Origin of the sequence: Modestobacter versicolor, assembly GCF_014195485.1 — a bacterium.
GTDB lineage: Bacteria > Actinomycetota > Actinomycetes > Mycobacteriales > Geodermatophilaceae > Modestobacter > Modestobacter versicolor.
In genome coordinates, this window is the sequence record NZ_JACIBU010000001.1 from 1,467,949 (window position 1) to 1,524,238 (window position 56,290).

At 73.9% G+C, this 56,290-nt stretch carries 54 protein-coding genes and 1 riboswitch (2 of these 55 running past the window's edge); of the genes, 36 read left to right on the top strand and 18 right to left on the bottom strand.

All coding sequences use genetic code 11. The features are described from left to right. Positions 1-1,507, top strand: partial view of an AMP-dependent synthetase/ligase gene (locus FHX36_RS07110; RefSeq protein WP_181428883.1) — the 3' portion only. 344 nt of this gene lie to the left of the window's left edge; the window shows 1,507 of its 1,851 coding nt (coding positions 345-1,851); the start codon falls outside the window, past its left edge; its stop codon occupies positions 1,505-1,507. On the opposite strand, the gene FHX36_RS07115 is transcribed toward FHX36_RS07110, so the two are convergent. From FHX36_RS07115 to FHX36_RS07130, 4 genes are all read right to left on the bottom strand, one after another. Next, the gene (locus tag FHX36_RS07115; RefSeq protein ID WP_183513641.1) at positions 1,504-2,625 is read right to left on the bottom strand and encodes a glycosyltransferase family 4 protein; all 1,122 of its coding nucleotides are present in this window, start codon (positions 2,623-2,625) and stop codon (positions 1,504-1,506) included. The two genes, FHX36_RS07110 and FHX36_RS07115, sit on opposite strands and share 4 nt — an antisense overlap. Further along, complete coding sequence (locus FHX36_RS07120; protein WP_110553856.1) at positions 2,622-3,920, bottom strand: M48 family metallopeptidase; 1,299 nt, start codon at positions 3,918-3,920, stop codon at positions 2,622-2,624. The genes FHX36_RS07115 and FHX36_RS07120 overlap by 4 nt, the downstream gene beginning before the upstream one ends. A 96-nt stretch (positions 3,921-4,016) precedes the next feature. Next, positions 4,017-5,108: a C40 family peptidase gene (locus FHX36_RS07125; RefSeq protein ID WP_110553855.1), complete on the bottom strand. Its 1,092-nt coding sequence runs from the start codon at positions 5,106-5,108 to the stop codon at positions 4,017-4,019. A 19-nt stretch (positions 5,109-5,127) separates the two neighbouring features. Beyond that, positions 5,128-5,316, bottom strand: a riboswitch (cyclic di-AMP (ydaO/yuaA leader). Between the two features lie 130 nt (positions 5,317-5,446). Then, on the bottom strand, positions 5,447-5,845 hold the full coding sequence (locus FHX36_RS07130; RefSeq protein WP_110553854.1) for a hypothetical protein: 399 nt from the start codon (positions 5,843-5,845) through the stop codon (positions 5,447-5,449). Between the two features lie 188 nt (positions 5,846-6,033). On the opposite strand from FHX36_RS07130, the gene FHX36_RS07135 reads away from it, so the two are divergent. After that, positions 6,034-7,986, top strand: a complete 1,953-nt coding sequence (locus FHX36_RS07135; protein WP_183513642.1) for a DEDD exonuclease domain-containing protein — start codon at positions 6,034-6,036, stop codon at positions 7,984-7,986. Beyond that, positions 7,983-8,264: an Lrp/AsnC family transcriptional regulator gene (locus FHX36_RS07140; protein ID WP_110551191.1), complete on the top strand. Its 282-nt coding sequence runs from the start codon at positions 7,983-7,985 to the stop codon at positions 8,262-8,264. The genes FHX36_RS07135 and FHX36_RS07140 overlap by 4 nt, the downstream gene beginning before the upstream one ends. Before the next feature lie 62 nt (positions 8,265-8,326). On the opposite strand, the gene trpD is transcribed toward FHX36_RS07140, so the two are convergent. Both trpD and FHX36_RS07150 read right to left on the bottom strand, forming a co-directional pair. Beyond that, positions 8,327-9,385, bottom strand: a complete 1,059-nt coding sequence (trpD, locus tag FHX36_RS07145) for an anthranilate phosphoribosyltransferase (RefSeq protein ID WP_110551190.1) — start codon at positions 9,383-9,385, stop codon at positions 8,327-8,329. Between the two features lie 5 nt (positions 9,386-9,390). Continuing rightward, positions 9,391-9,813, bottom strand: coding sequence for an ANTAR domain-containing protein (locus FHX36_RS07150; protein WP_110551189.1), 423 nt, complete (start codon positions 9,811-9,813; stop codon positions 9,391-9,393). A 134-nt stretch (positions 9,814-9,947) separates the two neighbouring features. On the opposite strand from FHX36_RS07150, the gene ctaE reads away from it, so the two are divergent. The 4 genes from ctaE to qcrB are packed head-to-tail and all read left to right on the top strand — an operon-like array spanning position 9,948 to position 14,273. Further along, positions 9,948-10,562, top strand: a complete 615-nt coding sequence (ctaE, locus tag FHX36_RS07155) for an aa3-type cytochrome oxidase subunit III (protein WP_110551188.1) — start codon at positions 9,948-9,950, stop codon at positions 10,560-10,562. A gap of 8 nt (positions 10,563-10,570) precedes the next feature. Then, positions 10,571-11,452: a cytochrome bc1 complex diheme cytochrome c subunit gene (gene qcrC / locus FHX36_RS07160; protein WP_181428665.1), complete on the top strand. Its 882-nt coding sequence runs from the start codon at positions 10,571-10,573 to the stop codon at positions 11,450-11,452. After that, a complete protein-coding gene (gene qcrA / locus FHX36_RS07165; RefSeq protein ID WP_110551187.1) occupies positions 11,449-12,567 on the top strand; it encodes a cytochrome bc1 complex Rieske iron-sulfur subunit in 1,119 nt (372 codons plus the stop codon). Before qcrC ends, qcrA begins: the two co-directional genes overlap by 4 nt. Continuing rightward, positions 12,567-14,273 carry a cytochrome bc1 complex cytochrome b subunit gene (qcrB, locus tag FHX36_RS07170; protein ID WP_110551186.1) on the top strand — a complete coding sequence of 569 codons (1,707 nt, stop codon included), beginning with the start codon at positions 12,567-12,569 and terminating at the stop codon, positions 14,271-14,273. The genes qcrA and qcrB overlap by 1 nt, the downstream gene beginning before the upstream one ends. Positions 14,274-14,826: 553 nt before the next feature. Here qcrB and FHX36_RS07175 read toward each other — a convergent pair. After that, positions 14,827-15,228: a cytochrome c oxidase subunit 4 gene (locus FHX36_RS07175; protein WP_110551185.1), complete on the bottom strand. Its 402-nt coding sequence runs from the start codon at positions 15,226-15,228 to the stop codon at positions 14,827-14,829. A gap of 33 nt (positions 15,229-15,261) precedes the next feature. Further along, positions 15,262-16,167, bottom strand: a complete 906-nt coding sequence (gene ctaC, locus FHX36_RS07180) for an aa3-type cytochrome oxidase subunit II (protein WP_110551184.1) — start codon at positions 16,165-16,167, stop codon at positions 15,262-15,264. Between the two features lie 233 nt (positions 16,168-16,400). Here ctaC and FHX36_RS07185 point away from each other — a divergent pair, with 233 nt between their 5' ends. From FHX36_RS07185 to FHX36_RS07200, 4 genes are read left to right on the top strand one after another with little or no spacing between them, the layout of a single operon-like run. Next, positions 16,401-16,766 carry a metalloprotease gene (locus FHX36_RS07185; RefSeq protein ID WP_110551183.1) on the top strand — a complete coding sequence of 122 codons (366 nt, stop codon included), beginning with the start codon at positions 16,401-16,403 and terminating at the stop codon, positions 16,764-16,766. After that, a complete protein-coding gene (locus FHX36_RS07190) occupies positions 16,756-17,094 on the top strand; it encodes a DUF3817 domain-containing protein (protein WP_110551182.1) in 339 nt (112 codons plus the stop codon). Before FHX36_RS07185 ends, FHX36_RS07190 begins: the two co-directional genes overlap by 11 nt. Before the next feature lie 36 nt (positions 17,095-17,130). Then, complete coding sequence (gene asnB, locus FHX36_RS07195; protein WP_110551181.1) at positions 17,131-19,065, top strand: asparagine synthase (glutamine-hydrolyzing); 1,935 nt, start codon at positions 17,131-17,133, stop codon at positions 19,063-19,065. Next, entirely contained in the window at positions 19,062-19,310 is a 249-nt protein-coding gene (locus FHX36_RS07200) for a hypothetical protein (RefSeq protein WP_181428664.1), read from the top strand. The genes asnB and FHX36_RS07200 overlap by 4 nt, the downstream gene beginning before the upstream one ends. Before the next feature lie 91 nt (positions 19,311-19,401). Here the strand turns inward: FHX36_RS07200 and FHX36_RS07205 are convergent, their stop codons facing one another. Next, positions 19,402-19,749: a HesB/IscA family protein gene (locus tag FHX36_RS07205; protein WP_110551193.1), complete on the bottom strand. Its 348-nt coding sequence runs from the start codon at positions 19,747-19,749 to the stop codon at positions 19,402-19,404. A gap of 218 nt (positions 19,750-19,967) precedes the next feature. Here FHX36_RS07205 and FHX36_RS07210 point away from each other — a divergent pair, with 218 nt between their 5' ends. Then, a complete protein-coding gene (locus FHX36_RS07210) occupies positions 19,968-20,576 on the top strand; it encodes a DUF3043 domain-containing protein (protein ID WP_110551180.1) in 609 nt (202 codons plus the stop codon). Positions 20,577-20,657: 81 nt separating this feature from the next. Next, complete coding sequence (locus tag FHX36_RS07215; protein WP_110551179.1) at positions 20,658-21,641, top strand: aldo/keto reductase family protein; 984 nt, start codon at positions 20,658-20,660, stop codon at positions 21,639-21,641. Here the strand turns inward: FHX36_RS07215 and FHX36_RS07220 are convergent. Then, a complete protein-coding gene (locus FHX36_RS07220) occupies positions 21,638-21,850 on the bottom strand; it encodes a hypothetical protein (RefSeq protein WP_110551178.1) in 213 nt (70 codons plus the stop codon). The genes FHX36_RS07215 and FHX36_RS07220 overlap by 4 nt on opposite strands. A 183-nt stretch (positions 21,851-22,033) precedes the next feature. Here FHX36_RS07220 and FHX36_RS07225 point away from each other — a divergent pair, with 183 nt between their 5' ends. Genes FHX36_RS07225 through FHX36_RS07235 form a run of 3 tightly spaced genes read left to right on the top strand, consistent with a single transcriptional unit; the run spans position 22,034 to position 23,786 of the window. Next, a complete protein-coding gene (locus FHX36_RS07225; RefSeq protein ID WP_258372617.1) occupies positions 22,034-22,312 on the top strand; it encodes a DUF3618 domain-containing protein in 279 nt (92 codons plus the stop codon). After that, positions 22,309-22,581: a DUF4235 domain-containing protein gene (locus FHX36_RS07230; protein ID WP_110551176.1), complete on the top strand. Its 273-nt coding sequence runs from the start codon at positions 22,309-22,311 to the stop codon at positions 22,579-22,581. The genes FHX36_RS07225 and FHX36_RS07230 overlap by 4 nt, the downstream gene beginning before the upstream one ends. Before the next feature lie 29 nt (positions 22,582-22,610). Then, positions 22,611-23,786: a YihY/virulence factor BrkB family protein gene (locus FHX36_RS07235; protein WP_110551175.1), complete on the top strand. Its 1,176-nt coding sequence runs from the start codon at positions 22,611-22,613 to the stop codon at positions 23,784-23,786. Here the strand turns inward: FHX36_RS07235 and gcvT are convergent. Then, positions 23,783-24,901, bottom strand: a complete 1,119-nt coding sequence (gcvT, locus tag FHX36_RS07240) for a glycine cleavage system aminomethyltransferase GcvT (RefSeq protein ID WP_110551174.1) — start codon at positions 24,899-24,901, stop codon at positions 23,783-23,785. The two genes, FHX36_RS07235 and gcvT, sit on opposite strands and share 4 nt — an antisense overlap. 86 nt (positions 24,902-24,987) lie before the next feature. Between gcvT and FHX36_RS07245 the strand changes: the two genes are divergently transcribed. Further along, a complete protein-coding gene (locus tag FHX36_RS07245) occupies positions 24,988-26,505 on the top strand; it encodes a leucyl aminopeptidase (protein ID WP_110551173.1) in 1,518 nt (505 codons plus the stop codon). 65 nt (positions 26,506-26,570) lie between these two features. Here FHX36_RS07245 and FHX36_RS07250 read toward each other — a convergent pair whose 3' ends face one another. Beyond that, complete coding sequence (locus tag FHX36_RS07250; protein WP_181428663.1) at positions 26,571-26,921, bottom strand: oxidoreductase; 351 nt, start codon at positions 26,919-26,921, stop codon at positions 26,571-26,573. Between the two features lie 157 nt (positions 26,922-27,078). Between FHX36_RS07250 and lpdA the strand changes: the two genes are divergently transcribed. The 3 genes from lpdA (at position 27,079) to FHX36_RS07265 (ending at position 31,405) form a co-directional block, all read left to right on the top strand. Further along, positions 27,079-28,458, top strand: coding sequence for a dihydrolipoyl dehydrogenase (gene lpdA, locus FHX36_RS07255; protein ID WP_110551172.1), 1,380 nt, complete (start codon positions 27,079-27,081; stop codon positions 28,456-28,458). Positions 28,459-28,521: 63 nt separating this feature from the next. Then, positions 28,522-30,405, top strand: a complete 1,884-nt coding sequence (sucB, locus tag FHX36_RS07260) for a 2-oxoglutarate dehydrogenase, E2 component, dihydrolipoamide succinyltransferase (RefSeq protein ID WP_110551171.1) — start codon at positions 28,522-28,524, stop codon at positions 30,403-30,405. Between the two features lie 94 nt (positions 30,406-30,499). Then, positions 30,500-31,405 carry a TIGR01777 family oxidoreductase gene (locus tag FHX36_RS07265; protein ID WP_110551170.1) on the top strand — a complete coding sequence of 302 codons (906 nt, stop codon included), beginning with the start codon at positions 30,500-30,502 and terminating at the stop codon, positions 31,403-31,405. On the opposite strand, the gene FHX36_RS07270 is transcribed toward FHX36_RS07265, so the two are convergent. Then, on the bottom strand, positions 31,406-33,130 hold the full coding sequence (locus tag FHX36_RS07270; RefSeq protein WP_183513643.1) for a serine/threonine-protein kinase: 1,725 nt from the start codon (positions 33,128-33,130) through the stop codon (positions 31,406-31,408). 119 nt (positions 33,131-33,249) lie between these two features. Between FHX36_RS07270 and FHX36_RS07275 the strand changes: the two genes are divergently transcribed. From FHX36_RS07275 to lipB, 3 genes are read left to right on the top strand one after another with little or no spacing between them, the layout of a single operon-like run. After that, a complete protein-coding gene (locus FHX36_RS07275; protein WP_110552798.1) occupies positions 33,250-34,509 on the top strand; it encodes a protoporphyrinogen/coproporphyrinogen oxidase in 1,260 nt (419 codons plus the stop codon). Further along, on the top strand, positions 34,509-35,243 hold the full coding sequence (locus tag FHX36_RS07280) for a Type 1 glutamine amidotransferase-like domain-containing protein (protein ID WP_110552797.1): 735 nt from the start codon (positions 34,509-34,511) through the stop codon (positions 35,241-35,243). The genes FHX36_RS07275 and FHX36_RS07280 overlap by 1 nt, the downstream gene beginning before the upstream one ends. Positions 35,244-35,283: 40 nt before the next feature. Beyond that, a complete protein-coding gene (gene lipB / locus FHX36_RS07285) occupies positions 35,284-35,928 on the top strand; it encodes a lipoyl(octanoyl) transferase LipB (protein ID WP_110552796.1) in 645 nt (214 codons plus the stop codon). Between the two features lie 49 nt (positions 35,929-35,977). On the opposite strand, the gene leuS is transcribed toward lipB, so the two are convergent. Further along, the gene (gene leuS / locus FHX36_RS07290) at positions 35,978-38,863 is read right to left on the bottom strand and encodes a leucine--tRNA ligase (protein ID WP_110552795.1); all 2,886 of its coding nucleotides are present in this window, start codon (positions 38,861-38,863) and stop codon (positions 35,978-35,980) included. A 449-nt stretch (positions 38,864-39,312) separates the two neighbouring features. Between leuS and FHX36_RS07295 the strand changes: the two genes are divergently transcribed. After that, positions 39,313-40,437: a CDP-glycerol glycerophosphotransferase family protein gene (locus FHX36_RS07295; RefSeq protein ID WP_258372817.1), complete on the top strand. Its 1,125-nt coding sequence runs from the start codon at positions 39,313-39,315 to the stop codon at positions 40,435-40,437. Continuing rightward, positions 40,424-41,224: a phosphocholine cytidylyltransferase family protein gene (locus FHX36_RS07300; RefSeq protein ID WP_181428821.1), complete on the top strand. Its 801-nt coding sequence runs from the start codon at positions 40,424-40,426 to the stop codon at positions 41,222-41,224. The genes FHX36_RS07295 and FHX36_RS07300 overlap by 14 nt, the downstream gene beginning before the upstream one ends. A 69-nt stretch (positions 41,225-41,293) precedes the next feature. On the opposite strand, the gene FHX36_RS07305 is transcribed toward FHX36_RS07300, so the two are convergent. Further along, positions 41,294-42,223 (bottom strand): LLM class F420-dependent oxidoreductase, encoded by a 930-nt coding sequence (locus FHX36_RS07305; RefSeq protein WP_110552794.1) that lies wholly within the window; start codon positions 42,221-42,223, stop codon positions 41,294-41,296. 113 nt (positions 42,224-42,336) lie between these two features. On the opposite strand from FHX36_RS07305, the gene FHX36_RS07310 reads away from it, so the two are divergent. From FHX36_RS07310 to FHX36_RS07330, 5 genes are all read left to right on the top strand, one after another. Next, positions 42,337-43,794 carry a hypothetical protein gene (locus FHX36_RS07310; protein ID WP_183513645.1) on the top strand — a complete coding sequence of 486 codons (1,458 nt, stop codon included), beginning with the start codon at positions 42,337-42,339 and terminating at the stop codon, positions 43,792-43,794. 103 nt (positions 43,795-43,897) lie between these two features. After that, positions 43,898-44,887: a lipoyl synthase gene (gene lipA, locus FHX36_RS07315; RefSeq protein ID WP_220036108.1), complete on the top strand. Its 990-nt coding sequence runs from the start codon at positions 43,898-43,900 to the stop codon at positions 44,885-44,887. A gap of 80 nt (positions 44,888-44,967) precedes the next feature. Then, positions 44,968-45,828 carry a DUF4191 domain-containing protein gene (locus FHX36_RS07320; protein ID WP_110554254.1) on the top strand — a complete coding sequence of 287 codons (861 nt, stop codon included), beginning with the start codon at positions 44,968-44,970 and terminating at the stop codon, positions 45,826-45,828. Positions 45,829-46,005: 177 nt separating this feature from the next. Continuing rightward, a complete protein-coding gene (locus FHX36_RS07325; protein WP_183513646.1) occupies positions 46,006-46,398 on the top strand; it encodes a hypothetical protein in 393 nt (130 codons plus the stop codon). 58 nt (positions 46,399-46,456) lie between these two features. Beyond that, the gene (locus FHX36_RS07330) at positions 46,457-47,242 is read left to right on the top strand and encodes a helix-turn-helix domain-containing protein (protein WP_110552474.1); all 786 of its coding nucleotides are present in this window, start codon (positions 46,457-46,459) and stop codon (positions 47,240-47,242) included. Positions 47,243-47,249: 7 nt separating this feature from the next. Here FHX36_RS07330 and FHX36_RS07335 read toward each other — a convergent pair whose 3' ends face one another. Beyond that, positions 47,250-47,570 (bottom strand): RDD family protein, encoded by a 321-nt coding sequence (locus FHX36_RS07335; protein WP_425487826.1) that lies wholly within the window; start codon positions 47,568-47,570, stop codon positions 47,250-47,252. Between the two features lie 290 nt (positions 47,571-47,860). On the opposite strand from FHX36_RS07335, the gene glnA reads away from it, so the two are divergent. Together glnA and FHX36_RS07345 are read left to right on the top strand one after the other, a co-directional pair. Next, positions 47,861-49,294, top strand: a complete 1,434-nt coding sequence (gene glnA / locus FHX36_RS07340) for a type I glutamate--ammonia ligase (RefSeq protein WP_110552473.1) — start codon at positions 47,861-47,863, stop codon at positions 49,292-49,294. Between the two features lie 139 nt (positions 49,295-49,433). Further along, positions 49,434-50,336, top strand: coding sequence for a DUF4349 domain-containing protein (locus tag FHX36_RS07345; RefSeq protein ID WP_110552472.1), 903 nt, complete (start codon positions 49,434-49,436; stop codon positions 50,334-50,336). On the opposite strand, the gene FHX36_RS07350 is transcribed toward FHX36_RS07345, so the two are convergent. Continuing rightward, on the bottom strand, positions 50,320-50,517 hold the full coding sequence (locus FHX36_RS07350) for a YbdD/YjiX family protein (protein ID WP_110552471.1): 198 nt from the start codon (positions 50,515-50,517) through the stop codon (positions 50,320-50,322). The two genes, FHX36_RS07345 and FHX36_RS07350, sit on opposite strands and share 17 nt — an antisense overlap. Continuing rightward, complete coding sequence (locus FHX36_RS07355; protein ID WP_110552470.1) at positions 50,514-52,727, bottom strand: carbon starvation CstA family protein; 2,214 nt, start codon at positions 52,725-52,727, stop codon at positions 50,514-50,516. The genes FHX36_RS07350 and FHX36_RS07355 overlap by 4 nt, the downstream gene beginning before the upstream one ends. 299 nt (positions 52,728-53,026) lie before the next feature. On the opposite strand from FHX36_RS07355, the gene FHX36_RS07360 reads away from it, so the two are divergent. The 4 genes in view from FHX36_RS07360 to FHX36_RS07375 are tightly spaced (each overlapping or abutting the next) and all read left to right on the top strand, a layout consistent with a single transcriptional unit that may run on beyond the window. Continuing rightward, complete coding sequence (locus FHX36_RS07360; protein WP_110552475.1) at positions 53,027-53,815, top strand: ABC transporter ATP-binding protein; 789 nt, start codon at positions 53,027-53,029, stop codon at positions 53,813-53,815. Next, positions 53,803-54,684, top strand: a complete 882-nt coding sequence (locus tag FHX36_RS07365; RefSeq protein WP_258372761.1) for an ABC transporter ATP-binding protein — start codon at positions 53,803-53,805, stop codon at positions 54,682-54,684. Before FHX36_RS07360 ends, FHX36_RS07365 begins: the two co-directional genes overlap by 13 nt. After that, positions 54,681-55,571 carry a branched-chain amino acid ABC transporter permease gene (locus FHX36_RS07370; protein WP_110552468.1) on the top strand — a complete coding sequence of 297 codons (891 nt, stop codon included), beginning with the start codon at positions 54,681-54,683 and terminating at the stop codon, positions 55,569-55,571. The genes FHX36_RS07365 and FHX36_RS07370 overlap by 4 nt, the downstream gene beginning before the upstream one ends. Continuing rightward, positions 55,564-56,290: the 5' portion of a branched-chain amino acid ABC transporter permease gene (locus tag FHX36_RS07375; RefSeq protein ID WP_110552467.1), read on the top strand. It continues 503 nt past the right edge of the window; 727 of the gene's 1,230 nt are visible here — the first part of the coding sequence; it begins with the start codon at positions 55,564-55,566; the stop codon falls past the right edge of the window. The genes FHX36_RS07370 and FHX36_RS07375 overlap by 8 nt, the downstream gene beginning before the upstream one ends.

The window sequence follows — 56,290 nt, forward strand, 5'->3', positions numbered from 1 at the left end:
CTCCGGCGCCCGGGCGCTGGTCGTGGAGAACGCCGAGCACGCCGCAGCGGTCGACTCCGTGCGCGACGGGGCGCCCGAGCTCGGGCCGGTCTGGGTGATCGACGACGGCGGGCTGGACACCCTCACCGCCGCCGGCGCCGACGTGCCCGACAGCGAGCTGGCCGCCCGCCGGGCCACGCTGACCTCCGCCAGCCTCGCGACGCTGATCTACACCAGCGGGACGACGGGGCGGCCCAAGGGCTGCGAGCTCACCCACGCCAACTTCCTGTTCGAGATCCGCAACGGCATGAGCCTGCTCGGCGACTACCTCGACGAGAAGGGCTCGCTGCTGCTGTTCATCCCGCTGGCGCACGTGCTGGCCCGGGTGCTGCAGGTCGGGGCGATCAACACCCGCACCGTCATCGGGCACACCCCCGACGTCAAGGACCTGGTCGGCGACCTCGGCCGCTTCCAGCCGTCGTTCGTGCTGGCCGTGCCGCGGGTGTTCGAGAAGGTCTACAACAGCGCCAAGGCCACCGCCGACGAGGGCGGGAAGGGCAGGATCTTCGACCGCGCCGCCCAGGTCGCCGTCGACTGGTCGAAGGCCCAGGACACCGGTGGCCCCGGGCTGCTGCTGCGGGCCCAGCACGCGCTGTTCGACAAGCTCGTCTACAGCAAGCTGCGCGCCGCCCTCGGTGGCCGCTGCCGCGCCGCGATCTCCGGCGGTGCGCCGCTCGGCGAGCGGCTCGGCCACTTCTTCCGCGGCATGGGCGTCACCGTCTTCGAGGGCTACGGCCTCACCGAGACCACCGCGGCCGCCGCCGTCAACCACGACGCCGCGCTCCGGATCGGCACGGTCGGCCGTCCGCTGCCCGGCGTCGACGCGGCCATCGCCGACGACGGCGAGGTGCTGCTGCGCGGCGGGATCGTGATGCGCGGCTACTGGAGGAACGAGCAGGCCACCCGGGAGGCCATCGACGCCGACGGCTGGTTCCACACCGGCGACATCGGCGAGCTCGACACCCAGGGCTTCCTGAAGATCACCGGCCGCAAGAAGGAGATCCTGGTGACCGCCGGGGGCAAGAACGTCGCCCCCGCGGTGCTCGAGGACCGGCTGCGGGCGCACAAGCTGATCAGCCAGTGCATCGTCGTCGGCGACCAGCGGCCCTACATCGCCGCGCTGATCACCCTGGACGCCGAGGCCCTGCCGGCCTGGCTGAAGAGCAGGGGCAAGCCGGAGTCGACGACCGCGGCGGAGCTGCGCGAGGACGCCGAGCTGCTCGCCGAGCTCGACGCCGCCGTGGCCGAGGCCAACAAGGCGGTCTCGCACGCCGAGGCGATCAAAAAGTTCCGGGTGCTGGCCGACGACTTCACCGAGGACAACGGCACGCTCACGCCGAGCCTGAAGCTCAAGCGGGCCGTGGTCATGAAGGAGTTCGGCGACGAGGTGGAGGCCCTGTACCAGAAGGACCCTGCTGCCCCCCGCCCCTCGCAGGCTCGCGGCGGGACCCTGCAGCAGGGCCGTTAGGGGCTCAACACCTGGGCGAAGGTCCCGGCGATCGTCGTCCAGGACCAGCGCTGCTCGACCCAGGCCCGGCCCGCGGCCCCCATCGCGCGGGCCCGGGCCGGGTCGTCGAGGAGGTCGGCCAGCACCGCGGCGACGGCGGCCGGTGACCGCGGGTCGACCACGTGCCCGGTGACGCCCTCCTGGACCGTCTCGGGCGCGCCGCCCGAGGTGCCGGCGACCACCGGCAGCCCGCACGCGGCCGCCTCCAGGAACACCATCCCCAGGCCCTCGACGTCCAGCCCGCCGCGGCGGGTGCGGCAGGGCATCGCGAAGACGTCGCCGGCGGCGTAGTGCGCGGGCAGGTCCTCGGACGGCACGCCACCGGTCAGGACGACGGAGTGGCCGAGCCCCTGCGACTCCACCGTCCGGCGCAGCGAGCCCTCCAGCGGTCCCCCGCCGACCAGCAGCAGCCGGGCGCGCGGGTGGCGGGCCAGCACCTGCGACCAGCCACGCACCAGCGTGTCCTGCCCCTTGCGCGGCACCAGCCGGGAGACGCAGACGACGACCGGGGCGTCGTCCAGCCCGTACCGCTCCCGGACCGCGGTGCCGTCGGCGTCCGGGGTGAACCGGTCGACGTCCACGCCCGGCGAGAGCTGGACGAGCTCCGTGCGGCCGCCGAGCGCCGGCGCCAGCCGGCCGTGGGTGTACCGGCTGATGTAGGTCAGCACGTCCAGCCCGCCGGCGATCCGCTGCAGCAGCTGGCGCGCGGCGGGCAGCGCCACCCAGCCGGTCTCGTGCCCGTGCGTGGCCCCGACCAGCCGCTCCACCCCGGCCCGGCGCAGGCCCGGGGCGAGCAGCCCCAGCGGTGCGGCGGCCCCGAAGAACACCGTGCGGCACTCGTGCTCGCGGGCCAGCCGGGCAGCGGTGCGGGCGGCGCCCGGCGTGGGCAGCAGCATGCCGGTGGGCGCCCGCACGACCTCATAGGGCAGCGCGGCGTCGTGCTCGGCGCTGCCGGGGTGGTCGGAGGCGAGCACGACCAGCGACCCCGGCGGGCGGGTGGCGAGCAGCGCGGCCACGAAGGTCTGGATGCCGCCCTGCCGGGGCGGGAAGTCGTTGGTGACGACGAGCGTGCGGCTCATCCGCCGTCGACCCGGACCCAGTCCGCGGCGAAGGCCACCCGCTGCGGCACCGTGGGGTGCGAGCCGAACACCCACTGCCAGAGGGCCGGCGGGTCGGGGTCGGAGAGGTTCGCGGTCCCCAGCTGCTCCTGCACGGCGACGAACGACCCCGGGTCGCGGGTGAGCTCCAGGGCGTGCAGGTCGGCGCGCGCCTCGATGTGCCGGGAGACCAGGTTCTGCACCGGGGTGGACAGCAGGGTGCCCAGCGCGAGCAGGAAGAGCAGCAACCCGATCACCTGCCCGTCGCCGGGGCCGCTGGCACCGCTCCGCCGCAGCAGCGGGGTCGAGCCCAGCAGCCAACCCAGCAGCGCGGTGCCCGCACCGGCGCCCAGGGCACCGATCAGCGTGCCGGTGAGGACGTCGTCGGCGGAGACGTGCCCGAGCTCGTGGGCGACGATCGACTCGACCTCGGCGTCGGAGAGCTGGTCGAGGACCGTGTCGTAGACGACGATCCGCCGGGTCGAGCCGAACCCGGAGACGTAGGCGTTCAGGGCCGTCGTGCGCCGCGAGGCGTCGGCCACCAGGACGTCCTGCACGGGGGTGCCGCTGCGCTCGGCCAGCGCGAACAGCTCGGTGCGCAGCTCGCCGGCGGGCATCGACTCGAAGCGGTTGAAGGCCGGCTCGATCACCAGCGGGTAGAGGAACGACCCGATGACCACCAGCGCGGCGGCCGCGCCGCCCGCCCAGGCCCACCAGGTGCGCGGGGCACGCCGGGCCAGCGCCACCAGCCCGAGCATGCCCAGCGCGGTGAGCCCGGCGTTGATGCCGGTGGAGGTGGCGACGTCGCGGGCCCACAGTCCCCAGCCGCGGGTGGACAGCCCGAACCGGTGCCGCACCACCTCGGCGTAGGCGGCCAGCGGCAGGGTGACCAGCCGGCCGACGACCAGGACGGCGATCCCGCCCAGCAGCACCTGCCAGCCCCACCCACCGCCCAGCGGCCGGGCGACCGCACGCGCGGTGGCGGCCCCGGCGCGGGTGAGCCCGAAGACCGCGGAGACCACCAGCCCGAGCACCAGCGAGGTCAGCGACGCCGGGCGCAGCTGGGAGACGAAGTCCTCGGCCCGGGCGATCTGCTCCGGGGTGAAGGCCTGCGCCGGGTCGACCGGGGTGCGGCCGCCGGGCGGGGTGGGCAGCAGGTCCCACGGGGTGACGACGGCGATGACGACGGCCAGCGCCAGCCCGAGCAGCACGGCCACCAGCAGGGCGGGGCGGCGAGCGGTGGGCCGGGCGGGCGCCGACGGGTGCGCCGTGCTCACCCGTGCCGGCTCAGCTGGGTCGGGGTGCGCACGCTGGGGAGCTTAGGGAGCCTCCCTGTGCCCCGCCGCACCACCGCTGGGGTGGCGGGACGCGGGTCAGCCGACCAGCCGGCGGGCGCTGACGTAGCCGGACATGTCGACGCTGGTGACCAGCACCGGGCTGCCGAACGTGGAGGCGTGCACCATCTGGCCGTTGCCGATGTAGATGCCCACGTGGCTGACCGGGCTGTAGAAGAAGACCAGGTCGCCGGGCTGCAGGTCGGCTCGGGCGACCGCTGTGCCCATCCGGGACTGCGCCAGGCTGGAGTGCGGCAGCGAGATGCCGGCGGCGGCGTAGGCGTACTGGGTCAGCCCGGAGCAGTCGAACGCGTCCGGTCCGCCGGCACCCCACACGTAGGGGTCACCGCGCTGGGCCATCGCGGTGTCGATGACCACCTGCGCGGCATCGCTCGAGGCGCTGACCGCCACCGCCGGGGCCTCCAGCACCGGGCCGGCGTGCTCCTCGACGACCTCCTCCTGCTGGACGACGCTGAGGGCCTGGAACTGCTGCTGGTAGTCGGCGATGTCGGCGGTCAGGGCGTCCTGCCGGGCGGTGACGTCGGCCAGCGTCTGCTGCGCGGCAGCGGCCGCGGCGTCGGCGTCGGCCTTGGCCTGCTCGGCGGCCTGGGCGGCGGCGGTGACCTCGGCCAGCACGTCGTTGGTGTGCCCGGCGATCGCGTCGAGCGTGGTGACCTGGGCGAGGAACTCGTCGGCCGAGCCGCTGGACATCAGGGCGTTGAACCGGGAGAGGTTCTCCCCGGTGAAGGCGCTGCGGGCGATCTGCCGCATCTGGGCGTCCAGCGCGGCGAGCTGGGCCTGCGCGCCGGCCACCGCCTGGCCGGCCGCGTCGGCGGCGGCCTGCTGCTGGGCCAGCGTCTCGCGGGCGTCGTTGAGCTGCTCGGTGACGACCTCGAGGTCGTGGGTGGCGGTGGCCACCAGTCGCGTCGCCTCGTCGGCCGTGCCCGCCTGTGTCGCGTCACCCGGCGCGGCGGAGGCGCTGCCGGGGAGGACGGTGAAGGCCAGGCTGGCGGCCGTGCCGAGGAGCAGGCCGGTGCCGAGTCGACCGAGGGCCCGGCGGGGGCCGGCCGGACGGGCGTCGGACTCGGACGCGCGCAGGGCACGCCGGGGGCAGGGCTGAGGACTCGCCACGGTTCGGCGGGGCTCCGTTTCTTCCAGTCGAACCGCCTACCGGGTTAGCTGACGGGTTCGGGCGTGGAAGCAAGCGCCCTATCTCTGCGCGCCGTCGTCGGCGCGTGCGCCCCGGTCTCCCGGAGCGCGCGAGAACTCACCCCAGTGCTGCGGTGGGTCCCCGGTCCACCCGGCCGGAGGAGGCCTGGCGGTTCGGCGGTGTCCGATCGAGGTCACCCTCAGTGGTGACGACCTCTCGTTCGGACACGACGAACTTAAGTCCGTGACCGGATCGAGATGAAGCCCTGTCAAACCCCCGAGTACGGGTCAGACCTGACAAATCACACCTGTGGAATTTGTCAGCTCACGTGGCGATCTCCCGGCGTGGACGCATCCTGATGACGCAACGGCGGGACCAGGCCGAAGTCTGCCAAAGCCTGCACCGCGCGACGCTCGACCTCGTCGAGCTCGACGACCGACCAGGCGTCCGCGGCGCTGGTGTCAACGCGACGGACGTCACGGGCACCGGCGGCACGGCCGGGCGCGCCACCGGCTGCCTGCGCAGCGTGGTGGTCATGGCCGGTGGCCGGGTCCCCGGCGCGGCGCTCAGGAGCGCGCCCCACGGCCGGGCGACGGGTGAGCGGCACGACGGTCGGGTCGCTCCCGCGCCAGCCCGGCGGGGCGCCCAGCAGCACGGTCACGACGCAGTCGTCGCAGCCCTGACCGCGGACGGTGCAGGTGTCGCAGTCGATGAGCACGGCGGCTCTCCTTCTCTCGTTCGTCCGACACCGAGGACGCTAGGAGCAGCCACCGACAGTTCCGCTCGACCGCCCGGCGGGGACACCGCCGGTCCCCCGGCCGGCCGGTGCGGCGTGGTGACCGGGCACCGCCGGCACCCGGCGTGGCCTCCCCGGGACTGTCGGACCCCCGACCTAGCGTCCGCTGCGTGCCGTCCCACCCCTCGCTCCCGCCGTTCCCGCCGGCCGCTCCCGCAGCCGGTTCACCCGCGGACTGGCGGCACGTGGCGCTGCCGCGACCGGCCGAGGTGGAGCGACCGCGGTTCCACCAGGCGACCATCGACGACCTGGGCACCCCGCTGGCCGACGTCACGTTCGTCGTGGTCGACCTGGAGACCACCGGTGGCTCGCCCAAGGACAGCGCGATCACCGAGATCGGTGCGGTGAAGGTGCGCGGCGGCCAGGTGGTCGGCGAGTTCCAGACGCTGGTCGACCCGGGCACCGAGATCCCGCCCTACATCAGCGTGCTGACCGGGATCACCTCGATGATGGTCGCCACGGCGCCCCGGATCGACGCGGTGCTGCCGGCCTTCCTGGAGTTCGCCCGCGGCACCGTGCTCGTCGCGCACAACGCCCCGTTCGACCTGGGCTTCCTGAAGGCCGCCTGCGAGGCGAGCGGGGTCCTGTGGCCGGCCTTCGCCTCCGTGGACACCGCCGTCCTGGCCCGGCGGCTGCTCACCCGCGACGAGGTGCCCAACTGCAAGCTGGGCACGCTGGCCCCGTTCTTCTCCACCACCACCCAGCCGTGCCACCGCGCGCTGGCCGACGCCCGGGCCACCGTCGACGTGCTGCACGGCCTCTTCGAGCGCCTCGGCCCGCTGGGCGTCACCTCGCTGGAGGAGCTGACCGGCCTCACCCGCCAGGTCGACCCGCAGCGCCGGCGCAAGCGGCACCTGGCCGAGCACGTGCCCACCGGCCCCGGGGTCTACGTGTTCCGCGGCCCGCGCGACGAGCCGTTGTACGTCGGCACCTCCACCGACCTGCGCAGCCGGGTCCGCAGCTACTTCACCGCCGGCGAGCAGCGCAGCCGGATGACCGAGATGGTCGCCCTGGCCGAGCGGATCGAGGCGCTGCCCTGCGCGCACGACCTGGAGGCCGCCGTCCGCGAGCTGCGGCTGATCGCCGAGCACAAGCCGCGGTACAACCGCCGGTCCCGCTTCCCCGAGCGCGCGCTGTGGGTCCGGCTCACCGAGGAGGTCTTCCCGCGGCTGTCGGTGGTCCGCCGGGTCCGCCCCGGCGCCGGGGTCTTCCTCGGGCCGTTCCCCGACCGGCGGGCCGCCGACGCCGCGGTCGCCGCCGTGCACGAGGCGCTGCCGCTGCGGCAGTGCACCTCGCGGCTCTCGCTCACCGTGCTCGGCACCGCGTGCGCCCTGGCCGGGATGGGCCGGTGCGGTGCGCCGTGCACCGGCGCGCAGAGCCGCGAGGAGTACGCGTCGGTCGCCGCGGTCTTCGCCGCCGCCGTCGCCGCCGACCCCCGGGACCTGGTGTCCCCACTGCTCGCCCGCGTGGAACGGCTGGGCGCGGAGGGCCGGTACGAGGACGCCGCGGTGCTGCGCGACCGGGTCGCGGTGCTGGTCCGCGCGGTGCGGCGCCGGCAGCGGCTCGAGTCGCTGGCCCGCGTGCCCGAGCTGGTGCTCGCCCGGCCCGACGGCGCGGGCGGGTGGCAGCTGTCGGTGGTCCGCCGCGGCCGGCTGGTGGCCGCCGGGGTGGCCGAGCGCGGCCGCTCGGTGCGGGCGTACCTGGCCGACCTGCGGGCCACCGCCGAGACCCCCGACGGCCCGCCGGACGAGCTCGCCGCGTCGGTCGACGAGACCGAGCTGGTGCTGCGCTGGATGGAGAAGCCCGGCACCCGGCTGGTCGACGTCACCGGCACGCTGGCCAGCCGCACCCCGGGCACCGGGCGCTACAGCGAGTTCCTGGCCCGGGTCGACGCCGGCCGGGCCGACCGCGACCCGTTCGGCGACTCCCGGTCGCTGAGCACCCGCGCGCAGCCCGACCGGGTGGTGCCCGGCCAGCCCGAGCCGCGGCCGGGCCGCCGCGGCGCGGCCCGGGTGGCGGGGCGGCGCGGCCGGGTGGCCACCGGGCTAGCATCCCCGGCGTGATCACCGCCATCGTGATGATCGATGCCGCCACCGACTCGATCGGTGAGGTGGCCGAGGCCGTCGCCGCCCTGCCCGGGGTCAGCGAGGTCTACTCGGTCGCCGGGGACGTCGACCTGGTGGCGCTGGTCCGGGTGCACGAGTTCGAGGAGATCGCCCAGGTGATCGCCGGCCGGATCAACAAGGTCCCCGGGGTGCTCGACACCGCGACCCACATCGCCTTCCAGGCCTACTCCCGGCACGACCTCGAGGCCGCCTTCTCGATCGGCTTCGAGCAGTAGGAGTTCCCCGCTCCCCCACGCTGCGCGAGCCCAGCGCAGGGCCCTGGACGGGGCGATGGCCGTCAGGCGCCGAGTTCCGCCTTGGCGGCGCGGCTGACCCGCACCCACTCGTCGAGCTTGGCGGCGGCCCGGCCGTCGTCGACGGCGGCCGCGGCCCGCTCCAGCCCGGCACCGAGCGCATCGTGCAACCGGGCGCCGCGCTCGTCGAACGCCGCCAGCGCCGCAGCCGCGTTGAGCAGCACCGCGTCCCGCACCGGACCGCGGTCGCCGGCCACCAGCCGGCGCACCACCTCGGCGTTGACCTCCGGTCCCCCACCGCGGAGCGCCCCTGGCTCCGCGACGGGCAGCCCCAGCGCCGTCGGGTCCAGGCGCTCGGCGACCACCTCGCCGTCGCGGACGACCCAGACCGCCGACGTCGTGGTGGTCGTCAGCTCGTCGAGGCCGTCGTCGCCGCGGAAGACCAGCGCGCGGGTGCCGCGTGCCGCGAGCACCTCGGCGAGCACCGGCGCCATCCGGGTGTCGGCGCAGCCGATCGCGGCCGCCACCGGCCGGGCCGGGTTGGTGAGCGGGCCCAGGAAGTTGAAGACCGTGCCGATGCCCAGCTCGCGGCGCGGCACGGCGGCGTAGCGGAACCCCGGGTGGAAGACCGGGGCGAAGAAGAAGCCGATCCCGGCGTCCCGGACGCACCGGGCCACCGCGGGCGCCGGCAGGTCGATGACCACGCCGAGCGCCTCCAGCACGTCGGCGGTGCCGGACTTCGAGGACGCGGCGCGGTTGCCGTGCTTGGCCACCGGCGCCCCCGCTGCCGCGGTGACGATCGCGGCCATCGTCGAGATGTTGACCGTCTGCGCGCCGTCGCCGCCGGTGCCGACGATGTCCACGCAATCGACCGGCAGCGTCACCGGCGTGGCCAGCTCGACCATCGTCTCGGCCAGGCCGGCCACCTCGGCCGGCGACTCGCCCTTGGCCCGCAGCGCGACCAGGAACCCGGCCACCTGGGTCGGGCTGGCCTCGCCGGTCATCACCTGGCGCATCGCCCAGCGGGTGTCCTCGGCGGCGAGGTCCTCACCGCGGAGCAGCCGGTTGAGCAGGCCCGGCCACGTGGGGCTGGTGGCCGCCACGCCGGTCAGCGGCGGACGACGGGGCGCTGCGCGATGCGTTCGCGCAGCAGGCCCGCCACCACGTCGGCCGCCGTGAGCGGGTCGACGGGGTAGGCCAGGGTGGCGTCGGCCAGCGACCAGTGGGCCAGCCAGCGGTCGGCCTGGCGCGCGATCAGCACCACCAGCGCGGGGCAGTCGGCGATCTCGTACTTGAGCTGGCGGCTGATGCCCATGCCACCGGTCGGCTGGGCCTCGCCGTCCAGCACGCACAGGTCGATCCCGCCGGCGTCGACGGCGGCGACGACCTCGTCGCCGGCGGCGCACTCCACGTACGTGAGAGGACCCACATCCGGGGCCGGCGACCGGCCCAGCGCGGTGCGGACGGCGGCGCGGACCTCGGCCCGCTGGCTGAAGACCAGCACGGTGGCCGGTGCGGCGTCGACGCTCACCCGGGCGAGCCTAGTGGCTCGGGGTACCCCGCACGACGCCGCGTCACACGACGTCGTCCGGCGGCTCCGCGCGGGCGCGCCACGCCCACCCACCCCACGTCGTGGGACGGCTGTCCCGATGCCATGATGAGCCCGTGACAACGGCCCCCGTGGCGAGCAGCACCTTCGACACCTCGCGGGTGCACTCCCTGACCCGACCGAACATGGTCAGCGTCGGCACGATCGTCTGGCTCGCCAGTGAGCTGATGTTCTTCGCCGGCCTGTTCGCCATGTACTTCACCGCGCGCGCGCGTGCCACCGACGGCTGGCCGCCCGAGCCCACCGAGCTGAACGTGCCGTACGCGCTGTTCTTCACGCTGATCCTGGTGCTCTCGTCGGTCACCTGCCAGTACGGCGTGTTCGCGGCGGAGATCGGCAACGTCTACGGGCTGCGCCGCTGGTTCACCATCACCTTCGTGATGGGCCTCGCCTTCGTGCTGGGTCAGGCCTTCGAGTACCGCACCCTGGTCACCGAGCACGGGACGACGATCGCGTCGTCCTCCTACGGGTCGGTCTTCTACCTGACGACCGGCTTCCACGCGCTGCACGTCATCGGCGGTCTCATCGCCTTCGTGTTCGTGCTCATGCGGTCCACCATGGGCCGATTCACGCCTGCCCAGGCCACCTCGGCCATCGTCGTGTCGTACTACTGGCACTTCGTCGACGTCGTCTGGGTCGGTCTCTTCATCACGATCTACCTGATCAAGTAGGGAACCGGGTGTCCACTCCGATCGCCGACTCCGAAGCCGCTCCCGAGGGCGGCCGTCGCGGGCTGCTGCGCCGCCGTCCGGCTGCCGGCACCCCGGCCGCCGCGGCCCGGGTGCGCCGCCGCTCCAAGCAGCGCCGCCGCCTGGCCAACGTCGCCGGCCTGATGGCCGCGCTCGTGCTCACCGGCGTCGGTTACTCCGCGCTGGCGCCCGGCGCCAGCGCCGCCGACGACCCCACCGGCAACCCGTCCAACGCCGTCGAGGCCGGCCGGGAGCTCTACACCCGCAGCTGCATCACCTGCCACGGCGCCAACCTCGAGGGCGTGACCGACCGCGGTCCCTCGCTCATCGGTGTCGGCGAGGCCGCCGTCTACTTCCAGGTGCACACCGGCCGCATGCCGCTGGTCCGCCAGGAGGCGCAGGCCGCCGAGCGCCCGCCGATCTTCTCCGCGGAGCAGATCGAGCAGCTGATGGCCTACATCCAGGAGAACGGTGGCGGCCCCACCCTCCCCTCGGGTGACCTGCGCGCCGGGGACGTCGCCGAGGGCGGCGAGCTGTTCCGCCTCAACTGCGCCCAGTGCCACAACTTCGCTGGCGAGGGCGGTGCGCTCTCCTCCGGGAAGCGGGCGCCGTCGCTGGGCGAGGCCAACGACATGACGATCTACACCGCCATGCTGTCCGGCCCGGAGAACATGCCGGTCTTCGGTGACAACCAGCTGTCGCCGGAGGAGAAGCGCTCGATCATCAACTACGTGCAGACCCTCAAGGCGCAGGCCGACCCCGGCGGCGCCGGCATCGGCCGGGTCGGCCCGGTCGCCGAGGGCCTGGTCATCTGGGTCGTCGGCATCGGCGCCCTGCTGTTCGGGATCTTCTGGATGGGGACCAAGGCGTGACCACGAACGACCACAGCCGCCCCGGCTCCGGCGGCGGTGACGACGAGCCGGGCCAGCTGCACGGCGGCCCGGACGACGACTACACCCCCGAGCAGCTCGCGGCGATGGACCGCACCGAGCTCGACCGGCTCGGTGCCCGCTACGACGGCGTCGAGGTCCTGCACGTCGAGCCGGCCGCCCCGGCCGGCTCGCCGCTGGAGAAGAAGAACACCCGGCTGGTCACCAACTGGTTCCTGCTGGCCGCGCTCTTCGCCCTCGCCTTCGTGGTCATCTACGCCGGCTCGGGCTGGTTCCTCCCCGACTGGGAGTGGACCGTCGAGTCCGAGACCTGGAGCAGCATCTACACCCCGCTGCTCGGCCTGACCTTCGGCGCCTCGATGATCTCGGTCGGCATCGGCCTGGTCCTCTACGTCAAGAAGCTGCTGCCGCACGAGACGGCGGTGCAGGACAAGCACGACGGCTCGCACTTCGACCGGGTCACCACCGGTGCGACGCTGATGAGTGGCCTGCACAACTCCGGCCTGCCGCGGCGCAAGGCGCTCAAGGGCGCCCTGGGCCTCCTGGGCGCAGCGTTCGGCGCGATGCTGCTGGCCCCGCTGGGCGGCTTCATCAAGGACCCGAACAAGGGCAACCCGCTGGGCACCACCCCGTGGGCCGAGGGCCTGCGCCTCCTCCGCGACGACGGCACGCCCGTCCGCCCCGGCGACCAGACCCCGGGTTCGCTGGCCACCGTGTTCCCCGAGGTCGAGGGCGGCAACAAGGCCTACGACGCCGCGGTCATGCTCATCCGGCTCCGCCCCGAGCAGCTGGAGACGCTGGTCACCCCGGAGGGCCAGGAGGACTTCGGCTACGGCGACTACGTCGCGTACTCGAAGATCTGCACGCACGCCGGCTGCCCGGTGTCGCTCTACGAGCAGGAGACCAGCCGGATCCTGTGCCCGTGCCACCAGTCGCAGTTCGACGTGACGAAGGGCGCCATGCCCATCTTCGGGCCGGCCACCCGCTCGCTCCCCCAACTCCCGATAACCGTGGATGATGAGGGTTACTTCGTGGCGGTCAGCGACTTCCGCGAGCCCGTCGGACCGTCGTACTGGAACATGGGGAGGCTCGGCTGATGGCCACCAACACGGTGCCCGGCCCGAGGGTCGGCCAGCCGACCTCGCTCGCGGGGAAGGCGGCCTTCGAGGTCGATGACCGGCTCATCGTCGCCGGTCCGGTCCGCCGCACCCTGAACAAGGTCTTCCCCGACCACTGGTCCTTCCTGCTCGGGGAGATCGCGCTCTACTCGTTCATCGTCCTGCTGCTGTCGGGCACGTACCTGACGTTCTTCTACGACGCCTCGATGCGGGAGATCGTCTACGACGGCTCCTACGCACCGCTGCGCGGCATCGAGATGTCGGCGGCCTACGAGTCGACCCTGGACATCTCCTTCGACGTCCGCGGCGGCCTGCTGATCCGCCAGATGCACCACTGGGCCGCGCTGCTGTTCGTGGCCTCGATCGTGGTGCACCTGCTGCGCATCTTCTTCACCGGTGCGTTCCGCCGCCCCCGTGAGACCAACTGGTTCATCGGCATCGGTCTGCTGGTGCTGGCCCTGCTCGAGGGCTTCGCCGGCTACACCCTCCCCGACGACCTGCTCTCCGGCGGTGGGCTCCGCATCTTCTCCGCGGTCTTCCTCTCCATCCCGGTGATCGGGACGTGGGTGTACTTCACCGTCTTCGGCGGCGACTTCCCCGGCGAGCTGATCATCGGCCGGCTCTACATCCTGCACGTGCTGATCATCCCGGCGATCCTGCTGGCGCTGATCGCGCTGCACCTGCTGATCCTGGTCAAGCAGAAGCACACGCAGTTCCCCGGCGCCGGGCGGACCGAGCACAACGTGGTCGGCAACCGGCTGTTCCCGACCTTCGCCGGCAAGGCGACCGCGCTGCTGTTCATCGTCTTCGGCCTCTGCGCCGCGCTCGGTGGCCTCGTGCAGATCAACCCGATCTGGCTGCTCGGTCCCTACAACCCGGCCCAGGTGACCGCCGGGTCGCAGCCCGACTGGTACATCGGCTTCGTCGACGGCGGCGCCCGGATCTTCCCGCCGTGGGAGATCGACCTGTGGGGCTACCACATCCCGCCGGTCCTCTGGGGCGCCCTGGGCATCCCGGGCCTGATGTTCGGTGCGCTCGCGCTCTACCCGATCCTCGAGCGCAAGCTGACCGGTGACACCGCGAGCCACCACCTGCTGCAGCGTCCGCGCGACGTGCCGGTGCGCACCTCGATCGGCGCGATGGCCATCACCGCCTACGTGGTCCTCTGGATCTCCGGTGGCAACGACCTGATCGCCGACAAGTTCGACATCAGCCTCAACGCGATGACCTGGTTCGGCCGCATCGGCTTCCTGGTGCTGCCGCCCATCGCCTACTGGGCGACCTACCGGATCTGCCTGGGGCTGGAGCGGCACGACCGCGAGGTGCTCGAGCACGGCATCGAGACCGGCGTCATCCGCCGGCTGCCGAGCGGCGAGTTCATCGAGGTCCACCAGCCGCTGGGCCCGGTCGACGAGCACGGCCACGGTCAGCTGGCCTACGGCGGTGCCTCGGTGCCCAAGAAGATGAACCAGGTCGGCGGCGCCCGTCGCGCGGTCAAGGGCTTCTTCAAGCCGATCGAGGTCCCGGCCGAGGTCCAGCGGCAGGCCGAGATCGAGGCCCGCGGCCTCGAGGCCGAGCGCGCCGACCGCGAGCTCACCGGCTCGGGCCGTCCGTCCGAGGGTGGTCGCCCCTCCGAGGGCGGGCGACCGTCCGAGGGTGGTCGACCGCAGGCACCGAGCGACTGACGCAGCACTCAGCACCACCCAGCAGGGGCCTCGGCGGCATCGTCCGCCGGGGCCCCTGCTGCGTTCTGGGGTGAGCCACCTCCCGCCGGCGGTCGCCACCGTCGCACCCCTGAGGCCCTCGGTGAGCCCCCCGACGCCCCCGGGTCGCCGAGGTGCGCCTGCGCGCGGTGCCCCCGTGTCGCCGCTGCCCCACGACCCGCACCTCGGCAGCCTCGGCCGCGGTCACCCAGGCACCCAGGCACATCTCCACCGAGCCCCGGGCCGGATGCCGAGCTGCGGCTGGACGTGGTGTCTCGCGCCTCGGATGCCGCATCGGCCCGCATCTCGGCGCCCGTGCGGCCGCGTCAGTGGCTACCGCCGCCCGGCCCTCCCCCCGCCAGCCACGACGTGCCTGATCGCGGTGTCCCGCTCCTGGGCTGCCGCGGCGGCACCCCAGCACGACCTGCATCGCCGTCCTCGGCGGCGCCGACCGGCGGTCTCAGCCGGGCCCAGACGCACGACGGGGCCCCTCCCGGGTGGGAGGGGCCCCGTCGTGGACGAGTGGTGCTCGGGCTCAGCTGTGCGCGTTCTGCCCGACGTAGTACTCGAAGAGCAGGCCACCGATGGTGAGCAGCAGCGCGGCACCGGCGATGACGATCAGCCACGGGTAGTAGAACGCCAGCGCCAGGCCCATCACCGCGGCGGAGAGCGCCAGGCCGAAGGGCCAGTAGCTGGCCGGGCTGAAGAAGCCCAGCTCGCCCGCGCCGTCGGCGATCTCGGCGTCCTTGCTGTCCTCGGGCCGGGCGTCGATGCGCCGGCTGACGAACCAGAAGAAGCCACCGATGAGCGCGGTCAGCCCGGCGGAGAGCGCCAGCGCCGTCGTGCCGATCGGCTCCTTGGACCAGACGCCGTAGACGACGGCGGCCGCGATGCAGAACACCGCGATCAAGTTGAAGATGAGCGCTTCGACCTTCACGGCCGGTCCTCCTGCTGCTGCGGGGTGGTCTGGTCAGTCATCCGAGGCCGCGGCCTGCTCGCGCTCGCCCTCGAACGGCGTGGTGGAGGTCGAGGCACCCGGCTGGCCGATGCTCTCGAGCGCGTCGTAGGTCGACAGACCCTCTTCACGGGCGGCCAGGTAGTCCTCGAAGTCGTCGGCGCTGACCGAGCGGACCTCGAAGTTCATGAACGCGTGGTAGGTGCCGCAGAGCTCGGCGCAGCGGCCGACGTAGGCACCCTCCTCGCGGACGGTCACCTCGAAGACGTTGTCGCGGCCGTTCTCGTTGCCCGGGATGACGTCGAGCTTGAAGAGGAACTCCGGCACCCAGAAGGAGTGGATGACGTCGGCCGAGGCCAGCTCGAAGCGGATCGTCTGGTCGGTGGGCAGCACCAGGATCGGGACCTCGTCGCTGGAGCCCACGGTCGAGACCGGCTCACCGCCGTTGTCGTCGGTGGTCTCCGGGTAGACGAACTGCCAGTTCCACTTGAAGGCGTTGACGGCGACGGTGACGTCGGGCTCGTCGCTGCGCTCCTGCACCTCGTTCTGCGTGCTCACGGTGAAGAAGAACAGCACCGCGATGATCACGAACGGGATGATCGTGTAGACGACCTCGAGGGGCAGGTTGTAGGCGGTCTGCCGGGGCAGCTCCGCGTCGTCGCTGTTCTTCCGCTTCCGATACCGGATCGCGGCGTAGGCGATGAGGATCCACACCGCGATGCCGACGACCAGGGCGGCGATGGTCGAGCCGATCCACAGGTCGTGCATCGCGTGGGCCTCGTCGGTGATGCCCTCGGGCCACCCCCAGCTGAGCCAACTGCCGCGCATGTCGCACCCGCTGAGCGTCAGAGCCCCCAGGAGACCGAGCCCGGCGACCTTCGCCAGCTTGCTGCGTCGAGCCACTGCCCGCTGCCTCCTCATCCCCCGCGTGGCGGCACCACGCGGTCTCCCCGGCGGGGCGGTCCTCGGTTGCCCGACAGGCTCTGCCCACACCGACCACAGTCTCGCCGAGACTAGCCGACCGCGCCTGTCGTCCCCGGGGCGGGAGCACCTGCGCGGCGGGTCGCCGACCGGCCGGCGCGGGAGCACACCGCGACCCGGCTCACCACCTGGGACGACGGCGCCCCACCGACCCCGGCAGCTACAGTCGGGACGTGTACCGACGCCTCCTGACCTGGCGCTGGGTGCTGATGCACCTGCTGGTCGCGGCGCTGTTCGTCATGACCTTCTTCCTCGGCGCGTGGCAGCTGGGCAAGGCCGAGGACGGCGGCGGCGCGGTCAACTGGAGCTACGCGCTGCAGTGGCCGCTGTACGGGTTCATGGGCCTGGGCTTCTACCTGCGCATGGTGCGCGACGAGTGGCGTCGCGACCCCGCGGACGACGAGCCGGGCACCTCCGTCGTGCTCTACCAGCGGCCGCGGATCGACACGACCGGCGACCCCGAGCTCGCCGCGTACAACGCCTACCTGGCCGAGCTGAACGCCAAGGCCCTCGGACAGAAGGTGAACGGTGGCCGCTGACACCTCCACCCTGGCGCCGCGCACCGCCTCCGCGCTGACCCGCTACCGGGTGATGGCCTACGTCGTCGGTGTGATGCTCGTCGTCCTGGTCTTCGTCGCCGTGCCGCTGAACTACCTGGCCGACGTCCCCGAGGTCTCCGCGGTCGTCTCACCGATCCACGGCTTCCTCTACATCGTCTACCTGGTGACCGCCTTCGACCTGGCGCTGAAGGCCCGCTTCACCGCGAAGGGCACCGTCCTGGTGCTGCTGGCCGGCGTCGTCCCCTTCGTCTCGTTCTGGGCCGAGCGGCGGGTGACGGCGCGCGTGCGCGCCGGCCAGCCGCTCTGACCGACCCCACCACCTGACCCCGGGAGACCTCCCCGCATGTGCGGACTGCTCGCCTACCTGTCCACCGACGCCGAACGGGTCGACGAGCAGACGGTCTCCGGGGTGCAGCACGCGCTGCGCTGCCTGCGGCACCGCGGCCCCGACGACCGGGAGCTGTGGTCCGACGGGCACGCGGTGCTCGGCTTCAACCGGCTGGCGTTCATCGACATCGAGGGCAGCCCGCAGCCGATGCCCTACGCCGAGGGCCGGTACCGGATCGTCTTCAACGGCGAGATCTACAACTACCTGGAGCTGCGCGAGGAGCTGAAGGCCGCCGGCGCGACCTTCGCCACCGAGGGCGACACCGAGGCGATCGTCGCCGGCTACCACCTCTGGGGCGAGGCGGTCGTCCCGCGGCTGCGCGGCATGTTCGCCTTCGTCATCTGGGACACCCTGACCGGGACGGCGTTCGGCGCCCGCGACGCCTTCGGCATCAAGCCGCTGTTCACCGCCCGCCTGGCCGACGGCGGCCTGGTCTTCAGCTCCGAGAAGAAGGCCCTGCTGGAGCTGCTCGGGGGCAGCGCCGCGGCCGGCGGCGTCGACGCGGCCTCGCTGCAGCACTACCTGACCCTGCAGTACGTCCCGGAGCCGGCGACGCTGCACCGCGGCATCCGCCGGATCGAGAGCGGCACCAGCTTCACCGTGGTCGACGGGGAGCTGCACACCGCGCGCTGGTTCCACCCGCGCTTCGACGCCCAGCCGGTGCGGCCGGGGTCGGAGCAGGCCCTCTACGACCGGATCGCCGAGGTGCTCGACGACTCGGTGGCCAAGCACATGCGCGCCGACGTCACCGTGGGCTCGTTCCTGTCCAGCGGCATCGACTCCACGGCGATCGCGGCCCTGGCGCACAAGTACAACGACGACCTGGTCACCTTCACCGTCGGCTTCCAGCGGGAGGCGACCTCGGAGGTGGAGATCGCGGCCGAGTCGGCGGCGATCCTGGGCGTGCGGCACGTGCCGGTCGAGGTCACCGCCGAGGAGTTCGCCGCCGCGATCCCCACGGTGGTCTGGTACCTGGACGACCCGGTCGCCGACCCGGCGCTCGTGCCGCTGTACTTCGTCGCCCGCGAGGCCCGCAAGCACGTCAAGGTGGTGCTCTCCGGCGAGGGCGCCGACGAGCTGTTCGGCGGCTACACGATCTACCGGGAGCCGATCAGCCTGGCCTGGGCGTCGAAGCTGCCGGCCGCGGGCCGCCGGGCGCTGGGCGGGCTGGCCCGGCTGGTGCCCGAGGGGGTGCGCGGGCAGGACCTGCTCCGCCGGGCGTCCATCCCGCTCGAGGACCGGTACTACGGCAACGCGCGCAACCTCAACGCCGACGAGCTGGCCCAGCTGCTGCCCGGCCGCGACCCGGACCTCTCGCACGTCACGGTCACCGAGGCGCTCTACCGGCAGACCCGCGAGGCGGGCTACGACGACGTCACCGCGATGCAGTACGTCGACCTGTTCACCTGGCTGCGCGGCGACATCCTGGTCAAGGCCGACAAGATGACGATGGCCAACTCCCTCGAGCTTCGGGTGCCGTTCCTCGACCCCGAGGTGTTCGCGCTGGCCAGCAGCCTGCCGCTGGAGATGCGGGTGCCCCGGCGCGGCGACGCCACCAAGTTCGCGCTGCGCCAGGCGATGCGGCAGATCGTGCCGCCGAAGATCATGAACCGCCGCAAGCTGGGCTTCCCGGTGCCGACGGCGGAGTTCCTCGCCGGCCCGCTGCACCAGTGGGCCCGCGACATCGTCACCTCCAGCCAGACCGACGAGTGGCTCGACCGCGACCACGTGCTCGGGCTGCTGGACCGGCTCCGCGACGCCGAGGTGCCGAGCAAGCGGATCGCCCGGCAGGTCTGGGAGGTGCTGGTCTTCATGGTCTGGCACGGCATCTTCGTCGAGGAGCGGATCCACCCCGAGATCCCGGAGCCCGTCTACCCGGTCCGGCTGTGAGCCGCCGGCGGGCGGTGGCGGTCGCGCTGGTCGCCGCCGGGCTGCTCGCCGGCTGCTCGGGCGAGGAGGACGCCGACCCCGCGCCGTCCTCGACGTCCCAGGCACCGTCGTCGGCGCGGACTCCTCCCCCGATCTCGCCGCGGACCACGGTCACGTTCTCCCCGGGCAGCACCCTGCCCGGGACGGTGACCCCGCCGCCCGGCTCGGGGCTGCCGGTCCCCGTCCCGTCCGCTCCGGAGAGCTGAGCCCGGACGCGACGAGGCCCGGCACCCCTCGCGGGGTGCCGGGCCTCGTCACTGCTCTACCGGCCCTCCTGCAGGGCAGGAGAGTCCTCGCTCAGTGGAACGAGTCGCCGCAGGCGCAGGAGCCGCCCGCGTTCGGGTTGTCGATGGTGAAGCCCTGCTTCTCGATGGTGTCGACGAAGTCGATCGTCGCGCCGCTGAGGTAGGGGATGCTCATCCGGTCGACGATGACCTCGGTGCCACCGAACTCGAAGGTCTGGTCGCCGTCGAGGAAGCGCTCGTCGAAGAAGAGCTGGTAGCGGAGACCGGAACAGCCGCCGGGCTGCACCGCGATCCGCAGCCGCAGGTCGTCGCGGCCCTCCTGCTCCAGCAGCGTCTTCACCTTCGACGCGGCCGGGTCGCTGAGGATGACGCCGGTGGCCTGCGTGTCCTGCACGGTCATGTTGTGGTCCTCCCACACTCGAGGGTGTCCTGCTCGACCCGTCGTGGAGTGGGACCCCACGCCGGTCGGAACACTGACGGCCAACACCGCCGTGGCGGAGCTGCTTCCCACTGTACGGCGCGAGAGCGCCCGGAGGGAGCACGCGACCCCACCTGGGGAGGACACCGGGCCCCGGAGCAGCACCGGGAGGGCACCCGCGCCACGTAGACTCCCGACCCGTGAAGCTCCGCCTGCCCGGCCGCCGTCCCGCCACCGACGTGGCGCCGGACCCCGCCACCGACCTCACCGCGCAGCTGACGCCGGCGGGCGGCAAGGGCCGGCCCACTCCGAGGCGCAACGAGGCCCAGGGCCGCCGCAGCGGGCCGGTCCCGCCGCCGCCGACCACCCGCAAGGAGGCCTACAAGCGGCAGCGCGAGCAGCAGGCCGCCGGCCGGGGCAGCGCCCGCGAGGCCGCGGCCCGCGGCGACGAGAGCTCGCTGCCCGCCCGCGACCGGGGCCCCCGCCGCAAGCTGGTGCGCGACATCGTGGACGCCCGGCGCAACGCCGGCAGCTTCTTCCTCGTGGTCGCCGCCCTGGTGCTGCTGGGCTACTTCATCCCGAACCCGGCGGTGCAGAGCTACACCGTCTTCGTGTGGTTCGCCTTCTTCCTGGTGATCATCGCCGACTCGTTCGTGCTGGGCCGCAAGATCAAGCGGATGGTCAACGAGCGCTTCCCCGACCACCCCGAGTCGATGCGCACGCTGATCTGGTACGGCGTCAGCCGGGCCACGATGATCCGCAAGTGGCGCTTCCCCAAGCCGCAGGTGGCGCAGGGCGCGCAGGTGTAGGACCCCCTCGTCCCGCGCGGGCCGGGCCCCTGCGCCGGGGCCGTCCGGTGATTAGCCAGGCTGACGACTAGCGTCTCGACCGTGCAGACTCGACGCCTCGGCCGCTCCGGCCTGACCATCTCCGAGATCGCCTACGGCAACTGGCTCACCCACGGCAGCCAGGTCGAGGAGGACGCCGCGCACGCCTGCGTGCGGGCCGCCCTCGACGTGGGCATCACCACCTTCGACACCGCCGACGTCTACGCCGGCACCAAGGCCGAGTCGGTGCTCGGCCGCGCCCTGGCCGGCCAGCGCCGCGAGGGGCTGGAGATCTTCACCAAGGTCTACTGGCCCACCGGTCCCGGCGCCAACGACCGCGGGCTCTCCCGCAAGCACATCACCGAGAGCTGCAACGCCTCGCTGAAGCGGCTGCAGACCGACTACGTCGACCTCTACCAGGCGCACCGGTACGACTCCTCGGTGCCGCTGGAGGAGACGATGACCGCCTTCGCGGACCTGGTGCGCCAGGGCAAGGTCCTCTACCTCGGGGTCTCCGAGTGGCGGGCCGAGGAGATCGCGGCCGCCGCCGAGCTGGCCCGCGAGCTGAAGGTCCAGCTGATCAGCAACCAGCCGCAGTACTCGATGCTGTGGCGGGTCATCGAGGCCGAGGTGGTGCCCACCAGCGAGAAGGAGGGCATCTCCCAGATCGTCTGGTCCCCGCTCGCGCAGGGCGTGCTGACCGGCAAGTACCTGCCGGGCCAGCAGCCGCCGGCCGACAGCCGCGGCGGCCACGCCACGGTCGGCGGGTCGATGCAGAGCTACCTCACCGACGACGTGCTGACCCGGGTGCAGCAGCTCAAGCCGATCGCCGAGGAGCTGGGCCTGTCGATGGCCCAGCTGGCGGTGGCGTGGGTGCTGCAGAACCAGAACGTGGCCGCGGCGATCATCGGCGCCAGCCGGCCCGAGCAGGTGCACGACAACGTGAAGGCCGCCGGCGTCGAGCTGCCGGCCGAGGTGCTGACCCGCATCGACGAGGTCCTCGGCGACGTCGTCGAGCGCGACCCCGCCAAGACCTCGCGGGGCTAGCTGGCGGCCAGGCCCATCGGGCCGTAGACCCGCTCGCCGTCCTGCTGGAGCGTGACCGTCGCGACGCCACGCTCCAGCAGGTCCCGCCAGGCCTCGCCCAGCCAGGACTCCGCGTCGCCCTGGTTGTCGTGCTCGGGCACCTCCACCCCGAGCGCGGCGGGGTCGACGGGCGTGCCCGAGGGGTCTTCCAGCTGCCAGGTCCAGCTCATGGCGGCGAGGCTAGCGAGGTGCGCTCCGCACGGCAGTGCCGGGCGCCGCGACACCCGCGATCTTGGTTTACCCGGTCCGGGCAACGGGGCATGGCACGGGACGTCGGGCACTCTGCCCACCCCGCTCCCCCGAGCCCGCGGAGGACCCATGAGCCAGCCCACCCCGGGCACCGGCGCGTCCCGGTGAACGGCCCGGACGAGCGTCGGCCGGCCGACGCTGCCGCCCCGGCCGACCCCGACGCGATCCGCGCCGAGATCGAGGCGACCCGCGAGCAGCTGGCCGCCACCGTCGACGAGCTGGCCCACCGCCTCGACGTGCCCTCCCGGGCCCGCGAGCGCGTGCTGCGCACCCGGGACACCGCGGTGGAGACCTACCGGGAGAGCCCGCCCGCCGTGCTGGGGGCCGCCGCTGCCCTGGTCGCGGTGGTCGTGGGGATCGTCGTGTGGAGGAGGAAGCGATGAGCAAGGGCGCCAAGATCGCCTACCGGCCGATCGGGCTGATCGGGAGCCTGGTCGCCAGCTCGATCGCCGCGACGCTGTTCCAGGTCGTGTGGAAGAAGGTCGCCAAGGCCGACGACGCCCCGACCGCGATGCAGAGCGAGTACCGGCTGCGCGAGATCCTGATCGCCTCGGCCCTGCGCGGCGCGATCGTCGCCGTCGTCAAGGCCCTCGTCAGCCGGGGCGGTGCCCGCGGCTTCACCAAGCTAACCGGCGCCTGGCCCGGCGACTGACCCAGGCCCACGAGCGGAGAGCGATCACCATGGTCGACACCGGACGCCCCGGCAGCGCCGTCGAGCGGATCCAGCAGCGGGTGCAGGAGAAGGCAGAGCGGCGGGCCGCCGCGCGGGTCGCCGAGGACCGCGCGGACGACGCCCCCGCCCGGACCGGCGCGTCATCGGCGACGTCGGTGCGCACCGCCGAGCGGGAGGCGGCCCGGCCGCGCCCGGAGGTGCCGTCGGAGGCCGAGCTGCCCGGCGTGGACGCCGAGAAGCCGACCGACATCCCCGCCCGCGGCTGGAAGCAGATCGTCAAGCGGGCCTGGGCGGAGAACAGCGCCGACAACATGCCCATCATCGGTGCCGGCGTGGCGTTCTTCGCCTTCCTGGCCCTGTTCCCCGCGCTGATCGCCACGATCTCGCTCTACGGCCTGGTGGCCTCACCCGAGACGGTCGCCCGGCAGATCGAGTCGCTGTCGGACCAGCTGCCGGCGGAGGCGCAGACGCTGATCGCCGACCAGCTGACCGCCATCACCGAGAACAGCGGCGGTGCGCTGACCCTCAGCCTCATCATCTCGATCGCCGCGGCGCTGTGGAGCGCGGCGGGCGGCACGGGCAACCTGATCACCGCGGTGAACCTGGCCTACGACGAGGTCGAGACCCGCAGCTTCGTCAAGCGCAAGCTGATCGCCCTGGGGCTGACCTTCGGCGCGATCGTCTTCGTGCTGCTCACCATCGCCCTGATCGCGGTGGTCCCTGCCGTGCTCGACGCGTTGCCGCTCGGCGTGGTCGGCACGGTCCTCGCGCAGGTGCTGCGCTGGGTGCTGCTGCTGGCGGTCATGGCGGGTGCGCTGTCGGTCCTCTACCGGGTGGCGCCGGACCGCGATGCCCCGAAGTTCCGCTGGGTCAGCCTCGGCTCGGTCGTCGTCACCGTGATCTGGGCGGTGGTCAGCCTGCTGTTCAGCCTCTACGTGAACAACTTCGGGTCCTACGACAAGACCTACGGCGCCATCGCCGGCGTCATCGTGCTGATGCTGTGGCTGCAGCTGACCGTCTTCCTGGTGCTGCTGGGCGCGGAGATCAACTCCGAGACCGAGCACCAGACCGCCCACGACACCACCGAGGGCGAGCCGCAGCCGATGGGCCAGCGCGACGCCACGATGGCCGACGAGCTGCCCGACCCGCCGGAGCCGGGCAAGAAGGAGAAGCAGAGGGCCTAGCGCACGTGGGAGGGGACGAACGGGGGACGGCGGACGACGACCGGCTGCGGCCGGCCGCGGACGTCGACGGCGACCTCGGTGCCCTCCCCCGCACCGGCGGCGGTGTCCAGCAGGGCCAGCGCGATCCCGGTGCGCAGCGTGGGTGAGAAGGTCCCGCTGGTCACCTCGCCGATGACGGCCCCGTCGGCGCCGAGCACGCTCATCCCCGGGCGCGGGATGCCCCGGCCGGGTGCCTGCAGCCCCCACAGCTGACGGGCCGGCCCGGCCGCCCGCTCGGCGAGCAGCGCCTCCCGGCCCCAGAACGCGTCCTTGGCCCAGCCCACCGCCCAGCCCGAGCGCGCCTGGTTCGGCGTGATGTCCACGCTCAGCTCGTGACCGTGCAGCGGGTAGCCCATCTCGGTGCGCAGCGTGTCGCGGGCACCGAGCCCGCACGGCCGGATCTGCTCCGGTTCGCCGGCGGCCAGCAGCGCGTCCCACAGCGCGCCGGCCCGATCGGCGCCGACCAGCAGCTCGTAGCCGTGCTCGCCGGTGTAGCCGGTGCGGCACACGGTGACCTCGTCACCGCCGCTGCCCGGGGTCCCGGCGAAGGACATGTAGCCCAGCGCGCCGGGCAGGCCGACGGCGGCGAGCACCTCGGCCGAGCGGGGGCCCTGCAGGGCCAGCACGGCGACCTCGGTGTGCCGGTCGGTGACGGTGACCCCGGCCGGGGCGGCCTCGGCGAGCCGGGCCAGCACCGCGGCGGCGTTGGCCGCGTTCGGCACCAGCAGGACGTCGTCCGGGCCGTGCAGGTAGACGATGAGGTCGTCGACCACTCCCCCGGCCCGGTCCTCGCCGTCGGGCAGGCAGCACAGCGTGTACTGCGCCTGGCCCGGCCCGATGCGCCCCAGGTCGTTGGTGAGGCAGGCGTTCACGAAGTCCGCGGCTCCGGGTCCGCGGACGGTCGCCGTCCCGAGGTGGGAGACGTCGAAGAGGCCGACCCCCTCGCGCACCGCGGTGTGCTCGGCGAGCACACCGCCGCCGGCGTACTCGATCGGCATGGACCAGCCACCGAAGTCGGCGAACTTGGCACCGGCCGCTGCGTGCCGGCCGTGCAGGGGGGACGTCGAGGAGCTCACGGCGGCGACGCTATCGGCCCTGCTGCAGCTTCCCGCCGCGAGCCTGCGAGCGGTGGGGGGCAGCGGGGTCCTTCTAGGATCGCTGCGTGCCGCCGACGATCTCCGCCACCGACCGCCCGCTCGAGAAGCTCTCCGCCGACGCCGTCGTCGTCGGTGTGGGGAAGGGCCCGAACGGGCTGCTGACCACCCCCGGGGCCGACGCGGTCGACCGGCTGCTGGGAGGCCGGCTGCTCGCCGCGCTCGCCGACCTGGGTGCCCAGGGCGCCGAGGACGAGGTCACCAAGCTGCCCACCTTCGGCCAGGGCCCGTTCCCGGTGGTCGCCGTCGCCGGCCTCGGCGCGCCGCTGCCCGGTGGCGGCTACGCCTCGGAGGCCGTCCGCCGCGCGGCCGGCGCCGCCAGCCGCGCGCTGACCGGCCGCGGGGCGGTCGTCACCCTGCTCGCCGCGGTCGGCGGTGCGCCGGACGCCGAGCGGCTGCACGCGGTCGGCGAGGGCTCGCTGCTGGGCGCCTACGAGTTCACCGCCTACAAGTCCGAGCTGCCGGCATCCCGCCCCACGCCGCCGGCCTCCTTCGAGCTGGTCGTCCCGGACGCCGGTGCGGCCAAGGCCCCGCTGGCCCGGGTGCGCGCCGTGGCCGACGCCGTCGCGCTGGTGCGCGACCTGGTCAACACCCCGCCGAACGACCTGTACCCGGCCGAGCTCGCCGCCCGTGGCGCGGCCGCCGGCAAGAAGGCCGGGCTGTCGGTCGAGGTGCTCGACGAGAAGGCCCTCGCGGCCGGTGGGTACGGCGGCGTCCTGGCCGTCGGCGGCGGTTCCTCCCGCGGCCCGCGGCTGCTCCGCCTGGAGTACAAGGGCAAGAAGGCCAGGACCAGCGTCGCGCTGGTCGGCAAGGGCATCACCTTCGACAGCGGCGGCATCTCGATCAAGCCCGCGCTGCACATGGAGGACATGAAGAGCGACATGGCCGGCGCCGCCGCCGTGATCGCCACCGTCTGCCTGGTCGCCGAGCTGGGCCTGCCGGTCGACGTGACCGCCACCGTGCCGATCGCGGAGAACATGCCCAGCGGCACCGCCTACCGGCCGGCCGACGTGGTCACCTTCCGCAACGGCCGCAAGGCCGAGATCACCAACACCGACGCCGAGGGCCGGGTCGTGCTGGCCGACGCGATCTGCCGCGCGGTCGAGGACTCCCCCGCGTACCTGCTGGAGACCTCCACCCTGACCGGCGCCCAGCTGGTCGCGCTGGGCACCCGCACCGCCGGTGTGATGGGCAGCGAGGACCTGCGCGACGCCGTGGTCGCCGCCAGCACCCGCAGCGGCGAGCCGATGTGGGCGATGCCGCTGCCGCCGGAGCTGCGCCGCGGGCTGGACTCCCCGATCGCCGACCTGGTGAACGCCAACGCCGACCGGATGGGCGGGATGCTGGTGGGCGGGCACTTCCTGGCCGAGTTCGTGCCGGCCGGGCTGCCCTGGGCGCACATCGACGTGGCCGGGCCGGCCTACAACACCGGCTCGCCGTGGGGCTACACGCCCAAGGGCGCCACCGGCGTGCCGGTGCGCACCCTGCTGGCCACGATCGAGGACCTCATCGCCGCAGCGAGCTGACGTCAGCGGCCACCCTTGCCGGGCCCGTGGCGAGCGTGCGGGTCGCGGCGCAGGGTGGCCCTCGTTCAGCTCAGCTTGCCGTTCTGGCGGGCACTCCAGTCGCGCATCCGCTGCGGGTAGCCGGTGACCTGGGCGTCGTAGACGGGCACGGCGAGGTCGCGGGACAGCTTCCGGGCCACGTCCGGCCCGGCGATGCGCCGGCGGGTCCACTCCCCGTCGGCGGCGACCAGCAGGATCGTGGTCTCGGTGACCGCGGTGCGCGGCTCGACGTACCCCTCGACGCCGCGCCGGGTCGCGACGAACTGCTCGAGGTGGGTGAGGTCGGCGGAGCCGGACGCGCGGTCCAGCGTCCCGCGCCGGTCGCCGCCTCCCCCGCCTCGTGGACGGCGTCCGCGCAGCCGGCTGAACAGCCCCATCTCCAGCTCCTGTCCCCTCGGCCGCGGGTTGCTCCGCGACGCTCCAGCGACAGCAACGGAGCATCCGGACGCGCCGTTCCCGGGAGTGGCAGGATGGGCAGGCGCAGGATCGCCGTGCCCGGGACACCTCGGGCCACCCAGTACTTGAGGAGCACTCGTGAGCGCACCGACCACCCCCGCTGACCTGGTCATCCTCGGTGGTGGCTCCGGTGGCTACGCCGCCGCGCTGCGCGCCGCGGAGCTCGACATGTCCGTCGTCCTAATCGAGCGCGACAAGGTCGGCGGCACCTGCCTGCACCGCGGCTGCATCCCGACGAAGGCGCTGCTGCACACCGCCGAGGTCGCCGACAACGCCCGCGAGGGCGAGCAGTTCGGCGTCAAGTCGACCCTCTCGGGCATCGACATGGACGGGGTGAACGCCTACAAGGACGGCGTCATCTCCAAGAACTTCAAGGGCCTGCAGGGCCTGATCAAGAGCCGCGGGATCACCATCGTCGAGGGCGAGGGCCGACTGGTCTCCCCCACCGCCGTCCAGGTCGGCGACCAGGTCTACGAGGGCCGCCACGTGCTGCTGGCCACCGGCTCCTACGCCCGTTCGCTGCCGGGCATCGAGATCGACGGCACCAAGGTCATCACCAGCGACCACGCGCTCAAGCTCGACCGCGTACCGAGCTCGGCGATCATCCTCGGCGGCGGCGTCATCGGCTGCGAGTTCGCGAGCGCCTGGAAGTCCTTCGGCGTCGACGTGACCATCGTCGAGGGCCTGCCGCACCTCGTGCCGCTGGAGGACGAGTCGTCCTCCAAGCTGCTCGAGCGCGCCTTCCGCCGCCGCAAGATCGAGTTCTCGCTGGGCAGCCGCGTCTCCAGCGTGCAGACCACCGCCGACGGCGTGAAGGTCGCCCTGGAGAACGGCAAGGAGTTCGAGGCCGAGCTGGTGCTCGTCGCCGTGGGCCGCGGCCCGGTCAGCCAGGGCCTGGGCTACGAGGAGGCCGGCGTCGCGATGGACCGCGGCTACGTCCTCGTCGACGAGTACTGCCAGACCAACGTGCCGACCATCTCCGCCGTCGGTGACCTGATCCCGACCCTGCAGCTGGCACACGTCGGCTTCGGCGAGGGGATCCTGGTGGCCGAGCGGCTGGCCGGGCTGCCGGTCGTGCCGATCGACTACGCCGGGGTCCCGCGGGTCACCTACTCCGAGCCCGAGGTCGCCTCGGTCGGCCTCACCGAGGCCCAGGCCAAGGAGAAGTACGGCGAGGTCGAGGTCGCCACCTACGACCTGGCCGGCAACGGCCGCGCGGCGATCCTGAAGACCGCCGGCGCGGTGAAGCTGATCCGCGCCAAGGACGGCGCCGTGGTCGGCGTGCACATGGTGGGCAGCCGGGTCGGCGACATGGTCGCCGAGGCCCAGCTCGTCTACAACTGGGAGGCCCTCCCCGAGGAGGTCGCCCAGCTGATCCACCCGCACCCGACGCTCAGCGAGGCGCTCGGCGAGGCCGCCCTGGTGCTGGCCGGCAAGCCGCTGCACGCGCACACCTGATCCGCACGTCCCACCCGCACCACCCCCTGCGCCACCCCCACGACCTGAGGAGACCTGCCTTCGATGCCGACGTCCGTCACCATGCCCGCCCTGGGCGAGAGCGTCACCGAGGGCACGGTCACCCGATGGCTGAAGCAGGAGGGTGACCAGGTCGAGGTCGACGAGCCGCTCCTCGAGGTCTCCACCGACAAGGTGGACACCGAGATCCCCTCCCCCGCTGCCGGTGTGCTCACCAAGATCGTGGTCGCGGAGGACGAGACCGTCGAGGTGGGCGCCGAGCTGGCGGTCATCGGCGGGGACGCCGGCGGCGACGGTGCCGCACCGGCCCAGGAGGCACCGGCGCAGGAGGCACCGGCGCAGGAGGCACCGGCCGAGGAGCTCCCGGCCCAGGAGGCACCCGCGGCCCAGGAGGCGCCTGCCCCGGCTCAGGCCGAGGAGCCGGCGCCGGCCGCCTCGTCGGGTGGTGACTCCGGTGGCTCGTCCGGTGGTGGCTCTGGTGGTGGCGAGGGCACCAAGGTGACCATGCCGGCCCTGGGCGAGAGCGTCACCGAGGGCACGGTCACCCGGTGGCTGAAGGCCGTCGGCGACGAGGTCTCCGCCGACGAGCCGCTGCTCGAGGTGTCGACCGACAAGGTCGACACCGAGATCCCCTCCCCCGTCTCGGGCACCCTGCTGTCGATCTCGGTGAACGAGGACGAGACCGTCGAGGTCGGCGCGGAGCTCGCCGTCATCGGTGCGGCCGGCGGCTCCTCCGCACCGGCTGCTCCGGCCGCCCCGGCCGAGCCGCAGGGCCAGTCGCCCGCGCCCGCCGAGGAGGCCCCGGCCCCCGCTCCGCAGGAGGCCCAGCCGACCCCGGTGCAGGCCAAGACGGACACCGGCCAGCCCGGCGCTGACTACGGCTCCAGCGGCACGATGCCCACCCAGTCGCCGACCGACCAGCCCTCGCCGGCCGAGGCGGTCGCCCCGGCCTCGCGCCCGGCGGCCCCGGCTCCCTCCGGTGACGGCGCCGGTGCGTACGTGACCCCGCTGGTCCGCCGGCTCGCCGCCGACCAGGGCGTCGACCTGAGCACCGTCGAGGGCACCGGCGTCGGCGGCCGGATCCGCAAGCAGGACGTCCTCGCCGCCGCCGAGAAGGCCAAGCAGCCGGCACCCGCCGCTGCCTCCTCCTCGGCTCCGGCCGCCGGGCGCACCCCGTCGCCGGCTGCCCAGCCGGACTCGGCGCTGCGCGGCCGCACGGAGAAGATGTCGCGGCTGCGGACGGTCATCGCCAAGCGGATGGTCGAGTCGCTGGAGATCAGCGCGCAGCTGACCACCGTCGTCGAGGCCGACGTCACCCGGATCGCGAAGCTGCGCGACCAGGTGAAGGCCGACTTCGCCGCCCGCGAGGGCGTCAAGCTGTCGTTCCTGCCGTTCTTCGCCAAGGCGGCCGTCGAGGCGCTGAAGGCCCACCCGTCGGTCAACTCCTCGGTGGACATGGCGGCCGGCACGGTCACCTACCACGACGCGGAGAACCTCGGCATCGCCGTCGACACCGAGCGCGGGCTGCTCGTCCCGGTGATCCAGGGCGCCGGTGATCTCAGCATCGCCGGCATCGCCCGGAAGATCGCCGACCTGGCGGAGCGGACCCGCTCCAACAAGGTCACCCCGGACGAGCTCGGTGGCGGCACCTTCACGCTGACCAACACCGGCAGCCGGGGCGCGCTGTTCGACACCCCGATCATCAACCAGCCGCAGGTCGCGATCCTCGGCGTCGGCTCGGTGGTGAAGCGCCCGGTCGTCGTGCAGGACCCCGACCTCGGTGAGGTCATCGCGGTGCGGTCGATGGTCTACCTGGCCCTGACCTACGACCACCGGATCGTCGACGGTGCGGACGCCGCGCGCTTCCTCACCACGGTGCGGGAGCGGCTGGAGGCCGGTCAGTTCCACGGCGAGCTCGGCCTGTCCTGACCCACCGACGAAGGGCCCCGGCTCCGGCTGGGGCCCTTCGCCGTCTGCGCACCCCGCCGGTGCGCTGCCCGCGCACCGACCGAGGGAGCACTCGATGAAGGTCGCCGTCACCGGCTCCTCCGGCCTGATCGGACCCGAGCTGGTCCGCGCGCTGCGCACGGAGGGGCACGAGGTGCTGCGGCTGGTCCGGCGCACCCCGCGGACCGCGGACGAGCACCGCTGGGAACCGGCCCACCACCGCATCCCGCCGGGCCTGCTCGACGACGTCGACGCGGTGGTCAACCTGGCCGGCGTCGGGGTGGCGGACCGGCCGTGGACGGCCAAGCGCAAGCGCGAGGTGCTCGCCAGCCGGGTCGACAGCACGGCCACGGTGAGCCAGGCGCTCGCCCAGGCGGTGGCTGCCGCCCCGGGGCGGGAGCGGGTGCTGCTGTCGGCCTCCGCCGTCGGCTGGTACGGCGACACCGGCGACCGGGTCGTCGACGAGACGGTCCCCGCGGGCGACGACTTCCTCGCCCGGGTCTGCGTGGAGTGGGAGGCGGCGACCGGCCCGGCCGTGGCGGCCGGCGTTCGGGTCGCGACGCTGCGCACCGGGCTGGTGCTCGCCCGGGGCGGCCTGCTCGGCCGGCTGCTGCCGCTCTTCCGGCTCGGGCTCGGTGCCCAGCTGGGCAACGGCCGGCAGTACATGCCGTGGATCAGCCTGCGCGACGAGGTCGACGCGATCGTCTTCCTGCTCACCGCCCCGGTGTCCGGGCCGGTCAACCTGACCGCGCCCGAGCCGGTGACCAACTCCGTCTTCACCGAGGCGCTCGCCTCGGCCGTGCACCGACGGGCGTTCCTCACCGCTCCCGCCACCGTCATGCGGCTCGGCCTCGGTGAGCTGGCCCGGGTCGCGCTGCTCTCCGGGCAGCGCGCGGTGCCGGCGGCGCTGCAGCAGGCCGGGTTCGCGCACACCCACCCCGACCTCCCCTCGGCGCTGCAGGCCGTCGTCGCCGGCAGGTGATCACGGCTCCACCCGGGCGTCGCTGATCCGCCAGCCGGCGGCGGTCTGCTCCAGCACCATGCGCACCTGCTCCGCTCCGCGGCCGGCGACCTCGCTCGCCGCGGCGGCACCCGGGTCGGCGGCCGGGACCACGCGGTAGCCGGGCAGATCGTCGACCACCCGCAGCTCGACCCGCCCGTCCGCTCCTGGGGCGACCGCGACGACCTCCTGCACCCGCGGGGCGAACCCGGCCAGGACCCGGCCGTCGGCCCGGAGCGCGGTGACGGCTGCGGTGTCCCTGTCCAGGAGCGGGCTGCCCGCCGGGTAGACGCCGTTGAGCACCGCGGGGTCGGCGGTGGCGAAGGCGGACGCCCGGCGCGCGTAGAGCTCGGTGAGCAGGGCAGCCCACCCGGCGGCGTCCGTCGGGGTGGCGGCCGGGGCCGGCTCAGCGCCCGGACCCGCCGTCTGCCCCGCGCCGTCCGGCTCGGCCCGGCCGTCCGGCTCGGGCGCGTCGTCCGGCTCTGCCACTGCGGGAGGGCCGGCGGGGACCGTCTTCTCCGCTGCGCCCACCGGACCGGGCGCGGGTGCCGATCCGGCGACCGGCACGGCCCCGGCCGGCTGGCCACCCCACGAGGCACCCGCCCAGGCAGCACCGGCCAGCCCGGCGCCCACGGCCACCAGCACCCCGGCGACCACGGCCGAGCGCCGAAGGACGCCGCGCAGCGCACTGCCCAGGCCGTCCGCCCCGGGCACGGGGAGGCGAACGGCGAGGCCGGCCCGCACCCGGCCCAGCCGCGACGGTGCCGGCGGCGCGGCGTGCGCGGCCCGTGGGCGCAGCCCGGGCACCTGGTGGGTCAGCTCGGTCCGCGGCCCGAGACCGGTGCGGCCCAGCTCGGCATCGGGCACCCCGGCCACCGGCAGCCGCACCGGCTCCGGCCGGCAGGCGTGCCGCAGGTCCAGGGCGAAGGCGGCGGCCGAGCCCCGCAGGTGCGGGTCCGGCGACAGCCCCCGGCGGATCACCCGCAGCAGCTCTGCGGGCGCCTCCGGCGCCAGCAGGGCCAGGTCGGGGAGCTCCCCGACAGCAGCCACCGCCAGCGTCCCGCGGGGGTCGGCCGCGTTCCACGGCGCGATGCCGGTGAGGGCGTGGAACGCCGCGGCCGCCACCCCGAACACGTCCGAGGCCGGGCCGGGGGCGCCGCCGCGCGCCACGACCGGGTCGACGTAGGCAGGGGTCACCTCCGCCCGCGCCGTGTCGCCGACCAGCCGCGCGGTGCCCAGGTCGGTGAGCACCGGTCGGCCCTCGGCGGTGAAGACCACGTTCCCCGGGGAGAGGTCGCCGTGCACGACCCCCCGGTCGTGCGCGTGGGCGAGTGCCGCGGCCACCGGGGCGACGGTGGTGACCACCTCCCCGGCCCGGAGCCGTCCCCTGCGGGCGAGCAGCGCGGCCAGGCTCCCACCGGCCAGCAGCTCCAGCACCAGGGCGACCTCGGCAGTGCCGCCGCGGACCTCGTGCCGCACCACGTCGAGCAGCCGGACCAGGTGCGGGTGGTCCAGCTCGGCCAGCAGCGCGGCCTCCCGCTCCTGGCGCTCGGGGTCGCCGCGCACCAGCACCTTGACCGCGACCGGCGGCCCGCCGTCGCGGGGCCGCGCCCGCCACACCTGCCCTGAGCCGCCCCGGCCGAGCAGCTCCTCCAGCACGTGGCCGGGCACGACGGGGGCCGCGGGCGGGACCGGCTGCACAGGCATGCCGGGGACCGTAGGGCTGTCGGCCGACCCGGTGCCGGCGTCGTCCACAGGCCGGGGTCCCGTCCACAGCCTGCGGCGTGGGCGGGACGGCCGTCCCGCCCAGCGCCTAGGTTCGGGCCATGTCACTGCCCTCCCGCGCCGAGGTGGTCGTGGTCGGCGCCGGCCTCGCCGGTCTGTCCGCTGCCACGCGGCTGGCCGCCGCCGGACGCGACGTGCACCTGGTCGACGCGGCCGAGCACGCCGGTGGCCGGCTGGCGACCTCGCGGGTCGACGGCTTCCTGGTCGACCGCGGCTTCCAGGTGCTGAACACCGGCTACCCGCGGGTCGCCGACCTGGACCTCCCGGCGCTGGACCTCGGCTGGTTCTGGACCGGGGCCGTCGTGCGGGTCGACGGGCGGGCGCACCGGTTCGTCGACCCGCGGCAGCACCCGACCGCCCTGCCGGCGACGCTGCGCACGCCGCTGGGCGGCCCGCACCGGCTGGCCGCGCTCGGCGCCTTCTCCGCCCGGGCCGGCTACGCCCCGGTCTCCCGGCTGCTCACCGCGCCCGAACGCTCGGCGGCCGAGCACCTCCGCTCGGCCGGGGTCGGCGAGCAGGCGCTGGAGACGTTCCTCCGCCCGTTCCTCGCCGGGGTGCTGCTGGAGGACCGCCTGGAGACCTCCAGCCGGTACCTGGACCTGGTCTGGCGCAGCTTCGTCCGCGGCCGGGTCGGGCTCCCCGCCCGCGGCATGCAGTCCGTCGGCGAGCAGCTGGCCGGACGGCTCCCCGCCGGGCGGGTGCACCTGGGCACCCGGGTCACCGCGGTCGACGGCCGGTCAGTCACCACCGGTGCCGGGACGACGGTGGCGGACGCCGTCGTGGTGGCCACCGACCCCGACACCGCGGCCGGGCTGCTGCCGGGCCTGCAGGCCGCCGCGCCCCGGCAGGTCACCACCCACCTGCACGTGCTGCCGGCCTCGCCATGGCAGGCGCCGCTCATCGTGCTCGGCGCACCCGGCGGGCAGCTGGTCAACACCGTCGTGGTCTCCGACGCCCAGCCCGCCTACAGCCCCGACGGCCGGGCCCTGGTCGCCAGCTCGACGCTCTCCCCCACCCGTGAGGCCGGCGTCCGCACCGAGATCGCCCGCACCCACGACGTGGCGGAGACCGACCTCGAGCACCTGACCACCGTCACCGTGCTCGGCGCCCAGCCGGCCGCCACTCCCCCGCTGCAGCACCGGCGGCCGGTCGACCTGGGCGACGGGTTGTTCGTCTGCGGCGACCACCGGGACACCCCGTCGATCCAGGGTGCGATGGCCAGCGGCGCCCGGACGGCGCGGGCCGTGCTGCGGAGGCTCAGCCGGTCTGCGGCACCGGCGAGCGACCGGGGGCCGGCCTGATGGCCGCGACCGCACCCACCGTGCTGGCCACCAGCATCGGCTTCGACTCCCGTGGCCGCGGGCCCACCGACTGGGCTCCCGGCCCGGTGTTCGACCTGGCCTTCCAGCTCGCCGGCGACCCGGTGCGCCCGCGGATCTGCCACCTCGCCACCGCCACCGGCGACGACCCGGCCCGCGTCGCCGGGTTCTACGGCGCGTTCGCCGGCCGCGACGTCGCCGTCTCGCACCTGAGCCTGTTCCCGATGCCGACGGTCGCCGACGTCCGCGCCCACCTGCTGGCCCAGGACGTGGTGTGGGTGGGCGGCGGCAGCGTGGCCAACCTGCTCGCCGTCTGGCGGGTGCACGGCCTGGACGAGGTGTTCCGCGAGGTGTGGCAGGCCGGGGTGGTGCTCGGCGGGGTGTCGGCCGGCTCGCTGTGCTGGCACGTCGGGGGCACCACCGACAGCTTCGGCCCGGACCTGCGACCGGTCACCGACGGGCTGGGGCTGCTGCCGTTCAGCAACAGCGTGCACCACGACTCCGAGCCCCGGCGGCGCCCGCTCTACCAGCGGCTGGTGGCCGACGGGACGCTGCCGGCCGGGCACGCCACCGACGACGGCGTCGGCCTGGTGTACCGCGGCACCGACCTGGTGGAGGCCGTCGCCGACCGCCCCGGCGCGGCCGCCTACCGGGTCGAACCCGGGCCCGACGGCACCGCGGTCGAGACCCGGGTGGCACCCCGGCGGCTGCGTTGAGGCGCGGGACGGACGCCGGGAACGGGCATAGGCTCAGCCGGTGAGCGAACTGCGAGTGGTGCGGGCGGGCACGGTCCCCTACGAGGACGCGTGGGCGTGGCAGCGCGAGCTGCACGAGGCGCGCGTGGCGGGCACCGGTCCGGACACGTTGCTCCTGCTGGAGCACCCGCCGGTCTACACCGCCGGCAAGCGGACCGAGCCGCACGAGCGGCCCTTCGACGGCACGCCGGTCATCGACGTCGACCGCGGCGGCAAGATCACCTGGCACGGTCCCGGCCAGCTGGTCGGCTACCCGATCGTCGCGCTGCCCGACCCGGTTGACGTGGTCGCCCACGTCCGCCGGATGGAGCAGGCGCTGATGGGCGTCTGCTCTGCCCTGGGCGTGGCCACCGAGCAGGTGGAGGGCCGCAGCGGCGTGTGGGTGCGCGCCGACGACCGGGGCCCCGACCGCAAGGTCGCCGCGATCGGGGTGCGGGTCGCCCGGGGCGTCACCATGCACGGCTTCGCGCTCAACTGCGATCCCGACATGGCGGCCTTCACCAACATGGTCCCGTGCGGCATCCCCGACGCCGGCGCCACCTCGCTCAGCGCCGAGCTCGGCCGCGACGTGCCGGTGGCCGAGGTCATCGACACCGTCGAGCAGGCGATGCGCGAGGTCCTGGGCGCCCCCGTCCCCGCCCGCTGACGGTCCCGTCCTCCTCGCGCACCCGGGCCGAGGAGGACGGGGCCGGGGGCTACCCGACGACGAAGTTGACCAGCCGGCCAGGCACCGCGATGACCCGGCGGACGGTCTTGCCGTCCAGCTGCGCGGCGACCTTCTCGTCGGCCCGCGCCGCCGCCTCCAGCGCCGCGGCGTCCGCGTCGGCCGGCACGGCCACCTGGGCGCGCACCTTGCCGTTGACCTGGACCGCGACCTCGACGGTGTCGTCGACCAGCCACTGCGGGTCGGCCACCGGGAACGACGCCCAGGCCACCGAGCCGGTGTGCCCCAGCCGGGCCCACAGCTCCTCGGCCAGGTGCGGCGCCAGCGGGGCGACCAGCAGGACCAGCGACTCGGCCACCTCGCGCGGCACCGGGCTCCCCGGCTGGTACGCCGAGGTCAGGTGGTTGGTCAGCTCGGTGACCCGGGCGATCGCGATGTTGAACCGCTGGGTCGACATGCCGTCCCGGACCGCTTCGATGGTCCGGTGCAGCGCGCGGTTGGTCTCGTCGTCGGCCGCCACGTCAGCAGCCCGCACCGCGCCGGTCTCCTCGTCGAGGACCACCCGCCAGATGCGCTGCAGCAGCCGCTGAGACCCCACGGCCGCCTTCGTCTCCCACGGCCGGGACTGGTCCAGCGGGCCGGTCGACATCTCGTAGACCCGGAAGGTGTCCGCGCCGAACAGGGCGATCATGTCGTCGGGCGTGACGACGTTCTTCAGGCTCTTGCCCATCTTCCCGTACTCGCGGGTGACCGGCTGCCCCTCGTAGAAGAACTGGCCGTCGACCTCCACGACCTCCGCCGCCGGCACGTAGAAGCCGCGGGCGTCGGTGTAGGCGAAGGCGGAGATGTAGCCCTGGTTCACCAGCCGGCGGAACGGCTCCTCGCTGGAGACGAACCCCAGGTCGAACAGCACCTTGTGCCAGAACCGGGCGTACAGCAGGTGCAGCACCGCGTGCTCGACACCGCCGACGTACAGGTCCACGCCGCCGACGTCGCCGGGCTCGCGCGGGCCCATCCAGTACCGCTCCAGCTCCGGGTCGACGAACCGCTCGTCGTCGGCCGGGTCCAGGTAGCGCAGGTAGTACCAGCACGAGCCCGCCCAGTTGGGCATCGTGTTGGTCTCCCGGCGGTAGGACCGCACACCGTCGCCGAGGTCCAGCTCCACCGTCGTCCACTCGGTCGCCCGGGACAGCGGCGGCTCGGGGGCGGAGGTGGCGTCGTCGTCGGCGAAGGTCTTCGGCGAGTAGTCGTCGACGTCGGGCAGCAGCACCGGCAGCATCGTCTCGGGGACGGCGATCGGCAGGTCGTCGGCGTCGTAGACGATCGGGAACGGCTCGCCCCAGTACCGCTGCCGGCTGAACAGCCAGTCGCGCAGCTTGTAGGTGGTGGTCGCCTCGCCGTGCCCACCTCCCACCAGCCACTCGGTGACGGCGGCGATGGCCGCGGCCTTGTCCAGCCCGTCCAGCGAGAGCTGCTCGTTCGAGCTGTTGATCATCGGGCCGGTGCCGGTGTAGGCGCCGCCGTCGAAGTCGGCCGGGGGCTGCACGGTGCGCACGACCGGCAGGCCGAACACCTGGGCGAAATCCCAGTCCCGGGTGTCCTCGCCGGGCACGGCCATGATCGCGCCGGTGCCGTAGCCGGTCAGCACGTAGTCGGCGATGAACACCGGCAGGTCGGCGCCGGTCAGCGGGTTGCGGGCGGTGACGCCCAGCCACACGCCGGTCTTGTCCCGGCCCTCGGACTGGCGGTCCAGCTCGGACCGGCGGGAGGCCTGCTTCTGGTAGGCGGCCACCGCCTCGGCCGGGGTCGCTGCGCCGGTGGTCCACCGCTCGTCGGTGCCGGCCGGCCACTCGCCGGCGGTGAGCGTCCCGACCAGCGGGTGCTCGGGAGCCAGCACCAGGTAGGTGGCGCCGAACAGGGTGTCCGGCCGGGTGGTGAACACCTCGACGGTCTCCGCGCCGGCGGCGAACCGGATCCGCGCACCGGTCGACCGGCCGATCCAGTTGCGCTGCATCTGCTTCAGCGAGTCCGACCAGTCCAGCCGGTCCAGGTCGGTCAGCAGCCGCTCCGCGTAGGCGGTGATCCGCATCATCCACTGGGTCAGCGGACGGCGGAACACCGGGAAGTTGCCCCGCTCCGAGCGGCCGTCGGCGGTGACCTCCTCGTTGGACAGCACCGTGCCCAGGCCCGGGCACCAGTTCACCGGCGCCTCGTGCCGGTAGGCCAGCCGGTGCGCGTCGACGACCCGGCGCCGCTCGACCTCCGACAGCTGCGACCAGCTGCGCCCCTCGGGCAGCGTGCCGGCCATCGGCTCCCGGGTGCCGGCGTCCAGCTCGGCGACCAGCTCGGCGATCGGGCGGGCCCGGTCGGACTCGGCGTCGAACCAGGCCTCGAACACCTGCCGGAAGATCCACTGGGTCCACTTGTAGTAGCCCGGGTCGATCGTGGCGAAGGTCCGCCGGGTGTCGTGGTCGACGCCCAGCCGGCGCAGCTGCGCCCGGATGGCCGCGATGTTGGCCTCCGTCGTGACCCGCGGGTGCTGGCCGGTCTGCACCGCGTACTGCTCGGCGGGCAGGCCAAAGGCGTCGTACCCCATCGGGTGCAGCACGTTGCGCCCGTCCATCCGCAGGAAGCGGCTGGTCACGTCGGTGCCCAGGTAGCCCAGCGGGTGCCCGACGTGCAGCCCGGCACCCGAGGGGTACGGGAACATGTCCATCAGGAACGCCTTGGGCCGGTCGGCGACCCGCTCGAAGCCCTCGCTCAGCCGGCCGACCGGGTTCGGCGTGTGGAAGGTCCCCTCGGCGTCCCAGCGGTCCTGCCAGGCGAGCTCGATCTGCTGCGCCAGCGCTGGGGTGTACCGGTGCGGCGGCACCCCGTCGGCGGACGGGTCGGTGCTCGGGCTGGCCGTCTGGCTCATGGTCGGTGCTCCTGGGTCCTGGCGATCTGGTGTGCGGGCAGAAAAAAACCCCTCACGCAGGAGGGGTCGCCGTGCCGTCTGATCGGTGTCAGGTCAGCACGGCGGGAGAAGCAGGAGTCCGCCGGTCACCCCCGCAGCCTACCGCGCGCGACCGCCGGGGCCTGCCGCCGGCGGCGGCAGCGACCGACCCGCCGGGGTGACCGCGCGAGGCTGGCGCACCGCTCGTTCACCTGGCGTCGGTAACGTCCACGTCCAGTGGACGGCGCAGGCCCCCTGACCAGGGGCCGCCCAGGTCCACGGCGCAGGTGGTCCGCCACCCCACCCGCGCGTCCCGCTCCACCACCCGCACCGTCCCACCCTGCCCTCGACCGGCCGGACCGGAGGCCTTGATTGCCCTGCACCCCCCACCGCCACGAGCCCGCAGCTCCGCTCCTGATCGGCCGACGACGGTGACGACGATCGTCTGGAGCAGCTTCTCCGGCCGGTACTCCGACAGCCCGCGCGCCGTCTACGAGGCGCTGCTGCCCCGCGGCGAGGAGTTCTCGCACGTGTGGCTGGTGCGCCCGGAGACCCGGGGCGACTTCCCGGCCGGTGTGGCGACCGCGGAGTACGGCAGCCCGGAGGGCCGGGCCGCCCTCGAGGCGGCGGACGTGGTGTTCGCCAACAACGGCATCTCGCTGGACTGGGACAAGTCGCCGGCGACGACCTACGTGCAGACCTGGCACGGCACCCCGCTCAAGCGGATGCACCGCGACGTCGCCCGGCCGACCGGCGGGCTGCTGACCGCGCTGGACCGGGACGTCGCCCGGTGGGACGTGCTGCTGTCGCCGAACGCGTTCAGCACGCCGAACCTGCGCAGCGCCTTCGGGTACACCGGCGAGGTCCTGGAGACCGGCTACCCGCGCAACGACGTCCTCAGCGCGCCGGACCGCGACGAGCGGCGCGCCGCCGTGCGGGCCGCCCTGGGCATCGCCGACGGCGTGACGACGGTCCTCTACGCCCCCACCTGGCGCGACGACCTGGTGATGACCGACGGGGTGCCGGACCACGCGTTCCCGCCGGACTTCGCCGACCTGGTCGACGGGCTGCCGGCCGACCACGTGCTGCTGCTCCGGCTGCACACCATGGTGGCCGACCGGTTCCCGCAGGTCACCGGCGAGCGGGTCGTCGACGTCTCCGACCACCCCGAGGTCTCCGACCTCTACCTGGCCGCGGACGTGCTGCTCACCGACTACTCCTCGGCCATGTTCGACTTCGCGGTGACCGGACGGCCGGTGCTCTCCTTCACCTACGACCTCGAGCACTACCGCGACGAGCTGCGGGGCTTCTACTTCGACCTGGCCGAGGTCGCCCCCGGACCGCTGCTGTCGACGAGCGCCGAGGTGGTGGCCGCCCTGGCCGACCTCGCCGGTGGACGACGCCAGGACACTGCGCGCCGGGCAGCGTTCGAGCGCACGTTCTGCAGCCTCGAGGACGGCCACGCCACCGACCGGGTGGTCGCCCGGTTCTTCCCGCCCACCGACCGAGTCCCCGCACCACCAGCCGACCGAGGAGTTGAGCATGCGCACGACTGAGCTGTCCACGATCGACGCCCGCGACCGTCACGAGCACGCGGCCGACGCCCTCGTGCCGCCCCAGGTGGTCATCCTGGCCGCCGGGATGGGCACCCGGCTGGGCCGGGCGCTGCCCAAGCCGCTGACCCAGCTGATGGACGGCCGCAGCATCATGGAGCAGCAGCTGGACGGCGTCCGGGAGGTCTTCGGGCCGGCCGCCCGGGTGACCGTGGTCGTCGGCTACCGCAGCAAGCGGGTCATGCGCGCCCAGCCGGACCTGCTGTTCGCCTTCAACCCCGAGTTCGAGCGCACCAACACCTCCAAGAGCCTGTGGCGCGGGCTGCGCACCTCCGCCCCCGGCGGCGTGCTGTGGCTCAACGGCGACGTGGTCTTCGAGCCGGCGGTGCTGGCCCAGACGACCGAGCTGGTGGCCGCCGACCAGAGCTTCGTCTGCGTGGACACCTCCACGGTCGCCGACGAGGAGGTCAAGTACACCCTCGACGAGGAGGGGTACATCGCCGAGCTGTCCAAGACCGTCATCGGCGGCCTGGGCGAGGCGGTGGGCATCAACTACGTCTCCGGCGCGGACAAGGCGCTGCTGCTGGAGCACCTGGCCGCGTGCGCGGACTCCGACTACTTCGAGCGCGCCATGGAGACCGCTGTCCAGCAGTCCGGGGTGCGCTTCCGGCCGGTGGACATCTCGCGGTTCTCCGCCGTCGAGGTCGACTTCGAGGACGACCTGGCGCGGGCGAACAGCTGGCTGCGGTCGCGCTCGCTGCTCGAGCCGTTGGAGGAGGGCGTCCGCTGACCACGGCGGTCGTCCCCGGCCGGCGGGTGGACGTCGCCGGCCGGGCCGCCGACGTCCTCCCGCGACCGCTCAGCTGAGCTGGGGCGCGACCTCGGCCGCCACCAGGTCCAGGTGGTCGAGGTCGGCGAGGTCGAGCACCTGCAGGTACACCCGGGAGGCGCCGGCCTCGGCGAACCGGCCCAGGGTGTCCACGGCCTCGGCCGGGGTGCCGGCGACACCGTTGGCCCTGAGCTCGTCGACGTCCCGGCCGATCGCCGCGGCCCGGCGGGCGACCTCGGCGTCGTCCCGGCCGACGCAGACCACCAGCGCGGAGCTGTAGACCAGCTCGGCGGGGTCGCGGCCGATCTCGCCGCAGGCCGCGCGGACGCCGTCGAACAGCCGGGCGTTGTCGGCCGCCGACTGGAACGGCACGTTGAACTCCGCGGCGTACCGGGCGGCCAGCCGCGGGGTGCGGCGCTTGCCACCCCCGCCGACCAGGATCGGGATCCCGCCGGGCTGCACCGGCTTGGGCAGCGCCGGCGAGCCGGCCAGCTGGTAGTGGGTGCCAGCGAAGTCGAAGGTCTCCCCCGCCGGGGTGCTCCACAGCCCGCTGATCACCGCCACCTGCTCCTCGTAGCGGTCGAACCGCTCCCCCAGCTCGGGGAACGGGATGCCGTAGGCGCTGTGCTCCTCGGCGAACCAGCCCGAGCCGATGCCCAGCTCGACCCGGCCGCCGCTCATCTGGTCGACCTGGGCGACCGAGATGGCCAGCGGCCCAGGGAGCCGGAAGGTGGCGGCGGTCATCAGCGTGCCGAGCCGGATCCGGCTGGTCTCCCGCGCCAGCCCGGCGAGGGTCACCCAGGCGTCGGTCGGGCCGGGCAGCCCGTCGCCGCCCATGGTCAGGTAGTGGTCGGAGCGGAAGAAGGCGTCGAAGCCGGTCTCCTCGGTGCGCCGGGCCACCGCGAGCAGGTCGTCGTAGGTGGCGCCCATCTGGGGTTCGGTGAAGATCCGTAGCTGCACGGGCAGAACGTAGCCAGCCGGCGGCCGGAGCGCCGCTCGCGCGGGGGCTCGGGGTGTGCCCGGAGGCGAAGGCGGGCAGGATGATCGCCAAGCGATCAACCGGAGGTGCTGGAGTGTTCCGCAAGAAGAGCCGGACAGAGGTCATCGGGGCCGAGTTGCAGGAGGGGTTCGCCCACATCGGCGCAGCGGTCACCGAGGCCCGGAAGGCGACGGCGGAGCAGTTCGGTCCGCAGGTCGCCGCCGCGGCCAAGGCCGCCCAGCAGACGTACGACAAGGACCTCGCGCCCCGGGTCGAGGCGGCCGTCGCCGCGCTCGCCCCCCAGCTGGACGCCGCCCGCGAGGTGCTGGTGCCCCGCCTGGAGGCCGCGCAGAAGACGCTGGCGCCGCGGCTGGAGGCCGCGCAGAAGGCCTACGAGTCCGACGTCGTCCCGCGGCTGGAGGCGGCCACCAAGGTGGCCCGCACCAACCTGGAGACGGCGGTCGCCGCCGCGACGCCCAAGGTCGTCGCCGCCCGCGAGGCGGCCGGCCCGGCGCTCGAGAGCGCCGCCAAGGCCGCCCGGGCGAACCTGGAGACGGCGGTCGCCGCCACCACGCCGCGGGTCGTCGCCGCCCGGGACGCCGCCGGCCCGCGGTTCTCCGCCGCGACCAGCGCCGCCGCTGCCTACGCGGCCCCCCGGGTGACCGCGGCCCGCGACGCCGCGGGCCCAGCGCTCGACTCGGCCAGGGCCGGCTTCGTGGCGCAGGTCGAGGCCGCGCGCGCCCAGCTGGACGCGCGCAGCGCCGAGCTGGCCGCCACCGCCGCCACGCTCTCCTCGGCGACGGCCAAGCAGACCGACAAGGTCCGCAGGGACGCGGCTGCAGCCGCGGAGGCCGCGCGCGAGCAGGCCGCCGCCCGGGTCGCCGCGCTGCGGGTGGCCGCCGAGGCGACCAGCACGGCCGCCGGCAAGAAGGCCGAGAAGCTGGGCAAGAAGGCCGACAAGCTGGCCGCCAAGGCGGCGAAGCGGCGCGTCGAGCTGGAGAAGGCGACCGTCAAGGCCCGCAAGGAGGCCGGCAAGCGCACCGCCGCGACCGTCACCTCGGTCAAGCGGAGCGTGGGCATCGAGAAGCAGCCCCGCCGGTGGCCGTGGGTGGTCGCCGTCCTGGCCGTCGTCGGTGCGGCCGTGTTCGCCCTGCTGCGCCGCAAGAGCTCCGACGACCTGTGGACCCCCGCGCCGACCGGCGACGGCCCGGTGCCCAGCTACCGAGAGGACCCCGTCCCCATGTCAGCGCAGACCCCCGCAGGCGGCTCCGAGACCCCCGAGGCCCAGGGCAAGCAGGTCTCCACGGCGATGACCGCGCCGTCGGACTCCGGCCCGGCCGAGGGCGGGATCGGTGCCCTCGAGGCCGAGCCGGCCTCCGGCCCCGGTGAGCCCGGCAACCAGGACCGCCCGACCACGGCCACCGGCACGACGAACGACCCGGACAGCCCGGTCGCCTCGGCCGCCAACCAGGACTACACCGAGGGTCCCGGCAGCGCCGGCAACTCGGCTCCCAGCCGGGGCACCCGCCCCGACGAGGACGCCGCGGGCTGACCCCGCGCACCACTCCCCCGACGGGGCCCAGCCGATCCGGCTGGGCCCCGTCGTCGTTCCCGGCTCCGCAGCCGCGGTGATCAGCGGGAGTACCGTGCTGGGCATGAGCCTGGGCATGGAGGAGGCGCCGGCGGAGACCCCGCAGACGTCCTCCGGGATCGAGCCGGCCGGTCGCAAGCTGCTCCGTCTGGAGGTCCGCAACAGCCAGACCCCCATCGAGCGCAAGCCCGAGTGGATCAAGACCAAGCTGAAGACGGGGCCGGAGTACACCGAGCTCAAGTCGCTGGTCCGCCGCGAGGGCCTGCACACGGTCTGCGAGGAGGCCGGCTGCCCCAACATCTACGAGTGCTGGGAGGACCGCGAGGCCACCTTCCTCATCGGGGGCGACCAGTGCACCCGGCGCTGCGACTTCTGCCAGATCGACACCGGCAAGCCCGCCGACTTCGACCGTGACGAGCCCCGCCGGGTCGCCGAGAGCGTGGCCACCATGGGCCTGCGCTACGCCACCATCACCGGCGTCGCCCGCGACGACCTCCCCGACGGCGGTGCCTGGCTCTACGCCGAGACCGTCCGCCAGATCCACGACCAGATCCCCGGTTGCGGCGTCGAGCTGCTGATCCCGGACTTCAACGCCGAGCCCGACCAGCTGGCCGAGGTCTTCTCCTCGCGCCCGGAGGTGCTCGCGCACAACGTCGAGACGGTCCCCCGCATCTTCAAGCGCATCCGCCCCGGCTTCCGCTTCGAGCGCTCGCTGTCGGTCATCACCGCGGCGCGGGACGCGGGCCTGGTCACCAAGTCCAACCTGATCCTGGGCATGGGCGAGGAGCCGCACGAGGTCGTCGAGGCCATGCAGGCGCTGCACGACGCGGGCTGCGACCTGCTCACCATCACCCAGTACCTGCGGCCCAGCGTCCGGCACCACCCGGTCGTCCGGTGGGTCAAGCCCGACGAGTTCGTCGGCTTCCAGGCCCAGGCCGAGGAGATGGGCTTCGCGGGCGTGCTCGCCGGCCCCCTGGTGCGCAGCTCGTACCGCGCCGGCCGGCTGTACCAGCAGGCCGCCGAGGCCCGCGGGCTGGCCGTCACCACCCGCTGACGGCCCCCGGCGCGTCGCACGGGCCCGCCGCGAGCCCGCGAGTCGCGGGACGCGGCGGGTCCGTCGCCTATCCTCAGGGCATGGCACGCAGCAGGTCGACCGACTCCTCCGCTCCCACCGGCAACGCCGGACGGGGCCCGGCCGGCGTCCCCGGGCGCGGCAGCAAGGGCGCCACGGCGGTGGGCGCGGCGGGTGGGGCCAAGGCGCCGAAGGCCGGCAAGGCCCCCAAGCTCGGCAAGGACGGCCAGCCGAAGGTCTCGCGGCTGAAGAAGATGAAGAGCCAGGCCGGCATGATCGGCCAGGCCTACAAGCTCACCTACCGCAACGACCCCAAGCTGCCCTGGGTCATGCTGATCACCTTCGTGGTGGTCTTCGCGGTCGTCGAGCTCGTCGGCATCCTGCTCAGCTCGCCGTTCCTCTTCCTGCCGATCGCCATCCTGCTCGGCCTGCTCGCCACCCTCATCGTGTTCGGCCGGCGCGCCCAGGGCACCGCCTACAAGCAGGTCGAGGGCCAGCCCGGCGCCGCGTCGTGGGTGCTCGAGGGCATGCGCGGCGACTGGCGGGTCAGCTCCGGCGTCGCGGGCAACCGCGAGCTGGACGCCGTCCACCGGGTGCTCGGCCGCCCCGGGATCATCCTGGTCGGCGAGGGCAACCCCAACCGGGTGCGCGGGCTGATCGCCCAGGAGAAGCGGCGGATCGCCAAGGTCGTCGGCGACACCCCCATCTACGACGTGGTGGTCGGCGACGGCGAGGGCCAGGTCCCGCTGAAGAAGCTCAGCGCGCACGTGATGAAGCTGCCCCGCAACCTGTCCGCCGCCGAGGTCAACGCGCTCGGCAAGCGGATGAGCGCCCTCGGTGGCGCCCGGATGCCGGTGCCCGGCGGCCCGCTGCCCGGCGGCCGGCAGATGTCGGTCAGCCAGCGGCAGGTCCGCCGCCGCTGATCCCACCCCAGCACGTCCTCGACGCCCCGACCGCTCCCCTGCGGCCGGGGCGTCGTGCGTCCGGGGGGCCGCACCGGGGCCATGACCTCCGGGGTCATCGACCGGGCGCCGTCGACCGGCGACGGTGGTGACGAGGCCGGACGACCGGCCCCGTCGGCTCCCCGAGAGGACACCACCATGACCGCCCTCAGCACCCCGCTCACCACGACCGCGCCGGCCCCGGCCCGGTTGCTCCAGCTCGACGGCGTGCTCTGCGCCGCGATGGGGCTGACCGCGGCGCTCGCCGCCGGCCCGGTCGCCGAGCTGCTCGGCACCACCGCGACCGGCGTCGTCCGGGGCGTCGGCATCGCCCTGGTCGTCTACGCCGCCGGCCTGCTCGCCGCCGCCCGGAGCCGGTGGGCCCGGCCGGCGCTGCGGGCCGCGGCGATCGGGAACGTCGCGTGGGAGGCCGCCAGCCTGGCGGTCGCCGTGCTCGCCGACCTCGGCACCACCGGGCGGGTCCTCGTCGCCGCCCAGGGCCTGGTCGTCGGGGCGCTCGCCGTCGTCCAGCTCCGAGCCGGCCGGCGGTGAACCGCTGCACGCCGTCCTGCCCTGGCCGCGGGGTCCCGCCGGGCCCTAGCGTCCTCCCGTGACGACCACCCTGCGGCCCGCGGTCGCCGGCGCCCTGCTGCGGGACTGGCGGGAGCGCCGGCGGCTGAGCCAGCTCGACCTGGCCAACCTGGCCGACACCTCCACCCGGCACCTGTCGTTCGTCGAGACCGGCCGTTCCCGGCCGAGCCGGCAGATGGTGCTGCGGCTCGGCGAGGCGCTGCAGATGCCGCTGGCGGAGCAGAACCAGGTGCTGCTGGCCGCCGGGCACGCGCCGGAGTACCAGGACGCCCGGCGGGACGCCGCGGCCACCCGGTACCTGCTGGAGGTGCTCGACCTGGCGCTGGCCGCGCACGACCCGTGGCCGGCGCTGGTGATCGACGCGCAGTTCGACGTCGTCGCGACCAACGCCGCCGTCGACCGGCTGATGGGCCTGGTCGACCCGGAGCTGCTCGACCCGCCGGTCAACGTCGTCCGGGTGATGCTGCACCCCCGCGGCCTCGCCGGGCGGGTGGTGAACTACGGCGCCTGGCGGGCGCACCTGCTCCGGCAGGTCCGGCAGCACGCCGCGGCGGCGCCGTCCGCGGACCTGCGGGCCCTGCTGGCCGAGGCCGCCGGCTACCCGGACCGGTCCCCGGCCGCCCCGGAGCACTCCGGCCCGACCTTCGCGCTGCCGCTGGAGCTGCAGGTCGACGACGCCGTCCTGCGGATGTACAGCACCGTGGCGACGTTCGGCACCCCGCTGGACGTCGCCGCCAGCGAGCTCGCCATCGAGACGTTCCTCCCGGCCGACGGGGCCACCCGGGAGTGGTTCGCCCGGACGTGACCCGCGGTCAGCGCTCGCGGACGACGGCGGTGTCGGTGAGCCGGTCGTGCAGGCCGCGGCCGTCGGAGTCGACCACCAGGGCCGGCAGCAGCAGCGTCAGCAGGCCGGTGCGGACCACGGCCCGCCACAGCGCCAGCCGCTGCTCCGGCTGCGGGTGGGCCAGCCGCAGCCCGAGCAGCCGCATGCCCGGGGTCTGGCCGGTGAGCACCAGGAAGACGACCGTCATCACGCCGAAGGTGAGCAGGCTCCACAGCTCCGGGGGGTCGGGGGCGGTGAACAGCGCCGTCACCAGCCCCGAGGCGATCGCGTCGACCAGGTACTGGGCCACCCGGCGGCCGAAGGGGGCCAGGGACCCCGGCCCGTCGGCGGGCAGCCCCAGTGCGGCGCCGCGGCCGCGGTGCTGAGAGGGTGAGGCGTCGTCCCTGGTCACCACGCCAGCGTAGGTCCCTCCCGCCGACGGCCGGCTCGGGGCGGGACCGGCGGGTGACCGAGGGTCACCGCGCCCCGGTCGCGACACGCCGGGGAGCGGTGTTACCGCGACGAAACACGAGAGACACCCCGGAGCAACTCCCCGCTCGTAGCTTCCCGTTGAGCTGGCCGTCCATTCCCGGAGGATCGATGTTCAACAGTCCCGACGAGGTCACCGCCTACATCCGCGACAACGACGTGAAGTTCGTCGACGTCCGGTTCTGCGACCTGCCCGGCGTCATGCAGCACTTCACCATCCCCGCGGAGACCTTCGGGCCTGACACCTTCGCCGACGGCCTGGGCTTCGACGGGTCGTCGATCCGCGGTTTCCAGGCGATCAACGAGTCAGACATGCTGCTGCTGCCCGACGCGAGCAGCGCCTACCTCGACCCGTTCCGCATCCACAAGACGCTGAACATCAACTTCTTCATCCACGACCCGATCACGCGCGAGGCCTACAGCCGCGACCCGCGCAACGTGGCGAAGAAGGCCGAGGCCTACCTGGCGAGCTCCGGCATCGCCGACACCGCGTACTTCGGCCCCGAGGCCGAGTTCTACGTCTTCGACTCGGTGCGCCACAACACCGGCATCAACGAGGGCTACTACCACATCGACGCGGTCGAGGGCTCCTGGAACTCCGGGTCGCTCACCGGCGAGAACGGTGGCCCCAACCTGGGCTACAAGACCCGGCCCAAGGGCGGGTACTTCCCGGTCGAGCCCTACGACCACCAGAGCGACCTGCGCTCGACGATGATGGTCAACCTCGCCGGCGCCGGGCTCGAGCTCGAGCGCGGCCACCACGAGGTGGGCACCGGCGGGCAGGCCGAGATCAACTACAAGTTCGACACCCTGCTGCGCTCGGCCGACAGCCTGATGCTGTTCAAGTACATCATCAAGAACACCGCCTGGGCGCACGGCAAGACGGCGACCTTCATGCCCAAGCCGCTGTTCGGTGACAACGGCTCCGGCATGCACTGCCACCAGAGCCTCTGGAAGGACGGCGAGCCGCTCTTCCACGCCGAGACCGGCTACGCGGGCCTGTCCGACACCGCCCGGCACTACATCGGTGGCCTGCTCACCCACGCCCCGTCGCTGCTGGCCTTCACCAATCCGACGGTCAACAGCTACCACCGCCTGGTGCCCGGCTACGAGGCCCCGATCAACCTGGTCTACTCGGCCCGCAACCGCTCGGCCTGCTGCCGCATCCCGATCTCCGGCGACAACCCCAAGGCCAAGCGCATCGAGTTCCGCGTGCCCGACCCGTCGGCCAACCCCTACCTCGCCTTCTCGGCGATGATGATGGCCGGCCTCGACGGCATCAAGAACAAGATCGAGCCGCCGGCCCCGGTCGACAAGGACCTCTACGAGCTGCCGCCCGAGGAGGCCCTGGGCATCGAGAAGGTGCCGGCGTCGCTGGACGCCGTGCTCGACCGGCTCGAGGTGGACCACGACTACCTGCTCGACGGTGGCGTGTTCACCTCCGACCTGATCGAGACCTGGATCGAGTACAAGCGGACCAACGAGATCGACCCGATCCGGCTGCGCCCGCACCCGCACGAGTTCGCCATGTACTACGACATCTGAGCCCGCTCAGCCGTCGGCAGCGGCCCCCGACCTCACCGAGGTCGGGGGCCGCTGCGCGTCCGTGGGGCTCGGGCAGCCTGCGTCACGATCGGGCATCGACGCTGGTCAGCCGGGCAGCCACCCCCCTACCGTCCCGGCCATGCGGCGCGCGCGGAACCCGGCAGCCACGGTCCTGGTGCTCGCGGTGCTCGTCGGCTGCTCCGGCCCCGGCAGCGACTCGGGCGGCGCCGACGGCAGCTCGAGCGACGGCGGGGTCGTCGCCGAGCCAGCCCCGGCCGGTCCCGGTGCCCTGCCGACCGTCCCGGGTGAGTCCGACCCCGACCGGCAGGTCGTCCAGACCGCCACCGCCTCGGTCGCCGTCGACGACCCCGCCGAGGCCGCCCAGCAGGTGAGCGAGCTGGTGGAGTCCGCCGGGGGCCGGGTCGACCAGCGCACCGAGCGGGCCGGGGCCGCCGACGACGGGGGCGACGGCGCGGCCGCCGACCTCGTCGTCCGGGTGCCGTCGGACGAGCTGACCGGCGTGCTGGCCGACCTGGAGGGCATCGGCGACGTCGAGGACGTGTCGGTGTCCCGCTCCGACGTGACCGCCACCGCGGTCGACCTGGACGCGCGGATCTCCGCGCTGCGGACCTCCGCGGCTCGGCTCCAGGCCCTGATGGACGGGGCGGCCACCACGGAGGCCCTGCTGGCGGCCGAGGCGGCGCTCTCCGACCGGCAGGAGCAGCTGGAGTCGCTGCAGTCCCAGCGGGCGCTGCTCGCCGACCAGGTCGAGCTGTCGACGCTCACCGTGCACCTGGCGCCGTCCGGGGTCGCCCCGGCCGGTGGGCCGGACGGCTTCCTCGACGGCCTCGGCACCGGGTGGCGGGCCCTGGTCACGGTGCTGGGCGCGGCCGTCGTCGCCGTCGGCGTCCTGCTGCCGTGGCTGCTCGTCGCGGCGCTGCTGACCGCGGCGGTGCTGGTACCGGTCCGCCGCCGCGCGCTCCGGCGCACCCCGGTCGAGGCCCCGGTGGAGACCCCCGCCGGGGTCAGCAGCAGCGGCTGACCGGGTTCCGTTCCGCCGCATCGGCCCGGCGCCGCTCGAACTCCCGCCGGGTCAGCGGCTCGTGGCCGTGCGCGGCGCACTCGCGCAGGTGGTCGTCCCAGCGCGCCTCGCCGGTGAACTCCCGCAGGTACCAGCGCACCCCGCGGGCGCCCCGCAGGAGGGCGTCCCGGACGCCGGTCACCGCCGGCCGCCGTCGCCGGCGCCGGCCAGCGCCTCGTGCTCGGCCAGCGCGCGCTTCTCCTCGGCGGTGGCGAACAGGCCCGCGGGTTCGACCAGGGACGACGGGACGGCCGGCTCCTCGGTGGTCGGCAGCGAGCCGCCGGCCCGCAGCGCCCGGGCGATCACCACGACGGCGTTGACGACGACCACGACGACCAGCAGCGCGAAGAAGCTCTGCAGGACGCCGTTGAGCGTGGAGTTGAAGACGATCTGGTCCATCTGCCCCTGGTCCTGCGCGGGGGCCAGCAGCTCCCCGGCGTCCTGCGCGTCGCGGTACCGCTGCGCCTGCGCGAAGTAGCCGATCGCCGGGACGTCGGAGAAGACCTTCTGCCAGCTCGCCGTCATGGTGACCACCAGGTCCCAGACCAGCGGCACGCCGGTCACCCAGGCGTAGCGCAGCTTCCCGTGCTTGATCAGCAGCACCGTGACCAGGGTCAGCGCGATGGCGGCGAGCAGCTGGTTGGCGATGCCGAACAGCGGGAAGAGCTGGTTGACCCCACCCAGCGGGTCGGTGACCCCGATGTAGAGCACCGACCCCCACAGCCCGACGACGACGGCGCTGGCGATGACGTTGCCCGGCCGCCAGGACAGGTCGCCGAAGCGCTTCCAGACGTTGCCGATCGTGTCCTGCAGCATGAACCGGCCCACCCGGGTGCCGGCGTCGACGGCGGTGAGGATGAACAGCGCCTCGAACATGATCGCGAAGTGGTACCAGAACGCCTGGAGCCCGCCACCGAACGCGTCGCTGAAGATCTCCGAGATGCCGACGGCGAGCGTCGGGGCGCCGCCGGTGCGCGAGATCAGCGTGGGTTCCTGGACCGCCGCCGCGGCCGCGGCGAGGTCCTGCGCGGAGGTGTCGAAGCCCAGGCCGTTGACGAACGCGGCGGCGGTGTCGGCCGCGCCGCCGGTGACCCCGGCCGGGCTGTTCATCGCGAAGTACAGGCCCTGGTCGATGACGCAGGCGGCGATCAGCGCGCTGATCGCCACGAAGGACTCCATCAGCATCCCGCCGTAGCCGATCAGCCGGACCTGGCTCTCCTTGGCCACCATCTTCGGCGTCGTGCCGGAGGAGATCAGCGCGTGGAAGCCGGACAGCGCACCGCAGGCGATGGTGATGAAGACGAACGGGAACAGCGACCCGGCGAACACCGGGCCGGTGCCCTCCCGGGCGAAGTCGGTGACCGCCTCGGCCTGCAGCACCGGGCGGGAGATCAGCAGGCTCAGCGCGAGCAGGACGATCACGCCGATCTTCATGAACGTCGACAGGTAGTCGCGCGGGGTCAGCAGCAGCCACACCGGCAACACCGAGGCGACGAACCCGTAGACGACCAGCGCGAGGACCAGCCACTCCTTGGACAGCGTCAGCGCCTCGCCCAGGCCGGTGTCCTCGATCCAGCCGCCGCCGACGATCGCCAGCAGCAGCAGCGCGACGCCCAGGCCGGTGGCCTCCAGCACCCGGCCGGGCCGGAGCCGGCGCAGGTAGATGCCCATGAACAGCGCGATCGGGATGGTCAGCGCGATGGAGAAGACACCCCAGGGCGACTCGGCGAGCGCGTTGACCACGATCAGCGCGAGCACGGCCAGGATGATGATCATGATGGCGAAGACGGCGATGAGCGCCGCGATGCCGCCGACGATGCCGATCTCCTCGCGGACCATCTGGCCCAGGCTCTTCCCGTTGCGCCGCATCGAGAAGAACATGACGGTCAGGTCCTGGACCGCCCCGGCGAAGATGACGCCGACGACGATCCAGATGGTGCCCGGCAGGTAGCCCATCTGGGCGGCGAGCACCGGCCCGACCAGCGGCCCGGCGCCGGCGATGGCGGCGAAGTGGTGCCCGAAGAGCACCCGCCGGTCGGTGACGTCGTAGTCGACGCCGTTGTGCAGCCGCTCGGCCGGGGTGGCGCGGCGGTCGTCGGTCCGCAACACCTTGTAGGTGATGAACCGGGCGTAGAAGCGGTAGGCGATGGCGTAGGAGCAGATCGCCGCGAAGAGCACCCACAGCGCGGAGACGGTCTCGCCGCGGGCCAGGGCCAGCACCGTCCAGGCGACCGCGCCGAGGGCCGCGACGGCGACCCAGACCGCCACCGAGCGCACCGACGGCCGGCGGTTCCCCGGGCCGGCGGGCTGCCCTCCCCCGCTCGCGTCGTCCCTGGTCGCCGTCGTGGACATGAGCGCCTCCGAGCCCCGAGGGCGTCCTCGTCGACGCCGTCGGCGGTGAGCATAGGTCCGGAACCGGGCCGCGCGGATCCCCGGTCCCGAACGTCCGAGGGGTCGCCGGGCCGCAGGTCGCGAGATGGCAACGATGTGATCCGGATCGCACTTTCTGCGATAGCGTGCCGCCCCAACGCTCCCCCGCGTCGACCAGCTGACCCGTACCTCGTCGCACGGCACGGCACGCGGCACGGCCCCCCGGGCCCTGCCGGGACAGCGGGCCAGCCGGGACGACGCCGACCTGAGAGGTGGCGCCCGTGCTGAGCATCGACGCCCTGCACGTGACCTACGGCGGAGCGGTGCAGGCGCTCCGCGGCATCTCGCTGGAGGTGCCCGACGGCAAGGTCGTGGCCGTCCTGGGCAGCAACGGCGCCGGCAAGAGCACCCTGCTGCGCACCATCTCCGGCACGCTGCGGCTGCACCGCGGCCGGGTCGAGCACGGCAGCGTCCGCTACGGCGACACCGTGCTCGGCAACCGCGACCCGGCGCAGACCGTCCGGCTGGGCCTGGTCCAGGTGCCGGAGGGACGGCGGATCTTCGGCCGGCTCACCGTGGAGGAGAACCTGCGGGCCGGCGGGATGGGCAACCGGGACAAGACGGCCAAGGCGCGGGCCCGGGACCGGGTGTACGAGCTCTTCCCGGTGCTGGCCGAGCGCAGCTCCCAGCGCGGCGCGCTGCTGTCCGGCGGCGAGCAGCAGATGCTGGCGATCGGCCGGGCGCTGATGGCCAGCCCCAAGCTGCTGCTGCTGGACGAGCCCTCCCTCGGCCTGGCGCCCCGCGTCATCGGCCAGATCGGCGAGGTGATCGCCGAGATCAACCGGCAGGGCACCTCGGTGCTGCTGGTCGAGCAGAACGCCACCATGGCCCTCGGCGTCGCCGACCTGGCCTGCGTGCTGGACGTCGGCGAGGTGTCGCTGTCCGGCTCGGCGGCCGAGCTGGCGCGCACCGACGAGGTGCAGCGGCTCTACCTCGGCCACGACGGCGACGAGCCCGCCGTGGCCGCCGCCCCGGCTCCCCACCGCACCCTGTCGCGGTGGAACCCGTGACCGCCGCGGCCGAGGTCCGCACCGACATCCCGACGGTCGAGGTCGACCACGTCAGCGTCCGCTTCGGCGCGATCACCGCGCTGTCCGACGTCTCCTTCACCGTCGTCCCGGGCGCCATCCACGCGATCATCGGGCCCAACGGAGCCGGCAAGTCGACGATGTTCAACGTCCTCTCCGGCGTCTACCGGGCCGACGAGGGGCAGGTCCGGTTCGGCGAGCACCGGCTGGACCGGATGCGGCCCTACGAGATCGCCGGCATCGGGGTGGCGAGGGCCTTCCAGAACATCGCGCTGTCCCCCACCCAGTCGGTGGCCGAGAACCTGATGCTCGGCCGGCACCACCTCACCAAGGCCGGCTTCCTCGCCGCCGGGCTGCGGCTGCCGCGGGCCACCCGCGAGGGCCGGGTCCACGGCGAGCGGGTGGCCGAGATCGCCGAGTTCCTGGAGCTCGGCGACAAGCTGCACACGCCGGTGGGGGTGCTGTCCTACGGCGACCAGAAGCGGGTCGAGGTGGCCCGGGCGCTGTGCACCGAGCCACGGCTGCTGCTGCTGGACGAGCCGGTGGCCGGGATGAACGCCGAGGAGACCAACCGGATGGCCCAGACCATCCGGGAGATCCGGTCGGCGCTGGGCATCTCCGTCGTCCTGGTCGAGCACGACATGGGGATGGTCATGTCCCTCGCCGACCGGGTCACCGTCCTGGACTTCGGCCGCCGGATCGCCGACGGCACGCCGGCCGAGGTGCAGCGCGACCCCGAGGTCATCCGGGCCTACCTGGGGTCCGGCGACGACACCAACCCGGAGGACGCCGTCGGCGCCGCCGCCACCACCGGGACCACCCCCTCCGACACCCCCGGGACGCGCCCGTGACCCAGTTCCTGTCGCTGCTGCTCAACGGCATCTCGCTGGGCGCCCTGTACGCGCTCATCGCCCTGGGCTTCGTGATCATCTTCAAGGCCAGCGAGGTCGTCAGCTTCACCCACGGCTCGCTGCTGCTGCTCGGCGCCTACTCCATCGCCCGGCTGTCCGAACCGCTCGGCTTCCTGCCGGCGATCCTGGTCGGCATCGCGATCACCGCGCTGGCGGCCTTCGTGATCGAGCGGCTGGTCATCAACCGGCTGCGCGGGGCGCCGGTGATCAGCCTGGCGATCGTCACGATCGGCATCGACATCATCCTGCTGACCGAGCTCATCCGGCGGATCGGCTCGGACATCCTCAACGTCCCGCACCCGTGGGGCAGCGGCTCGGTGCGGGTCGGCGACGTCGGCATCAGCCAGAACCGGTTGATCGCCACCGGGGTGGCCGGCGTGCTGATCATCGCCTTCTTCCTCGCCTTCAAGTACTCCAGCTGGGGCGTGGCGATGCGGGCCTCGGCCGAGGACGGCGAGACCGCAGCGCTGATGGGCATCCGGCTGGGCCGGGTCTCCGCGCTGGCCTGGATCGTCGCCGGGGTGCTGGCCGCGGTCGCGGCGCTGTTCCTGGTCGGCGCACCGACGCCCGGGGTGAGCGCGGCGGCCTACACGGTGGCGCTGCGCGCGTTCCCGGCCGCGATCCTCGGCGGCCTGGACTCCACCGGCGGCGCGCTGGTCGGCGGGCTGCTGATCGGGCTGGCGGAGTCCTTCGCCGCCGGCTACCAGGACCAGCTGCTGTTCCTGGGCCGCGGGTTCGGCGACGTCGTGCCGTACGTGGTGATGATCGCGGTCCTGCTGGTGCGCCCGTCGGGCCTGTTCGGCACCAAGGAGCTGACCCGTGTCTGAGGCGACCGCCACCCGTCCGCCCCGGGGGGCGACCCGGGCCGGCGGGCCGCCCGCCTCCCGGCCGCGGCGGTCGCTGCTGCGGCCGCTGCTGCTGGTCGCCGTCCTGCTGGTGCTGCTGCTGGTGCCCTTCTACGTCGAGGAGTTCTGGCTCCGCACCGGGTTCGCGGTGTTCGGCGCGGTCGTCGGCGCGATCGGGCTCAACCTGCTCGTCGGCACCACCGGCCAGCTCTCCCTCGCCCACGCCTTCTTCCTCGCCGTCGGGGCGATCAGCTACGTCTTCGTCTCCGGGGACTCCGGCGGCATCGGGGTCGCGCAGCTGTCCGGCCTGGGGCTTCCGCCGATCGTCGGGATGGTCGTCGGCGTCCTGCTCGCCGGGCTGGCCGGGCTGCTCTTCAGCCCGATCGCGGCCCGGCTGCGCGGCATCTACCTGGGCGTCGCCTCGCTCAGCCTGGTCTTCATCGGCCAGCACGTCCTCAACTCCTGGACGTCGGTGACCGGTGGCTTCAACGGCCGCTCGGCACCGGACTTCTCGCTGTTCGGTTTCACCTTCGCCAACCGCGACCCGCTGCTGTTCATCGCCAACGTCGAGTTTCGGGAGGCCGAGCGGCTCTGGTACCTCGGGCTCGCGCTGGCGGTCGCGGCCTACGTCTTCGCCCGCAACCTGCTGCGCAGCCGGCCCGGCCGGGCGCTGCAGACGCTGCGCGACAGCGAGGTCGCCG

Coding starts and splice junctions, on each gene's coding strand:
- FHX36_RS07115 (WP_183513641.1), bottom strand. CDS start 2,625: ATGAGCCGCACGCTCGTCGTCACCAACGACTTCCCGCCCCGGCAGGGC.
- qcrB (WP_110551186.1), top strand. CDS start 12,567: ATGGCCACCAACACGGTGCCCGGCCCGAGGGTCGGCCAGCCGACCTCG.
- ctaC (WP_110551184.1), bottom strand. CDS start 16,167: ATGAGGAGGCAGCGGGCAGTGGCTCGACGCAGCAAGCTGGCGAAGGTC.
- asnB (WP_110551181.1), top strand. CDS start 17,131: ATGTGCGGACTGCTCGCCTACCTGTCCACCGACGCCGAACGGGTCGAC.
- FHX36_RS07205 (WP_110551193.1), bottom strand. CDS start 19,749: ATGACCGTGCAGGACACGCAGGCCACCGGCGTCATCCTCAGCGACCCG.
- FHX36_RS07220 (WP_110551178.1), bottom strand. CDS start 21,850: ATGAGCTGGACCTGGCAGCTGGAAGACCCCTCGGGCACGCCCGTCGAC.
- FHX36_RS07230 (WP_110551176.1), top strand. CDS start 22,309: ATGAGCAAGGGCGCCAAGATCGCCTACCGGCCGATCGGGCTGATCGGG.
- FHX36_RS07235 (WP_110551175.1), top strand. CDS start 22,611: ATGGTCGACACCGGACGCCCCGGCAGCGCCGTCGAGCGGATCCAGCAG.
- FHX36_RS07250 (WP_181428663.1), bottom strand. CDS start 26,921: ATGGGGCTGTTCAGCCGGCTGCGCGGACGCCGTCCACGAGGCGGGGGA.
- sucB (WP_110551171.1), top strand. CDS start 28,522: ATGCCGACGTCCGTCACCATGCCCGCCCTGGGCGAGAGCGTCACCGAG.
- FHX36_RS07265 (WP_110551170.1), top strand. CDS start 30,500: ATGAAGGTCGCCGTCACCGGCTCCTCCGGCCTGATCGGACCCGAGCTG.
- FHX36_RS07270 (WP_183513643.1), bottom strand. CDS start 33,130: ATGCCTGTGCAGCCGGTCCCGCCCGCGGCCCCCGTCGTGCCCGGCCAC.
- FHX36_RS07275 (WP_110552798.1), top strand. CDS start 33,250: ATGTCACTGCCCTCCCGCGCCGAGGTGGTCGTGGTCGGCGCCGGCCTC.
- FHX36_RS07280 (WP_110552797.1), top strand. CDS start 34,509: ATGGCCGCGACCGCACCCACCGTGCTGGCCACCAGCATCGGCTTCGAC.
- leuS (WP_110552795.1), bottom strand. CDS start 38,863: ATGAGCCAGACGGCCAGCCCGAGCACCGACCCGTCCGCCGACGGGGTG.
- FHX36_RS07300 (WP_181428821.1), top strand. CDS start 40,424: ATGCGCACGACTGAGCTGTCCACGATCGACGCCCGCGACCGTCACGAG.
- lipA (WP_220036108.1), top strand. CDS start 43,898: ATGAGCCTGGGCATGGAGGAGGCGCCGGCGGAGACCCCGCAGACGTCC.
- FHX36_RS07320 (WP_110554254.1), top strand. CDS start 44,968: ATGGCACGCAGCAGGTCGACCGACTCCTCCGCTCCCACCGGCAACGCC.
- FHX36_RS07325 (WP_183513646.1), top strand. CDS start 46,006: ATGACCGCCCTCAGCACCCCGCTCACCACGACCGCGCCGGCCCCGGCC.
- glnA (WP_110552473.1), top strand. CDS start 47,861: ATGTTCAACAGTCCCGACGAGGTCACCGCCTACATCCGCGACAACGAC.
- FHX36_RS07345 (WP_110552472.1), top strand. CDS start 49,434: ATGCGGCGCGCGCGGAACCCGGCAGCCACGGTCCTGGTGCTCGCGGTG.
- FHX36_RS07355 (WP_110552470.1), bottom strand. CDS start 52,727: ATGTCCACGACGGCGACCAGGGACGACGCGAGCGGGGGAGGGCAGCCC.